Below are 57,156 nucleotides of genomic sequence, written 5' to 3'. Positions count from 1 at the left end.
GCATCCGCGACGTCTACATCGTCGACGCCGTCCGCACTCCGATCGGGAAGTTCGGGGGCGCCCTCGCCTCGGTGCGTCCCGACGACCTCGCGGCCCATGTCGTCCGCGCGCTCGTCGACCGTTCGCCCGCGCTCGATCCCGCGCGCGTGGACGACGTCTACTTCGGCGACGCCAACGGCGCGGGCGAGGACAACCGTGACGTCGCGCGGATGGCCGTCCTCCTCGCCGGGCTGCCCGTCACCGTCCCCGGCGTCACCGTCAACCGCCTCTGCGGCTCCGGTCTGGAGGCCGTCATCCAGGCGGCCCGCGCCATCGCCCTCGGCGACGCATCCGTGGCGATCGCGGGCGGCGTGGAGTCGATGTCCCGCGCCCCCTGGGTCCTGCAGAAGCCCGAGCGGGCCTTCCCCGCCGGCCACCAGCAGCTCCACTCCACCACCCTCGGCTGGCGCATGACGAACCCGGAGATGCCCGCCGAGTGGACGGTCTCGCTGGGCGAGGGCGCGGAGCTGATCGCCGACAAGCACGGCATCACCCGCGAGCAGCAGGACGCCTTCGCCCTCGCCAGCCACCGCAAGGCGGCCGAGGCCTGGGCGAAGGGGCTGTACGACGACGAGGTCGTCCCCTACCCCGGGGCGGAGCTGTCCCGCGACGAGTGCATCCGCGACAACACGTCCCTGGAGGCCCTCGCCAAGCTGAAGCCCGCGTTCCGCCGCGAGGGCGGCACGGTCACGCCGGGCAACTCCTCACCGCTCAACGACGGCGCGGCCGCGCTGCTCCTCGTCGACGAGGACGGGCTGCGCGAGACCGGCCGTGAGCCCCTCGCCCGGATCCGCACCTCCGCCGTCACCGGCATCGAGCCCCAGCTCTTCGGCCTCGGCCCGGTCGCGGCGGTCCGCCGGGCCCTGGAGAAGGCCGGGCGCTCCTTCGCGGACCTGACGACCTTCGAGCTCAACGAGGCCTTCGCGGCGCAGTCGCTCGGCTGCCTCGCCGAATGGCCGGAACTCGATCCCGAAGTCGTGAATCCTCGCGGTGGGGCGGTGGCGATCGGACATCCGCTGGGCGCGTCCGGCGCCCGGCTGGCCGGCTCGGTGGCGCACCAGCTCGCCGCGGCGGGCTCCGGCACGGGCCTCGCGGCGCTCTGCATCGGCGTCGGCCAGGGCCTCGCGCTGGTCCTGGAGCGCTGACCCTCCGGAGCACGCTGAGGCGCGCACAGCACGCGAGAGGGGTACGGGAGCCTCCCGTACCCCTCTCGCGGCGGGTCACTTCTGCTGCGCGGCCTCGATGGACTTGCGGACCTCGTCCATGTCCAGGTTGCGCGCCTGCCCGATGACGTCCTCGAGCGCGGCCTCCGGCAGCGCGCCGGGCTGCGCGAACACGGCGACGTTGTCGCGGACGATCATCAGCGTCGGGATCGAGCGGATCTCGAAGGCGGCCGCCAGCTCCTGCTGCGCCTCGGTGTCCACCTTGGCGAAGACGAGGTCCTGGTGCCGCTCGGACGCCGCCTCGAAGACCGGGGCGAACTGACGGCAGGGACCGCACCAGGAAGCCCAGAAATCGATGAGGACGAACTCGTTCCCGCTCACGATCTCGTCGAAGTTGTCCTTGGTGAGCGTTACGGTGCTCATGCTGCCTACCTTTCGGGTCTCCTGGCGGTGTCCTCACGGTCCCCTGGGGACTCGCCCGGCACAACGGCGTATCGAGCCGCGCTATTCCGTGCCTCCGGCACCAGACTGGGACCCATGACACGAACGGTGGAAGACGAGCACACCTACGACGTCGTCGTGATCGGCGCGGGCCCGGTCGGCGAGAACGTCGTCGACCGGGTGCGGGCCGGCGGCCTCACCGCGGCGATCGTGGAGAGCGAGCTGATCGGCGGCGAGTGCTCGTACTGGGCGTGCATGCCCAGCAAGGCGCTGCTCCGTCCCGCGATCGCCCGCTCCGACGCCCGCAAGGTCGCCGGTCTGCGCGAGTCGGTCTACGGTCCGCTGGACGCGATGGAGGTGCTCGCCCACCGGGACAAGGTCGTCGGGCACTGGAAGGACGAGGGCCAGGTCGACTGGCTGGACTCCGTCGGCGTCCGGATCTTCCGGGGCCACGGGCGGCTCCTCGGGCCGCGCCGGGTCGAGGTCGCGGGCCCCGAGGGCGAGCGGCACGTGCTCGCCGCCCGGCACGCGGTCGCCGTCTGCACCGGCACCCGCCCCCTCCTGCCGGAACTGCCGGGACTGCCCGGGGCGCACCCCTGGACCAGCCGGGAGGCGACCAGCTCCGACCGGGTGCCCGAGCGGCTCGTCGTGGTCGGCGGGGGAGTGGTGGGAGTGGAGATGGCCACCGCCTGGCAGGCCCTCGGGTCGAAGGTGACGCTGCTCGTACGGGGCGGGGGGCTGCTGCCGCGCATGGAGCCGTTCCTCGGCGAGCACGTGGCCGCCGCGCTCGGCACGCGCGGCGCGGACATCCGCACCGGCGCGGTGGTGACCGCGGTGGTCCGCGACGGGGGCGGCGGACCGGTCACCGTGGTCCTGGAGGGCGGCGACCACGTGGAGGGCGACGAGGTGCTCTTCGCGACGGGCCGGAAACCGCGCACCGAGGACATCGGCCTGGAGACGGTCGGCCTGACACCGGGCTCCTGGCTCGACGTCGACGACACCCTCCGGGTCACCGGGAGCGACTGGCTCTACGCCGTCGGGGACGTCAACCACCGTGCGCTCATGACCCATCAGGGCAAGTACCAGGCCCGCATCGCGGGTGCCGCGATCGCCGCCCGCGCGCGGGGCGACGCCTCCCTGGACACCGGGCGGTGGGGCGCGCACGCGGCCACCGCCGACCACGCCGCGGTGCCGCAGGTCGTGTTCAGCGATCCCGAGGCGGCCTCCGTCGGACTCACCCTCGCCGACGCGGAGCGCGCCGGGCACCGGGTCCGGGCCGTGGACCTCGACATGCGGCAGGTCGCCGGGGCCGGGCTCTACGCCCAGGGGTACCGGGGGCACGCCCGGATGGTCGTCGACCTGGACCGGGAGGTGGTCCTCGGCGCCGCCTTCGTGGGACCCGGCATCGGGGAGCTCCTCCACTCGGCGACCGTCGCCGTCACGGGTGAGGTGCCGATCGCCCGCCTGTGGCACGCCGTCCCCGCGTATCCGACCCTGAGCGAGGCGTGGCTGCGCCTCCTGGAGGCCTACCGGGGCTGATGAGCCGTCACTTGCCCTCGTCCGCCCGGGGATACGGGGGGACCAGGGCGCGCGCCGCCGAGCGCGCGGCCTCCAGGGCGGGCCGGGGATCCCGGCCCGGCTCCTGGCCGAGGACCACCCGGGTGCTCAACCCGTCGAGGAGGGCCAGGAGTTCGGAGGCCCGGGCGGCGGCGTCCAGCGGGGCGAAACGCCGGCGCGCCGCGCCCGCCGCGAGCAGGGTCTCCAGGTCCTCCTGCCAGCCCGTGTCCAGTTCGGCCTGTGCCTCGCGGAGCGCCGTGTTGCCGGGGGTGCGGGCCCAGAGCTCGATCCACAGGGTCCAGCGCGGATCGCGCGGGCCGCGCGGGAGGTAGAGCCGCAGGAAGAGGTCGAGCTTGCGCTCGGCCGTGATCCGCCGGGCGAGGAGCGCGCGCCGCTCCTCGGCGAGCGCGGCCTCGCTCCACCGGAGGGCGGCGAGCAGCAGCAGGTCCTTGCTGCCGAAGTAGTACAGGATGTGGCCGCCGCTGGTGCCGAGCCGCTCGGCGAGCGCCGACATGGTGAGGGAGGCGAGGCCGTCCTCGGCGATCGCCGCCATGGCCTCCTCCAGCATCCGTTCCTGGGTGACGTTCCCGTCCCGCCGTCGTGCCGCGCCTGCCACCGCCGCCGTCCCGTCCTGCCGTTCCACCGAGTCCCGTGTCCGGGACCGACCTTAACCGCAACCTCCGGAGGTCTTGACGCGCCCCGGACCCCTCGCCCATCTTGAATGCCGTTCTAAGACTTAGAACGGCATTCAAGAATGCTTCCACGACAGGAGTGCGATGTGCTCGAACGCGAGACGACGCCCGTGACCACGGGCCCGACAGCGACCGACGAGGTCTTCCAGGTCGAGGAGCACGGCATCGACCCCATCCCCGACGCCGAACGGCACGGCGGGGCCAAGGACGTCTTCTGGCTCTGGTTCGGCTCGAACCTCACCTTCACCTACGTCATCAACGGCGCCCTCGCCGTCGCCTTCGGGCTCTCCTTCTGGCAGGCCACCGCCGTCGTCGTGATCGGCGGGCTCTCCTTCCTCGCCATCGGCGCGGCCGGACTCAGCGGCGTGCGCACCGGCACCGCCACCCTCGTCATCTCCCGCGCGGCCTTCGGCCGCCGCGGCAACTGGCCCGCCGGCCTGCTGAACTGGATCGTCAGCATCGGCTACACCATCGTCAACACCGTGGTCGGCACCCTCGCCCTCGAAGCCTTCTTCGCCGACCTCGGCTGGCACGGCGGACACGCCGCCCGCGCCCTCGCGCTCGCCGTCACCCTCGCGCTGACCTTCGCCGTCGCCCTCTGGGGCCACGCCACCGTCCAGTTCGCCGAGCGCTGGATGGCGTACGTCCTCGCCGCCGGCTTCGCCGCCCTGCTCGTCCTCGTCCTGCCCGGCGCCGACACCTCCGCCCCCGCCGCCGCGCCCGGCGCCTCCGGCTGGAGCCTCGCCTTCGTCGTCATGCTCGCCGGCCCCTTCTCGTACCTCCCCATGCCCGCCGACTACACCCGCTACCTGCCCCGCACCACCAGCCTCAAGGCCGTCACCTGGAGCGGCGCCCTCGGCGGCTTCGTCTCCTCCGTCGCCCTCGGCGTCGCCGGGGTCGCCGCCGCGACCCAGGCCGACATGACCGACGCCGTCGCGGGCACCGAGAGCCTCCTCCCCGGCTGGTTCCAGCCCCTCTTCCTCGCCCTCGTCCTCGGCGGCTCCGTCACCAACTCGATCATCACGCTCTACTCGTCGAGCCTGAACCTCCAGGTCCTCGGCATCCCCTGGAGCCGGGCCCGCGCCATCGTCATCAGCGCGGCCGTCACCGCCGCCGGCTCCCTCGGCGCCCTCTTCCTCACCGACTTCACCACCTCCCTCCTCTCCTTCCTCTCCCTCCTGATCATCGTCTTCGCCCCCTGGGGCGGGGTCTTCCTCGCCGACATGGTGCTCCGCCGCTGCACCTACGACTCCGCCGGCCTGCACGCGGACACCGACGGCGCCTACTGGTACCGCTCCGGCTGGCACCCGGCCGGCCTGACCGCCCTCCTCGCCGGCCTCGTCTTCTCCGCCCTCACCTGCGACTCCGAGCTGTGGACCGGCCCCCTCGTCGCCCCGCTCGGCGGCGCGGACCTCACGCTCCTCGGCTCCGTCGTCTCCGCCCTGGTGTACGTGCTCCTCGCCCGCCGCACCGTCGCCCCCGTCCAGTAACCGTCCCTCCCCGCACGACACGGAGCCCCACCCCATGAACCGCACCGCCCCCGCCGACCTCGTCCTCACCGGGGCCCGCATCCACACCGTCGACCCGGCGCTCCCCGAAGCCCAGGCACTCGCCGTCCGCGCCGGACGCATCGTCTGGATCGGCTCCGCCGCCGAAGCGGCCGACTGGACGGGACCCGGCACCCGGATCCTCGACGCCGGCGGCCGACTCGTCCTGCCCGGCTTCGTCGACGCCCACAACCACGTCCGCCTCGGCTCCGACGACGCCTGCGTCCAGCTCGCCGGAGCCCGCACCCTCGACGCGATCCACCGGCGCATCCGCGCCTGGCACGCGGCCCACCCGGACGCCGGGTGGATCGAGGCCGAGGCCTTCGACTACTCCGCGATCCCCGGCGGACGGATGCCCACCGCGGCCGACCTCGACCCGGCCACCGGGGACACCCCCGCCCTCGTCCTCAGCTACGACGTCCACACCGCCTGGCTCAACACCGCCGCCCTCCGCCGCCTCGGCGTCGACCGCGACCACACCGAGCTGCCCTTCGGGCGGGCCGTCACCGACCCCGCCACCGGCGAGCCCACCGGATTCGTCAAGGACTTCGCCGTCAAGGGCCTCTCCCGCGAGGGCCACCGCGCCCTGCGCGAGCTCGGCCTCCCCTGGGCCTCGCCCGACCGGCAGTACGGCCGGCTCGCCAAGAGCCTGGACGACGCCATCGGCTACGGCATCACCACCGTCGTCGAACCGCAGAACTCCCTCGACGACCTCGCCCTCTTCGAGCGGGCCCGCGCCGAGGGCCGGCTCCGCTCCCGGATCGTCGCCGCGCTCTTCCACCCGCGCGGCACCACCGAAGCGGACCTGGACGACTTCGAGACGGCGGCCGACGAGTACGCCGACGACCGGCTGCGGGTCGGCCCGCTCAAGCTGTACATCGACGACGTCGTCGAACCCCGCACCGCCGCCCTCCTGGAGCCGTACGCCGGCTGCTCCCACCACCGCGGCGACACCTTCTACCCGCCCGAGGAGTTCGCCGAGCTGCTCACCCGGCTCGACGCGCGCGGCTTCCAGTGCTTCGTCCACGCCACCGGCGACCGGGGCATCCGCACCGTCCTCGACGCCGTCGAGCGGGCCCGCGCCGTCAACGGGCCGCGCGACGCCCGCCACCAGGTGGTCCACGTCGAATGCCTCGACCCGGCCGACACCCCCCGCTTCGCCGAGCTCGGCGTCGTCGCCTGCATGCAGCCCCGGCACGCCGCCCCCGACATCGCCGGACCCGGCCAGGACTGGGCGGAGAACGTCGGTCCCGAGCGCTGGCACAAGGCCTGGCCTCTGCGCAGCCTGCACGCGGCCGGCGCCGTCCTCGCCCTCTCCAGCGACTGGAACGTCGCCGAGATGGACCCCATGGTCGGCATCCACGCCGCCGTCACCCGCCGCCCGCCCGGCGGCGGCGAGGCCTGGACGGCCGGCGAGACGATCGACGTCGCCACCGCCGTCGAGGGCTACACGATGGGTTCGGCCTACGCCAACTTCCTGGAGCACGAGCGCGGCTCGCTGACGGTGGGCAAACTCGCCGACTTCGTCGTCCTCTCCCGCGACATCCTCCGCATCGCCCCCGAGGAGATCCCGGGCACGGTGGCGGAGACGGTCGTGGTGGGCGGCGAGGTGGTCGTGGACCGGCGGCCGGGAGCGTGACGGGTCCCGCCCGCCGAGCGGGCGGACCGCCCCGGGACCGGGCCGTGCCCCGTACTCGCTGAGACCCCGTACGAGACGTGCCCGGGCTCCGGCCGGTGCGGGGCAGACGGCGGGGCGGCCCGTCCGAGGAGGGACGGGCCGCCCGGAGCCGCGCGGGCTCAGAGCCGGTCGAGGATCTTCCGCAGCTGCTCGACCTCGGCGGACTGGGTCCGGACGACGTCGTCGGCGAGCTTCCTGGCCGTGGCGTTGGCGCCGTTCTTCTGCTCGTCCTTCGCCATGGCGACGGCGCCTTCGTGGTGGGCGATCATCAGCTCCGCGAACTTCCGGTCGAAGGCCTTGCCCTTCGTCGCGGCCAGGTCCTTCATGTCCTGCTCGGACATCATCCCGGCCATGCCGTGTCCGGAGCCGTGGCCGGAGCCGTGTCCGGAGCCGTGTCCGGCGGACTCCGGCTCGCCCCAGCCCTTCAGCCAGGCCCTCATCTTCCGGATCTCCGGGTCCTGGGCCTGCTCGATCGCGGCGACCAGCTTCTTGACCTCGGCGTCCTCGGCCCGGCCGTCGGCGAGCTCCGCCATCTCCAGGGCCTGCTCGTGGTGGGGGATCATCATCTGCGCGAACATGACGTCCGCGTCGTTGAAGGCCCCCGGAGCGGAGTCCGCGCCGGCGGCGGAAGCGGAGGCGCCGGCGGAAGGCGTGGCGGAGGTCGTGGCGGACGTACCGCCGTGGTGCGTCCCGCTCGTGCCGTCGTCGGTGCCGCAGGCGGTCAGGAGCAGTCCGGCTCCGGCGAGCGCCCCGACCAGGGCGAGCTTGAGGGTGGTGCGGTGCGTGAAGGCGTGCATGGGGATACCTCGTGTTGCTGTGCGTACGTACGGGCTGCGTGCGCGTACGAGCGGAAAGGAAGGACCGGGGGCGCGCGGGGCAGCGTGAAGCGACCCGGCGCGTCGGGTCCGGTCTAGATCCGCAGGACGGACAGCTGCGCGAGGTCCGGGGGCCGTGGGGGAGGGGCGTGCGGTCCGGCCGTGCGGACGAGCCGCGCGAGGGGGAGGGCGAGCCAGTCGGGGCGGCGGCCGAGCGCGGCCCGGACGAGTCCCGCGAGCAGCCACGCGCCGAGGACGGCCACGCAGAGGGTGGTCATGTCCATCCCCGTGCCCGGTTCGTGCCGGGCGTCGGAGTTCCCGCCGTCGTGCGGCGCGCCGTCGTGCGACGCGACGCCGTGCGCGGAGGGACCGTGGTGCGAGACGGACGCGGTGTCCGCGCCGCCGCCGGAGCCCTCGGGGTGGCCGACGGCGTGCATCAGGAACACCCCGAGGGCGAGCACGACGACGAGCAGGAGGTGCCCGACGGCACCTCCCGCTCGCTCACCGCGTTCCGCTCGGTGTGTACGCACAGCCAGGTCCTCCTGGTGGCGAATATACCGTGCGGGGGTATCGGCCGCGCGTCAGGACGGGGTGTCGCCCGTCATGGCGGCGGCCATCCGCAGGTGCGGCGCGGCCTCGTCCGGCCGGCCCTGGCGCTCCAGGGTGCGCCCGAGCATCAGCCGGGCGTAGTGCTCGACCGGGTCGCGCTCCAGGACGGCGCGCAGCTCGGTCTCGGCGCGGGAGAGCTGCGCGGAGTGGTAGTAGGCCCGGGCGAGGAGGAGCCGCTGGGCCGTCTGCTCCGGGTGCTCGGCGACGAGGCCGCGCAGGATGCGGACGGCGGTTCCGTACTCCTTCGCGTCGAAGAACAGCTGCGCCCGCTCCCAGCGTTCCCCGGCCGTACCGAACTCGTAGTACGTGTCGCTCACTTGCGCTCCCTTTCCAGAGCTTCCGATCTGCCACCCTGGGGGGTGGTCGACCACGTCAACACCGTCGGTTAGTTGAACATTCCACCAAGGATGGGTTGAGCGTCATGAGCAATCTTGATCGTCAGGCCTCGCTGACCGTGTGCGGCGGCCGCGGCTTCGTCGTCGCCGAACCGGTACGGGAGCTGCTCAGCCCCCGCCGCGTCCAGCTCGGCGAGTCGACCGAGGTCCGCAGGCTGCTCCCGAACCTCGGCCGGCGCATGGTCGGCGCCTGGGCCTTCGTCGACCACTACGGTCCCGACGACATCGCCGACGAGCCCGGCATGCAGGTCCCGCCGCACCCGCACATGGGCCTGCAGACCGTCAGCTGGCTCCACGAGGGCGAGGTGCTCCACCGCGACTCCACCGGCAGCCTGCAGACCGTCGGCCCGCGCGAACTGGGCCTCATGACCTCGGGCCGGGCGATCTCCCACTCCGAGGAGAGCCCCCGCCCGCACGCCCGCTTCCTGCACGGCGCGCAGCTCTGGGTCGCCCTCCCCGACGCCCACCGGCATGTGGAGCCGCACTTCCAGCACCACGCCGACCTGCCCCGGCTCACCGCGCCCGGCCTCACCGCCACGGTGATCCTCGGCGCCCTCGACGGCGCCGCCTCGCCGGGCACCACGTACACCCCGATCATCGGCGCGGACCTCGCCCTCACGGCGGGCGCCGAGACGAGCCTGCCCCTGGAGCCCGACTTCGAGTACGCGGTCCTCGGCATGTCCGGCGAGGCCCACGTCGACGGCGTCCCCGTCCTGCCCGGCTCCATGCTCTACCTCGGCTGCGGCCGCACGGAACTCCCCCTCCGCGCCGACTCCGACGCGGGCCTGATGCTCCTCGGCGGGGAACCCTTCGAGGAGGAGATCGTCATGTGGTGGAACTTCGTGGGCCGCACGGACGAGGAGATCCGCCAGGCGCGCGAGGACTGGATGACGGGCGACCGCTTCGGCGAGGTCAAGGGCTACGACGGCGACCGCCTGGACGCGCCCGAGGTCCCGGCGACGCAGCTGAAGGCGCGAGGGAGGGTGCGCTGACCTGCGCTCGGAGCCGAGTCAGCGGTCGGCCGGCCGTGGACGCGGGTCCTCACCCGTGGATTCCGCGTCGGTGCCGACCGGGCCGCGGGGAAGCATCCGGTCCAGCCACTTCGGCAGCCACCAGTTGGTCCGGCCGAGGAGTGTCATGGTCGCCGGTACCAGCACCATGCGTACGACCGTGGCGTCGATGAAGATCGCGGTGGCCAGGCCCAGCCCGAACATTTTGGTGGAGGGGTCATCGGCGACGGCGAAGGACAGGAAGACCGCCACCATGATGAGGGCGGCCGAGGTGATGATCCGGGCGGTGCCCGAGACGCCCTCGACGATCGCCGTGCCGTTGTCGCCGGTGCGCAGGTACTCCTCGCGTACGCGGGAGAGGAGGAACACCTCGTAGTCCATCGACAGGCCGAACAGGATGGCGAAGAGGAACATCGGGATGAACGACACGATCGGAACCGTCGCTTCCAGCCCGATGAGGGCGCCTCCCCAGCCCCACTGGAAGACCGCGACCATGACCCCGTAGGCCGCGCCGATGCTCAGCAGATTCAGCAGTACCGCCTTGAGCGGTACGACGACCGAACGGAAGACCAGCATCAGCAGCAGGAACGACATCGCCAGCACGGCGGCGACGAACGCCGGCAGGCGTTGGCTGGTGCGCCGGCCCACATCGGACAGGCTCGCGGCGGCGCCGCCGACATGGGCCCTGGCCGGGCCGTGCCCGACCGCCGTGGGCAGCACGTCGGTGCGCAGCCGGGCGATGGTGTCGGCCGTGGCCTTGTCCTGAGGGCTGGTGGTCGGGAACACCACGAGGATCGCGATGCCGGTGGCCCGATCGACGTGCGTGGGCGCGAGGGACGCGATCCCCGGATCCGCCGCGACCGTCGCGACGAGACGGTCCAGCACTCCCGGATCGCCGGCGGGGTCCGCGGCGATGACGAGGGGACCGTTGGTGCCCGGGCCGAACCCCTCGGCGACGAGGTCGTACGCGCGGCGCTCGGTACGGCTCCGAGGCAGTGAGCCGTCGTCGGGCAGGCCGACGCGCAGGCCGAGCAGGGGCAGCGTCGCCGTCAGCAGCAGCCCCGCCGCGCCGACCGCGTACGGCACCGGGTGCCGGCTGACGTGCCCGATCCGGCGACGCCACCCGGCGGCGGGGACGGTGCCCGGCGCCGCGCCCCGCCGCCGGCCGAGTCGCCCGGTCCGAAGAGCCCGGCCGAGCCGCCCGGCCCGAAGAGCCCGGCCGAGCCGCCCGGCCCGGCCCAGACGAGGGCCCGCCGCGCCGAGGAAGGCCGGCAGCAGCGTCACCGACGCGAGCACCATGGTCAGGACGACGATCGAGACGGCAACCCCGCCCACCGTCATGAACGGCACGTTCGCGACCGCCAGGCCGAGGATCGACACGACGACGGTGCCGCCGGCGAAGACCACCGGCCGCCCCGCCGTGGCCACCGCTCGTCCGGCCGCCTCGTGCGGACCGAGCCCGCGCGCGAGGTACTCCCGGTGCCTGGCGAGCACGAACAGCGCGTAGTCGATGCCCACTCCGAGCCCGACCATGCTGCCCAGGATCGGTGCGAAGGTGGGGACCTCCATGACCCCCGCCAGTACCGTCATCGTGGCGACCCCGACGGTCAGTCCGAAGACCGCCATGCCGATCGGCAGCGCGGCGGCGACGAGCGAACCGAACGCCAGGAACAGGATCGCGGCCGCGGCGAGGAGGCCGATCAACTCGCTCGTGCCGTTGTCGGGGTCGGAGAAGGCGTAGAAGAGGTGCCCGCCCATCTCGATGCGCAGGGGCAGTTCGGCACGCAGCCGGTCGCCGAGATCGACGAGGGCATGGAGGTCTTCGGCCGACAGCCGGCTCTGGTCGGGGTACTGCACCCGGACGACCGCGATCCGCCCGTCGGCCGAGACGAGGCCGCCGCGCACGGCGGCGTCCCCGGCCGCGTCGAGCGCCCCCGCCGGGTCGCTCGTGCCGAGCACGTGCGGCAGTCGCCCCACCTCGGTCTGCAGACGTGTGAGAGCGGTGCGCGCGCTGTCGTGGCCGAAGAACGTCGCAGCGCCGTCGAGGGGGGTGACGACCACTTGGGCGGTCATCCCCTCCTGGCCGGTGCCGGCCCGCTCGATCAGTTCCGCGGCCCGCTGGGAGTCCAGTCCCGGAGCGGTCATCGAATCCGCGTTCCGCCCGCCGAAGGCGACGGCGGCGAGGACGGCCAGCGTGGCGGCGACCAGCCATGCAGCGATCACCCGCCAGGGGTGGCGGGCGGCGCTTGCGCCCAGGCGCAACAGGGCTTTCGAGAGCATCGGGTCCTCCAACCACCTCGTCGGCCGTCCTCGTGCGGCCGCCGATACCGAGGCTCGTCGCCACGGCGCCCTGCGGCATCGGCTCGCGGGCCACGGATCCGTCGGCCCCAAGTCGGAGTGAAGCCCCATCCTTTCGGCCGATGCGCGGCACGGCGCGGTCCCTACGCTGAGAACCGTGCTCCGAGACGACCTGCGAACCCTGTGGACCGAACCCCGGCCGCCCGACGCCCCCGCCCGGGTGCGGCGCGACTGGGCGCTGCTCGCCGCGGGCCTTGCCGGTGTGGCGCTGGAGGCCACCCTGCGCGAGGACGTCGTGTGGCGGCCGGCGGCGGTGGTGTTCGCCGTATGGCTGTGCCTGCTGCCCCTGTGGCGCCGGACCCGCCCGCTGGCGATGGTCACGCTGGCGTTCGGCTCGGTGATCCTGCTTCAGGTGGCCTCGCTGCTCGCCGCACCGCGCGAGCCCGTCGGCCTGGACATCGGCGCGGTCGTGCTCGTGCTGGTGTACGCGCTGCCCCGGTGGGGGTCGGGACGGGAGATCGTGCTGGGCGGCGCGGTGATCCTGGCGGCCTTCGCGGTGTGCGTCGTCGCGTACGGAACCCCGGCCGCCGAGCGGGTCGGGGGCTTCGTCTTCCTGTTGCTGCCCGGCTTGATCGGGGCCGCCGTGCGGTTCTGGGGAACCGCTCGCGAGCGCCAGTTGGAGCAGGTGCGCTCCCGCGAGCGTGAGCAGCTCGCCCGGGAACTGCACGACACGGTGGCCCACCACGTATCGGCCATGGTGATCCACGCCCAGGCGGGCCGAGTGCTCGCCGGCGCCGACCCGTCCGCCGCCGTCGAGGCGCTGGAGGGGGTCGAGGAGGAAGGGGCGCGCACGCTGGAGGAAATGCGAGCCATGGTGGCCGCGCTGCGCGACCGCGGGGTCGGCGCCGAGCTGGCGCCGCCTGCCGGGGTCGCGGATCTGGAGCGCCTGGTGCGCACGCCGGGTGGCCACCTCAAGGTCGACCTGGACCTCGACGGCGAGCTGGACTCGCTGCCCCCGGCCTTGGACGCGGCCGTCTTCCGCATCGTGCAGGAGTCGGTGACCAACGCGAGGCGCCATGCGGTCAGTGCGACCGAGGTCGTGGTCCGGGTCGCCGCGGAACGGCACGCGGTACGGGTGAGTGTGCGCGACAACGGCCAACGCACCGGCCGAGGTCGCGACGGATACGGACTTGCCGGACTGCGCGAGCGCGCGGCCCTGCTCGGCGGCGCCCTACGAGCCGGCCCGGGCGCCGACCAGGGCTGGCACGTCGAAGCCGAGCTGCCGAGAGCGAGGAGCGAGAGCCGTGGCCATTCGCGTCCTCGTCGCTGACGACCAGGCGATCATCCGCACCGGGTTGCGGATCATGCTGAACGCCCAGCCCGGAATCGAGGTGGTCGGCGAGGCCGCCGACGGACACGAAGCGGTACGGCTGGCCCGCGAACTGCGCCCCGACGTCTGCCTGTTCGACATCCGCATGCCCGTACTCGACGGGCTCGAGGCCACCCGGCTGATCGCCGGCTCGGGCGTCGCCGACCCGCCGGCCGTGGTCGTCATCACCACGTTCGACCTCGACGAGTACGTCTACGGCTCACTGCGTGCCGGCGCCCGCGGATTCCTCCTCAAGGACACGGGACCGGACCTTCTGGCCCAGGCCGTACGGTCGGCGTCCGACGGTGAGGCGCTCATCGCGCCCAGCGTCACCGTCCGGCTGCTCCAGACATTCGCGGACCTGCCCGCCGGCCGGCCCGCGGCCCAGCCGGTCTCCCCCGTCACCGCCCGCGAGGAGCAGGTGCTCCTCGCCGTCGCCCGCGGGCTGACCAACACCGAGATCGCCGACGCGCTGCACATCAGCCTGAGCACGGTGAAGACGCATCTGGCGAGCCTGATGGCCAAACTCGGCGCCCGCAACCGGGTCGAGATCGCGATGTGGGCCTACGAGACGCGCCGCATCCTCCCTGGAGCCTGAGCCGGACCATGTCCCGTGCGAGCCCTTGGGACAGAGCTCGCGGAGCGGTGTCACACGCCCGTTCCAGCTCGCCTCGGCCGGTGGCTGGTGGTGAATCCGTAGATCGGCCGTCCCGATCGTCGAGTCGAGCAGGCGGGGGACGTCCATTCCGCGCCGCGGCTTGAAGCAGAGGTGGTGCGGCAGCGTTCCGACGGGCAGACCGAGCTGCTCGCCCGCGGTCCGGTAGAGCGGGGTGGGCAGGTCGACCGTGCTGAGGTCCATCATCAGGTCGGGCCGGTAGCCGAGCCTGCCTGTCTCCGCGATCTTCTCGACCTCGGTCGCCAGATCGGCCGCTCTGTTGCATCCGATGCTGGTGTTCACCTTGACCAGCGAACCCGGCCCCACCAGGACCGGGCTACCGGACGTCCGCAGGGCGACGAGGGAGCCCGAGTCGATGCGCGTCCGGGCCTCCGGCTCGCTCAGCAGGCCCTCGCGAACCTCCTGGACGTCACCTGAACCGTTCATGGAGCCTCCGTCAGCGTCTGCGGGCCATCGATGAGGGTCACGGAAAACGACGCCCATCCTGACAGCGCCGGCGCGACCGGCGAAACGTATTTCACGCTGCCGGACGAAGAGCATGAGCTCGAGTGCGGTGGGCACTCGCGCGTACCGTCGGACCACGACGCTTCCGCCGTGCCGCTTCTTCCGTCAGGAACTGCCGAGCGCCCTGGGCGACTCAGGGCGGCCCCCGGTCGGACAGGCCCCGCCACCTCGCCGATCTAGGACACGTCTGCCTCTACGGCTGCCTTGATGCGCTTGCCGAAGGCCGGCGCGTCCTTGCGCGCCGCGGCCAGGGCCAGGCCGACGAGGAGCTTGCCGAGGCCGTGGCCCTCCAGCACGTTGTGGATGCGGACCCGCGTCCCGCCGTCCGGCAGCGGTTCCAGGTCGTAGCCGCCCTCACTCGCCGTCACGAGGTTCTTCGACACCTCGGTCCAGCGCATCGACCGCGGCGGGTCGAAGGCGGTGACGCGGAACTCCCGCGAGGTCTTCATCCCCGCGTCCTTCACCGTGCTGCGGAACACCGTCCCGACGGCCGTCGGCGACTCGGGGAACCGGTCGATCCGGAGCACCCGCGGGCTGAACCGCGGATCGTTCCGCCCGTCGGCGAGATATCCGAAAACCTTGTCGATGTGTCGGTCCACCTCGACCCTCGCCTCGAACTGTCCGGCCATGCCACTCCTCGTCGGGGCCACCCCGCCCGGCGCAAGGGGCAGGCTCCCTCCAGGGTGGAGGACCCGCACGCCCCACGCACCTCGGACCGGTCGGACGGCGCTTTCCAGGGCCGACGAGCTCGCACATGGGTGGCGCCGGTGTGTCGGGCCTCTGATCGCCGGAGCCCGGTGTGCGCGGTTGGGGGTTGCGGGGGCTCTGTGCGATCGCCTCGGGGCGGTTGTGCGCTGTCGTGCCAACCCCTGGGCGCAGGAGGTCAACTGGGCCGGTCGGGTCGCTCGTAGCTTGAAGAAGTGCCGGGCCGCGGAGGCGGCGGGCACGTCACCGACAGCTCCGAAAGGACCCCTCATGTTCGACATCGCCAAGGTGCAGGCCGCCCCGAGCAAGGACCTGCTCACGCCCGACAACTCGGTCATGCTCTTCGTGGACCACCAGCCGCAGATGTTCTTCGGCACCGGCAGCGGCGACCGTGCCGCGATCATCAACAGCACCGTGGGCCTCGGCAAGGCGGCCAAGGCGTTCGACGTGCCGGCCGTCCTGACCACGGTCGCCGCCGAGTCCTTCTCCGGGCCCCTGCTGCCGCAGCTCGCCGAGGTGTTCCCCAAGCACGAGGTCATCGACCGCACCACCATGAACGCCTGGGAGGACGAGGCGCTCGTGGCGGCGGTCAAGGCGACCGGGCGCAAGAAGATCATCCTGTCGGGTCTGTGGACCGAGGTCTGCCTGGTGCTGCCCGCGCTCTCGGCGCTGGAGCAGGGTTACGAGGTGTACGTCGTGACCGACGCCTCCGGCGGCGTCAGCCCGGCCGCCCACGAGCACGCCCTGCAGCGGATGATCGCCGCCGGCGCCGTCCCGGTGACCTGGGTCCAGGTCCTCCTGGAGCTGCAGCGCGACTGGGCGCGCCAGGAGACGTACGGCGCGGTCATGGAGATCGTCAAGGCCCACGCGGGCGCGTACGGCCTGGGTGTCGTGTACGCGCAGAGCGTCATCGGCGCGCACGCGGCCGGCTGATCTCCTTGGACACCGGCATTCTGGTCCTGCGTCTGCTGGTGGGTCTGCTCGTCGCCGGCCACGGGGTGCAGAAGGTCAGCTCACACCTGGGCGGCAGGGGACTCGCGGGCGGCACCGAGGAGTTCCGTGCCGACGGTTTCCGCGGCGGGGCCCTCACCGCACTGGCGGCGGGCGGCGGCCAGATCGGATCGGGCCTGCTGCTCGCCGCCGGCCTCCTGACCCCGCTCGCCGCCACCGGCACCATCGGCGTCATGACGGTGGCGCTCACCGTGAAATGGCGCCACGGCCTCTGGGTGCAGAACGACGGATACGAGTACCCGCTCGTCCTCATCGGCACCGCCGCCGCCCTCGCCGCCACCGGACCCGGCGCCTGGTCCCTCGACGCGGCCCTCGGCCTCACGCCCTACCCCCTGTGGTGGGCGGCCCTCGCGCTCGCGGCCGGTCTCGGCAGCGGACTCCTCACCCGGCTCGTCCTGCACCGGTCCGCCGCCCCGGCCATCGCCGAGCGCTGAGCGCCGAGCGCGAGCCGCGCAGACCGGGTCCGGCCGCTCGCGCACCCCCGACCGGACGGCCGGGCCCTTCCCACCCCTTCCCCATCAGGAGCACTCGATGGACACCCTCACGACCCCGCACGGCGGCGGTCAGCCGCTGCTGCACCAGAAGGGCGCCGAGACCCAGGCGTTCGGCACGCTCAAGCAGCTGCCGATCGGCCTCGGCCACGACACCCGCATGTACGCCTGCCAGCGGCTGAACCGCGTCCTCGCCGACACGCAGATCCTCCACTCCCTCTACAAGAAGCACCACTGGCTCATGCGCGGGGCGACCTTCTACTCGCTCCACCTCATGCTGGACAAGCACGCCGAGGCCCAGCTGGCCATCGTCGACGCGCTGGCCGAGCGGGTCCAGAGCCTCGGCGGCGTCGCCGTCGGAGACCCGCGCCACGTCGCGGAGCTGACCGCGATCCCCCGGCCGCCGGACGGCGTCGAGCCGGTTCCCGTCATGCTGTCGCGGCTCCTCGACGCGCACGAGCGGATCCTGATCGACGCGCGGGACGCCGCCGCCCGGATCTCGGCGGAGGGCGACGAGGGCAGCACCGACCTGCTCGTCTCCGAGGTCATCCGCACCGGCGAGGCACAGGTGTGGTTCCTGGCCGAGCACCTCGTGGACACCCCGCTGGTGCGCGGCTGATGGACGCGTACGACGTCGTCGTGGTCGGCGGCGGACCGGGCGGCGAGGTCGTCGCCGACCGGCTCGTGCGGTCCGGTCTGACCGTCGTCGTCGTCGAGGCGGAGGCCGTCGGCGGCGAGTGCTCCTACCGTGCCTGCGTGCCGAGCAGGGCCCTGCTGCGACCCGGCGCCGCCCTGGCGGAGGCCCGATCGGTCGACGGGGCCGGGCAGGCGGTCACGGCGGCACTCGACCCGGCGCACGTCCTGGCCCGCCGCGACCGCTTAACCGGGCGCGGCGACGACACCGGCCAGGCCGACTGGCTCGACGGCGCGGGCATCGCGCTCGTACGGGGGCACGGGCGGCTCGCCGGTGAGCGCCGGGTGGAGGTGACGGGGGCCGACGGCACGGTCCGCACCCTGCGGGCCCGGCGCGCGGTCGTGGTCTGCACCGGCACGGAGCCCGCCCTTCCGCCGGTCGAGGGGCTCGACCGGATCGGTGTGTGGACCAACCGGCAGGCCACCACGGCCGATGCGGTGCCCGAGCGGCTCGTCGTCATCGGCGGGGGAGTGGTGGCCTGCGAGATGGCCACCACGTGGCGCTCGCTCGGCTCCTCTGTCACCCTGCTGGTCCGCGATCAGGCCCTGCTGACCGGCTGGGAGCCGTGTGCCGGCGAAGAAGTCACCCGGGGTCTGGGCGACCTGGGCGTCACCATCCGCTTCGGGGTGTCGGCCGTCCGGGTCGCCCGTGACGACGACACCCGCACGGTGACCGTGGACACCGACGACGGCACCGCCCTCGTCTGCGACGAGGTCCTCGCCGCCGTCGGACGACGCCCGCGGACCGCGGACCTCGGCCTGGACTCCGTGGGACTGCCGGCCGGCGACTGGCTCCCGGTCGACGACACCTGCCGGGTCACCGCGGTCGAGGGCGACTGGCTCTACGCCGTCGGCGACGTCAACCGCCGTGCGCCGCTGACCCACATGGCCAAGTACCAGGCCCGTGCCTGCGCGGCGGCGATCGCCGAGCGCGCCGCCGGGCGCCCGGCCGTCACCGGCGGCCTGCAGCCGTGGAGCGCGGAAGCCGACCGTTTCGCCGTCCCGCAGGCCGTCTTCACCCGTCCCGAGGTCGCGAGCGTCGGCCTCACGGAACGCGCGGCACGCGAAGCCGGTCTCGCGGTACGCACGGTGGAGTACCGCATCGACGACGTCGCCGGTGCCGCGCTCCACGCGGACGACTACCGCGGCCTCGCCAAGCTCGTCGTCGACGGGACCCGAGGGGTCGTCGTCGGCTGCACGCTCACCGGCCCGATGGCCACCGAGCTCATCCACACGGCCACCGTGGCCGTCGTGGGCGAGGTCCCCCTGGAGCGCCTGTGGCACGCCGTGCCCGCCTTCCCGACGGTGAGCGAGGTCTGGCTCCGGCTCCTGGAGGCGTACGGCCTCTGAGGCGAGACCCCGCCGACCGCCGCACCCGCTCGGCCCGACCGGCGCGCACTCCCGCACGCCCTCCCGCCCGACCGAGCACACCCGAAGTCTCACCACCCGACAAGGAATCACCCACCCATGCATCCCACGAGGCGCACCCTCACCCTGGGCCTCGCCCTGCCCGCGACGCTGGCCGCCCTGGTCGGCGCCGGACCCGCGAGCCGCCCGGCCGCCGCCGGCGCCGACCGGCACGACCCCAAGCCCACGATCGTCCTGGTCCACGGAGCGTTCGCGGACGCCTCCAGCTGGAGCGGCACGATCCGGCGGCTGCAGCACGCCGGCTACCCCGTCCTGGCCCCCGCCAACCCGCTGCGCGGGCTCGCCGAGGACACCGCCTACCTGCGCAGCGTGCTGGCCGTCGTCGACGGACCCGTCGTCCTGGTCGGCCACTCCTACGGCGGCGCCGTCATCAGCGGCGCCGCGGTGGGCGACAGCCGTGTGCGGGCACTCGTCTACATCGCCGCGTTCACCCCGGACAAGGGCGAGAGCGCGGCCGAGCTCGCCGCCAGGTTCCCCGGCTCCACCCTCGGCGACACCGTGAACCCGCAGTCGTACCCGCTGCCCGGCGGTGGCACCGGCACCGAACTCGTCATCGAACGGACCAAGTTCCACCGGCAGTTCGCCGCCGACGTCCCCACCGCCGACGCGGCCGTCATGGCCGCGACCCAGCGCCCGGTCGCCACCGCCGCGCTGGAGGAAGGGGCCGGCGAGGCGGCCTGGAAGACGATCCCGTCCTGGGCGCTGATCGCCACCTCCGACAAGAACATCCCTCCGGCTGCCCAACGGTGGATGGCCCGGCGCGCCGGCTCGCACGTCACCGAGGTGGACGCGTCGCACGCCGTGGCCGTCTCCCGCCCGGCCGTGGTCACCCACGTGATCCTCGCCGCCGCGCGGGCGACCCGCTGAACCCCGACCCGCCCCTCCCGCACATCCCGAAGGAGAGCCCCTCATGAACGACCGTCCGGTCCTCGAACCCGCCGCCCGGGCCTTCGCCGACGCCACCGCCCGGCCGCCGTACCTCTACCAGATCCCCGTCGCCGACGGCCGCAAGGCCGTGGACGACGTCCAGAGCGGCGAGGGCGTTCCCCTGCCCGAGGTCGACGAGGAGTGGATCACCGTCCACGGCGGCCCGACCGGCGACGTCCGCGCCCGGATCGTCCGCCCCCGCGGCGCCACCGGCACGCTCCCCGTCATCCTGTACATCCACGGCGCCGGCTGGGTCTTCGGCAACGCCCACACCCACGACCGGCTCGTCCGCGAACTCGCCGTCGGCACCGGGGCGGCCGTGGTCTTCCCCGAGTACGACCTCTCGCCCGAGGCCCGCTACCCCGTCGCCATCGAGCAGAACTACGGCGTCGCCCAGTGGATCGCCCGCGAGGGGCACCACAAGGACCTCGACGGCACCCGGATCGCCGTCGCGGGCGACTCCGTCGGCGGCAACATGACCGCCGCCCTCACCCTGATGGCCAAGCAGCGCGGCGACGTCACGCTCGTCCAGCAGGTCCTCTTCTACCCGGTCACCGACGCGAGCTTCGACACCGACTCGTACCACGCCTTCGGCGAGGGCTACTTCCTGCGCCGCGACGCCATGAAGTGGTTCTGGGACCAGTACACGACCGACGAGGCCGAGCGCGCCCAGATCACGGCCTCCCCGCTGCGCGCCTCCACCGAGCAGCTCACCGGCCTGCCGCCGGCCCTGGTCGTCACGGCAGAGGCGGACGTCCTGCGCGACGAGGGCGAGGCGTACGCGGCGAAGCTCCGCGCCGCCGGGGTCCCCGTCACCGCCCTGCGCGTCCAGGGCGTCATCCACGACTTCGTCATGCTGAACGCGCTGCGCGAGACGCGGGGCGCGGAACTCGCCATCGGTCTCGCCACCGACGTCCTCCGGAAGGCCCTCGCATGACCACGACCGGGCCGTCGACCAGCATGCCGGTGGCGGGCCTCGTCCCCGCCCCGCGCAGGGAGCACGAGCACGCCGACCTCCTCGTCCGCAACGCCAAGGTGTTCACGGGCGACCCCGCCCGTCCCGAGGCCCGCGCCGTCGCGATCCGCGACGGCCGGGTCGCGGCCCTCGGCGACGACCACGACCTCGCCCACCTCGTCGGGCCTGGCACCAAGGTCGTCGACGCGCTGGGCCGCCGGGTGATCCCCGGCCTGAACGACTCGCACCTGCACGTCATCCGGGGCGGCCTGAACTACGTCCTGGAGCTGCGCTGGGACGGCGTGCGCAGCCTCCGCCAGGCCCTGGCGATGCTGCGCGAGCAGGCCGGCCGCACCCCGAAGGGGCAGTGGATCCGGGTCGTCGGCGGCTGGACCGCCGAGCAGTTCGCCGAGCGCCGGATGCCGACCGTCGCCGAGCTGAACGCCGCCGCCCCCGACACCCCGGTGTTCGTCCTTCACCTGTACCAGTCGGCGCTGATGAACCGGGCCGCCGTACAGGCCGCCGGATTCACCCGGGAGACCCCCGATCCGCGCGGCGGACAGATCGTACGGGGCAGGGACGGCGAACCCAACGGGGTGCTCCTCGCCGCCCCGAGCGCTCTGATCCTGTACTCGACCCTGGCCAAGGCGCCGGCTCTCGACGAGGCCGACAAGCGGACGTCGACGCGGCACTTCCTGCGCGAGCTGAACCGCTTCGGGCTGACCTCGGCGGTCGACGCCGCCGGCGGGTTCCAGAACTTCCCCGACAACTACGCCACGGTCGCCGACCTCGCCCGGTCGGGAGAGCTGTCCCTGCGGATCGCCTACCACCTCTTCCCGCAGACGGCCGGTCAGGAGCTCGCCGACCTCAAGCGCTGGACAGAGATGGTCAAGCCCGGGGACGGGGACGAGTGGCTCCGGCTGAACGGCGCGGGCGAGAACCTGACGTGGGCCGCCGCCGACTTCGAGAACTTCTCCGAACCCCGGCCCGAGCTCGCCGCGGGCTACGAGACCGAGTTCGAGAGCGCCGTACGGCTCCTGCTGGAGAACGGCTGGGGATTCAGGCTCCACGCGACCTACGACGAGACGATCCGCCGCGACCTGGCCGTCTTCGAGAAGCTCGCCGCGGAGGGACTCTTCCCCGGCGGCAACCGCTGGCTCTTCGACCACGCGGAGACCGTCTCGGCCGGCAGCCTGGACCGGATCGCGGCCCTCGGCGGCGCCGTCTCGGTCCAGAACCGGATGTCCTTCCAGGGCGCCGCGTTCCTCGACCGCTACGGCGCCGGGGCCGCCGCCCACACCCCGCCGGTCCGGGCCATGCTCGACCGGGGTCTGACCGTCGCCGCCGGAACCGACGCGACCCGCGTCTCCTCGTACAACCCGTGGGTCGCCCTCCACTGGCTGGTCACCGGGCGCACCGTCGGAGGCACCCCGCTTTACCCGGCGGGGAACCTGATCGACCGGGAGACCGCCCTCGGCCTCTACACCCGGGGCGGGGCGCAGCTCACCGGCGAGCAGGACGTCAAGGGAACCCTGCGGGAGGGCTGCTACGGCGACCTCGCGGTCCTCTCCGACGACTTCCTCACCGTGGCCGAGGACGTCATCCCCGACATCGAGTCCGTGCTCACCGTCGTCGGCGGCCGGATCGTCTACGCGACCGCGGAGTACGAGGGCCTCGACGAGGCCGTCCCGCCGGTGAGCCCGGAATGGAGCCCCGTGGCCCACTTCGGCGGCTACCAGTCGGGCCGTGGGGGCGCCCACCAGGCATCGCTGGTGGCCGAGGCCGTCGCCGAGTCCGAGCAGCACCGCCGGTGGCGCGTCGCGCGCGGCTCCGTCCCCGAGAGGACGCCGTCCTTCGTCGACCCCTGCTTCGAACACTGAAAGAGAGACATCCGATGACTGCCGCCTCCCCGGCCGCCGACGGCGGCGAACAGGACCCGGCCGCGCCCCCGGGACGCCGCTTCGAACCGGACCTCCGGTCGATGACACGGATCACCCTGCGTCCCATCGCCTCACCCATGCCGCTCGGCTTCTTCACGATCGCCATCGCGTCCGTGATGACGGGATGTCTCCAGCTCGGGATCTTCGGGGAGGAGGCCCGTGCCGCCGTCGCGTTCACGGTGCTGCCGGCCTTCGTCCTCCAACTCCTGGTGAGCTTCCTGGCCTTCGGCGCCCGTGACGTGATCGCGGCGACCCTGATGGCGGTGTTCGCCGGCAGCTGGCTGCCCTACTCGCTCATCATGTTCAGCGGCGCGGCCGACGGCCTGAAGGTCCTCGGCGTCTTCAACCTGGCGCTCCTCTGCTTCGGCGCGCTGATGACCGCCGTGACCGGGCCCAAGCGGGCGCTGTGGCTCGTCCTCGCGGTCTCCCTGCCCCGCTGGGCGGCCACCGGCCTCGCGGGCGTCACCGGGGCCGAATGGCTGACGCGCACGTCCGGGGCGCTCGGCCTCGTGGTGGCGCTCGTCGCGATGTACACGGCGTTCGCCCTGATGCTCGAGGACATGCGCAGCGAGCAGGTCCTGCCCATCGGCCGCAGCGGCCCCGCCCACCTCGCCGTGGAAGGCGACCTCGCCGTCCAGCTCCGCAACCTGGAACGCCAGGCGGGCGTGCGCCGCACCCTCTGATCGCAGCCACCGACCCCGTCACACCCCGACCGCACAGGAGCACCCATGGACCCCCGAGTCACCGACCGGCCCGAGAAGTCCCGGTACGAGATCCTCGCCGATGACGATGACGATGACGATGACGATGACGATGACGATGACGATGACGATGACGATGACGATGACGATGACGATGACGATGACGATGACGATGACGATGACGATGACGATGACGACGGCGACGGCGACGGCGCCGAGACGGCGGGCTTCGCCGAGTACCACCTCTCGGAGGGCGAGATCGCCTTCATCCACACCGAGATCGATCCCCGCTTCGGCGGCCGGGGCCTGGGCGGGCTGCTCGCCCGCGGCGCCCTCGACGACGCCCGGGCCCGTGGGCTGAGCGTCCTGCCGTACTGCCCCTTCATCCGGAGCTGGATCGGCAAGCACCCCGAGTACGCCGACCTGGTGCCCGAGGCGCGCCGCGCCCGCTTCGGCCTGTGAACCGACCCACGACCACCTTCCCAGCCACTCACCGAGGAGTTCCCCCATGCCCCGACACGCCCGCCCCACCGTCGTCCTGGTCCACGGCGCCTTCGCCGACGCCTCCAGCTTCGCCCGCGTCATCCCCGAACTGACCGCCGCCGGCCTGGACGTGGTGGCTCCGGCGGTGCCCAACCGCGGCCTCGTCGACGACGCCGCGTACATCGCCTCCGTGGTCCGTGCCGTCGAAGGCCCCGTGATCCTGGTGGGGCACTCCTACGGCGGCGCCGTCATCACCCTCGCCGGTGCGGAGGACAACGTCCGCGCCCTGGTGTACCTCGCGGGATACGCGCTGGAGGAGGGCGAGAGCCTGGGCGAGCTGCAGGGCCGCTTCCCCGACTCCGGTCTCGCCGACGCGCTCGTCTACACGCCGTTCCCGGTGCCCGGCTCCACCGACACCGGCACCGACGTCTCGGTGGCGGTCGACCGGTTCCCCGCTCTGTTCGCGGCGGACGTCGACCCCGGCCTCGCCGCGGTGCTCGCCGTCTCCCAGCGCCCCCTGGCCGCGCGAGCCTTCTCGGAGGCGGCACCGGTCGCCGCGTGGAGGACCAAGCCCTCGTGGGGCCTGGTGGCCTCCTCCGACCGCACGATCAACCCCGACGTGGAGCGGTACGGGTACGAGCGGGCCGGCATGACCACCGTCGAGGTCGACTCCTCCCACCTGGTCATGCTCGCCCAGCCCAAGGCCGTGGCGGAGCTGATCCTGGAGGCGGCCCGGTCCACGGGGCACTGACCCGGCGCTTGAACTTCGAACGATTGGTCTATGTCGTTCGAACCCGGTAGTTTTCCGAAACGCCCGCCGAGAACATGCGGCGGGCGATCGGAGGAAGCACACCCATGAGGTTCGGCGCGAGGCTCGCGCTCGCCGTCATCACCCTCGCCGCCACCGCCACCGCCTGCGGCACCCCGCAGGACGGCGGTTCGCCGTCGCACACCACCGCGGACTGCGCACCGTACGCCCGCTACGGCAAGCACCCCGGCACCGAGGTCACCGTCTACGCGGAGAACCGGGACCGGGAAGCCGACCTGTTCGAAGAGACGTGGGCCGACTTCGCCGACTGCACGGGAATCGACGTCCGGTACGAGGGCGACGGGGAGTTCGAGGCCCGGATCCAGCTCCGGGTCGACGGCGGGAGCGCCCCCGACGTGGCGTTCTTCCCCCAGCCCGGCCTCCTGGAACGCTTCGCGCGGGCGGGGAAGCTCAAGCCCGTGAGCGCCGGCGTCGCCGCTCTCGCGAAGCAGGGCTGGTCGGCGGACTGGAACAGCTACGCGACCGTGGACGGCACCCTCTACGGCACTCCACTGGTCGCGAACGTGAAGTCGTTCGTCTGGTACTCCCCGAAGTTCTTCCGGGACGAGGGACTGAGCGTTCCCCGCACGTGGACCGAGCTGATGGCCGTCACCGAGAAGGTCGCGGCGTCGGGCGTCAAGCCGTGGTGCGCGGGCGTCGAGTCCGCCGAGGCGACCGGCTGGCCCGTGACGGACTGGATCGAGGACGTCCTCCTGCGCCAGCAGGGCACGGACGTCTACGACCGATGGGTCGCCCACGAGATCCCGTTCGACGACCCGCGTGTGATCAAGGCCATGGACACCGTGGGGTCCGTCCTCAAGAACGACCGGTACGCCAACGGCGGTTTCGGACCGGCCCGGTCGATGGCGTCGATCTCCTTCCAGGAGGCCGGCACACCGATCCTCTCCGGCGACTGTGCGATGCACCGCCAGGCCTCGTTCTACGCCGACATGTGGCCGGAGGGCACCGAGATCGGACCGGACAAGGACGTCCACGTCTTCCTCCTGCCGGGTGCCGACCCGGCGAGCCTCCCCGTCCTGGGCGGTGGAGTGTTCGCCTCGGCGTTCGCCGACCGCCCCGAGGTCCGGGCGTTCCAGGAGTACCTGGCCTCCGCGGACTTCGCCAACGCGCGGATGAAGAAGGGCCCGTTCGTCTCGGCGAACAGGGGCGTGGACCCGGCGAACGCCGCGACCCCGGTCGACAGGCTCTCGATCCGACTGCTCCAGGACCCCAGGACGCAGTTCAGGTTCGACGGTTCGGACCTGATGCCGGCGTCGGTCGGCGCCGGGACGTTCTGGAAGGGAGCCGTCGACTGGATCGGCGGCGCGAGCACCCGGCAGGTCGCCGGCTCCATCGAACGGTCCTGGCCGGGGAAGTGATGTCGTTCGACGTCGTCGCCCAGCAGCCCAAGCTGCTGTACCTGCTCCAGGGCGTCGCCGCCTTCGCGGCGGTGGTCTCCCTGATCCTGCTCGCACTGCACCGGGGACCGGTGCGGAGGAGGGCCGCGGCCCTGATCCTGCTGGCCCCCGCGCTGCTGCTGCTCGCGGTCGGTCTCGTCCTGCCCGGTCTGCGCACCCTGGCGCTGTCGTTCACCGACAGCGGGGGAGACGCGTGGGCCGGCTTCGACAACTACGTGTGGATGTTCACCGACCACCGGTCGCTGGTGGCGCTGCGCAACACCCTTGCGTGGGCGGTGCTCGTGCCGCTCACGTCCACCGCGTTCGGTCTGCTCTACGCGGCAGCCGTCGCACGGTCGCGGTTCGGAACGTTCGCGCTGTCCCTCCTCCTGACGCCGATGACGATCTCGTTCGTCGGCGCCGGTGTCGTCTGGAAGTTCGTCTACGCCTACCGTCCGGCCGGGGCCGGACAGATCGGGCTGCTGAACCGGCTCGTCGTCGCGTTCGACGGCGAGCCGCGGCAATGGCTCGTGGACTCTCCCTGGAACGTCCTGTTCCTCATCGTGGCGATGGTGTGGACCCAGGCGGGCTTCGCGGCCGTCCTGCTGACCGCCGCGATCAGGGCCGTACCCCCGGAGCTGACCGAGGCCGCCCTGCTCGACGGTGCGTCCGCCGGGCAGGTCTTCCGGCGGATCACCCTGCCGTCGATCAGGCCCACACTGCTCGTCGTCCTCCTCGCCCTGGCGATCGGCACCTTCAAGGCCTTCGACATCGTCAGGACCATGACCGGCGGACAGTTCGACACGGGCGTCCTCGCCCACGAGATGTACGACCAGGCCTTCCGCTACGGCGAGACGGGCCGCGGCGCGGCGCTGGCCGTGCTCCTCTTCCTCCTCGTCACCCCCTTCGTCGCCCACCAGCTCCGGGCACGGCGGAGGACGGGGTGAACGGCGTCCGGGAGCGTCTGACCTCCCGTGCCTTCACGTCGATGGCCGTGGTGATCGCGGTCCTCTGGACGACACCGACCCTCGGTCTCCTGCTCTCCTCGTTCCGCCCCGAGCAGGAGATCAAGACGACGGGCTGGTGGACCGTGTTCGGTACGCCGCACCTCACCCTCGACAACTACGGCGAGGTGCTCTCCGGCGGCGGGAACGGGGCGGGGCGGCTCGCGGAGCACTTCGTCAACTCCGTCGTCATCACCGTTCCCTCGGTGCTGTTCCCGCTCGTCCTGGCCTTCTTCGCGGCGTACGCGCTGGCCTGGATCGACTTCAGGGGGCGCGACGCGCTCGTCGTCGGCATCTTCGCGCTCCAGGTCGTGCCGCTCCAGACGGCGCTCGTCCCGCTCCTGAAGCTCTTCTCCCAGGGCTGGCTGTTCCTGCCCGCGTGGCACCTCACCGGTCCCGCGCGGTTCGGCCAGGTCTGGTTCGCCCACACGGTCTTCGCGCTGCCGTTCGCGGTGTTCCTCCTGCACAACTTCCTGGCCGGGCTGCCCCGGGAGCTGATCGAGGCCGCCCGCGTCGACGGCGCGTCGCACGGGACTCTGCTGCTCCGGATCGTGCTCCCGCTGGCCCGCCCGGCCCTGGTCGGCTTCGCCGTCCTTCAGTTCGTCTGGGTGTGGAACGACCTCCTCGTGGCACTGACCCTGTCGGGCGGAACGGCCGAGACCGCGCCGATGACGGTCAGACTGGCGAGCCTGGCCGGAACCTACGGCGACGACTGGCAGCGGCTCACCGCGGGAGCCTTCGTGGCCGCGCTCGTCCCGCTGCTCGTCTTCTTCTCCCTCCGGCGGCACTTCGCCCGGGGACTGCTCGCCGGATCGGTCAAGGGATGAGCCCCGACAGGCCCGACGGGCAGGGCGCGGCGACGGGGCTGAGCCGGCCCGGGCTGCGGGGCCGCGAAGCCGAGCTGGAGCAGCTGCACGCCCTGGTCGAAGCGGTGCGGGACGGCGAGGGAGGCGCGGTCGCGCTGCTCCTCGGCGAGCCAGGGATCGGCAAGACCGCGCTGCTGCGGGAGACCGTCCCGCTCGCACGGGCCCAGGGATTCCTCGTCAGCCAGGGACGCGCCGAGGAACTGCACGAACTGGCGCCGCTCGCCTCCCTGGCCTCGGGCCTCCTGCACGGTGACCCGCCGCTGCTCTCCGGCACGGACTTCGCGGACCTCGCCGGCCACCACGACCAGCGCATCTGGCTCGTCGAACGGCTCGCCCAGCTGATCGAGGAACGCTCGGCGGGCAGGCCCGTACTGATCGCGGTCGACGACGTCCAATGGGCCGACCCGCTGAGCCGTTTCGCCCTGAGCGTCCTGCCGGCACGGCTGCTCAGCTCCCCGGTCCTCTGGCTGCTCACCAGCAGGGAGGACCCGGAGCTGTACGGGCAGGGGCCGCTGACGACGACCCTCCCCCTGCGGCCGCTGTCCGAGACGGCCGTGGCCGAACTGGCACGCGACGTCCTCGGCGGGGACGTGCCGGCGCGGGTGGGGGAGCTCCTCGACGGGGCGGGCGGCAACCCCTTCCTCGCGGCCGAGATGCTCTCGGGCATCGCGGCGACGGGCGCGGACGGGCCGGAGCCGCCCGAGCGGCTGGTCCTCGGCGTACGCGGCCGCCTGGCCGACCTCCGGCCGGACACCCTGCACTTCCTGCGGATCGGCTCGGTCCTCGGCCGCGCGTTCTCGCTCACCGACGCCGCGGCCCTGTGCGGCCGGCCCGCCTCCGGACTCAGCGCCGAAGTGGACGAGGCGATCGCGGCCGCCCTCCTCCACGACGACGGCGAACGCCTCCTGTTCCGCCACGACCTGCTCCGCCAGGCGGTGTACGCCGACCTCGCCCCCTCCGTACGCCGGGCACTGCACCGGGAGGCCGCGAGCCGGCTCGTCGCGGCGGGCCGGAGCTCCGGCGACGCGGTCCCGCACCTGCTGAAGAGCGCCGAGCCCGGCGACATGGAGGCGATCGGGCTCCTCGGCACGGCCGCCGAGGACGTGATCGCCGTGATGCCCGACCTCGCCGCCGACCTGGCCGTACGGGCCCTGGAACTCGTACCGACCCGTGCGCCCATGGCGTACGACGTGGGGGAGCGGGCCATCGTCGCGCTGACCCGCGCGGGCCGGTACACGCAGGCACGGGACATAGGCGACGTGCTGCTCGCCCGGCAGCCGCCCCTGGACGTCTTCGCCCGTCTGCAGTCCGTACTCGGCGATACGCTCTGGCACCTCGACGACGTCCACGAGCTGACCCGCCGCACGACGACGGCGCTGGCAGCCGTCACCGACCCGGCGGTCCGTGCCCGGCTGATCGCCCGGCATGCCCTGGCCCGGTCCCGCGGGAGCGACCTCGCGGCCGCTCGGGAGACCGGCGAACGGGCGCTCGCCGAGGCGGAGCGAGCGGGAGACCGGGAGGCCCGCGTCCTCGCACTGTGGGGTCTCGGCGAGATCGCCCTCAACGCGGGCGACTGCGCCGCAGCCGTCGAACACCACACCGCGCTGAGCGTGTTCGACTCGGCCTTCCTGCCCGAGGAGGCCGTCGCCCTGATCCACATGGACGACTTCGACGCCGTACGGCGACTGCTCCGGACGGCGGGCGACCTTCCCCTGCGCCCCGCCATGCTCCTCTGGGCCCAGGGAACCCTGAACATGGGGCTCGGGCGGCTCGACGACGCGGACGCCGACTTCGTCACGGCCGAGCGTCTCGAAGCGGACCTCCAGGTACCCAACAACCTGGTCAACATCCGCGTCAACCGCGGTCTCCTCGCGGTGCTGCGCGGCGACCGCGAAGCCGCGAGTGAACACCTGGACGTCGTGCGGGCGACCCTGGCCGACCGGCCGAACAAGGGAAACCACGCCGCGCACCAGTACTTCGAGGCCGTGGTCGCCGACGCCGACGGCGACCACACGGCAGCGGCCGAGTTCCTCCGGTCGGTGCAGCGCGACCACCCATTCCTCCGCTGGCGGCTCCTGCGCCCCCATGTCGTCCAGGCCGTGCGGATCGCCCTGCGCGGCGGGGACCGGAAGCTCGCCGAGGACCTCGCGGCACAGGCCGCCGCACACGCCACCCGCAACCCCACCGTGCCGACCGCGCAGGGGACGGCCGCCCACGCGTCCGCCCTGGTGGGCGCCGACCACGGCCTCCTGGAGCGGGCGGTGGACATCCTCCTGCGCGGCCCCCGGCCCCTGCCCCTGGCAGCCGCGTCCGCCGACCTCGGGCGGGCGCTCCTGGCCTCGGGCGACCCCGCCGCGACACCCGCCCTGACCAGGGCGCACGACATATACGCCCGGGCGGGAGCCGACGCGGAGGCCGACCGGGTCCGGGCCGAACCGGAACGGGCCGCACGCCGCCCCGGCCGGCGCACCGGACGTCTCCGGCCGCGCACCGACCAGGGCTGGGACGCGCTCACGGCCTCGGAACGCAAGGTGGCCCGGCTGATCGCCGCGGGTCACACCAACCGGTCGGCCGCGGAGGCCCTCGTCGTCTCGCCGCACACGGTCAACACCCATCTGGCGTCGATCTTCCGCAAGCTCGCGGTGCGTTCCAGGGTCCACCTGGCCCGGATCGTCCTCGCGGAGGACGACGAGGGAACGGCCGGCGACGACTGAGCACGAGCTCTGCGCCCCCGTGCAAGGTGTGGTGCGCGGTGCGGCAACAGGAGGCGCGGGGCCGGTCCTAGCGTGACGGGCACACCGCGCCGCTTCGACGCGCGGACCAGCCACCCCGAATCGAGGACACATCCCCATGCCGTACATCACCGTGGGCCAGGAGAACACCAACCCCGTCGAGCTGTACTTCGAGGACCAGGGGGCCGGGCAGCCGGTCGTCCTCATCCACGGCTTCCCGCTCGACGGCCACTCCTGGGAGCGGCAGACCGCCGCGCTGCTCGACGCCGGGCACCGTGTGATCACGTACGACCGCCGCGGGTTCGGGCGCTCCTCGCAGCCGACCACCGGCTACGACTACGACACCTTCGCGGCCGACCTCAACACCGTGATGGAGACCCTCGACCTGAACGACGCCGTCCTCGTCGGCTTCTCCATGGGCACCGGCGAGGTCGCCCGCTACGTGTCCACGTACGGCTCCGCCCGCGTCGCCAAGGTCGCCTTCCTGGCCTCGCTGGAGCCCTGCCTGCTCAAGACCGACGACAACCCGGACGGTGTGGCCCCCAAGGAGTTCTTCGACGGAGTCGTCGCCGCCGTCAAGGCCGACCGCTACGCCTACTACACCGCCTTCTTCAACGACTTCTACAACCTCGACGAGAACCTGGGCACCCGGATCAGCGAGGAAGCCGTCCGCAACAGCTGGAACACCGCGGCCGGCGGCGGCTCCTTCGCCGCCTCCGCGGCCCCGTCGACCTGGTACACCGACTTCCGCGCCGACATCCCGTCCGTCGACGTGCCCGCCCTGATCCTGCACGGCACCGCCGACCGCATCCTGCCCGCCGAGAACACCGCGCGCCCCTTCCACAAGGCGCTGCCGTCGGCCGACTACGTCGAGATCGAGGGCGCCCCGCACGGCCTGCTGTGGACCCACGCGGAGGAGGTCAACACCGCCCTCCTCGCCTTCCTGGCGAAGTGACCCCCCACCGCTGACCCGCCGGGGTGACGCCCGGGCCCCCGGCGTCACCCCGGCCCCACGGTTCCCCGGCGCGGGAACCGGACGAGCTCAGGAGAGCAGACACCCCATGCAGTTCGGCATCTTCACCGTCGGGGACGTGACCCCCGACCCCACCACCGGTCGCACCCCGACCGAACGCGAGCGCATCAAGGCGATGGTCGCGATCGCGCTCAAGGCGGAGGAGGTCGGCCTGGACGTCTTCGCGACCGGCGAGCACCACAACCCGCCGTTCGTGCCGTCGTCACCGACCACCATACTCGGTTACATCGCCGCCCGCACCGAGAGGCTGATCCTCTCCACCTCCACGACGCTGATCACCACCAACGACCCGGTGAAGATCGCCGAGGACTACGCGATGCTCCAGCACCTGGCCGACGGTCGGGTCGACCTCATGCTGGGCCGCGGCAACACCGGTCCCGTCTACCCGTGGTTCGGGCAGGACATCCGCCAGGGCATCAACCTCGCCAAGGAGAACTACGCGCTGCTGCGCCGGCTGTGGCGCGAGGACGTCGTGGACTGGGAGGGCACGTTCCGCACCCCGCTCCAGGCCTTCACCTCGACACCGCGGCCCCTGGACGGCGTCCCGCCCTTCGTCTGGCACGGATCCATCAGGTCCCCCGAGATCGCGGAGCAGGCCGCCTTCTACGGCGACGGCTTCTTCCACAACAACATCTTCTGGCCGGCCGACCACACCCGGCGCATGGTGCGGCTCTACCGGCGCCGGTTCGCGCACCACGGCCACGGCCGGCCGGAGGACGCGATCGTCGGCCTGGGCGGACAGGTCTTCATGCGGAAGAACTCGCAGGACGCCGTACGGGAGTTCCGGCCCTACTTCGACAACGCGCCGGTGTACGGCCACGGCCCGTCCCTCGAGGACTTCACCGAGCAGACCCCGCTGACCGTGGGCTCTCCCCAGCAGGTCATCGAGCGGACCCTGTCGTTCCGCGAGACCGTCGGCGACTACCAGCGCCAGCTGTTCCTGATGGACCACGCGGGCCTGCCCCTGAAGACCGTCCTCGAACAGCTCGACATCCTCGGCGAGGAGGTCGTGCCCGTGCTGCGGAGGGAGTTCGCGAAGGGACGACCGGCCGACGTGCCGGAGGCCCCCGCGCACGCGTCGCTCCGAGCCGCCGGGGAGGTGTCCGCCGCATGAGGCTGACCGTCGTCTCCGCGGGGCTGAGCACCCCCTCCTCCACCCGCCTGCTCGCGGACCGGCTGGCCGAATCGGCCCGCGACGAACTCGCCGCCCGGGAGCACGAGGCGTCGACGGAGGTCGTGGAGCTGCGCGAACTGGCCGGCGACATCGCCAACCACCTCGTGACCGGGTTCCCACCGCCGCGGCTGAGCTCCGCGATCGACGCGGTGACGGCCGCCGACGGCCTGATCGTCGTGACGCCCGTGTTCGCCGCCTCCTACAGCGGACTCTTCAAGTCCTTCTTCGACGTGATCGACCCGGACGCCCTCACCGGGAAGCCGGTGCTGACCGCGGCGACGGGCGGAACCGCCCGCCACTCCCTGGTCCTGGAGCACGCCGTCCGCCCCCTCTTCGCCTACCTCCGCGCCGTCGTCGTCCCCACCGCCGTGTTCGCGGCCTCCGAGGACTGGGGCTCGGGCGGAGACGACTACACCGACGGCCTGCCCGGCCGGGTCCGCCGCGCGGGCGTCGAGCTCGCCGCGCTCATGGCGGCGCGCCCGGTCGGCGAAGAGCCCGAGGACGACGTCACCGTCCTCGAGCGGCAACTCGCCGACCTGCGCTTCGACTGAGGCGGGCCACCGGGCCGGCCGAGGGCGGGGTGGTTCACATGGTTCATACTGTTCCGCCGTACCGCACGAGAACCGAGCCCGTCCCGTGCGGCCCAGGCCGGCGGAATGAGCGTGAACCGAGTGACGACAAGGACCGCGCCCGAGGAGCCCGACGGTGTACGGACGCCCCTCCGGGGCAGGGACGCCGCAATGGCGTTCATCGAGGAACGGCTCGACGCGCTCGGCCGGGGCGAAGGCGGGATCGTCCGCGTCGAGGGCCCCGCCGGCATCGGCAGATCCAGGATCCTCGCCGAGGCCGCGGCGTCCGCGAGGCGGCGCGGGGTGCGGGTCTTCGAGGGGGCGGCGGACCCCGACGAGCAGTTCGTACCGCTCGGCCCGCTCCTCGAAGGCGTACTCTCCGGCGAGGAACCGCTGCCGGGCGCCCCACGTCTCCGGGACCTCGCCGCCACACCCGGCCAGCGGTTCTGGCTGCTTCAGGAACTGGGGGACCGCCTGCGGGAGACGGCCCGGAGCGGCCCCTTGCTCGTCGTCCTCGACGACCTCCAGTGGTGCGACGACCTGACCCTCCTCACCTTCCACACCCTCGCGGCGGGACTCTCGTCGCACCCGATCCTGTGGCTGGTCGCCGTGCGCGCCGGCAGCGTGCCGTCCGGGGTGCGCACCACCCTGGACAGGATCCGTCAGGCGGGCGCACGCGAGCTGGTCCTCGAAGCGCTGGAGGACCGTGCGATCGCCCGGATCGCCGAGGACGTCCTCGGCGCCCCTCCCGACCCGGGCGTCCTCCGCCTCGCCCACCGCGCCGAGGGGGTGCCCCAGCTGCTCGTCGAGCTGCTCGGCTCGCTGCGCGAGGAGGCGGTGACGATCGAGAACGGCAAGGCCGGGCTGCCGGCCGGACCCCCCGCCCCGCGGCAGCTCCCCTCCGTCGCACGCCGCCTCGACCAGCTGTCCGACGACGCGCGGGAGCTGGTGCAGACGGCGGCCGCCGTGGGCGGCACGGTCACCGTCGCGCTGCTCGCCGAACTGCTCGGCAGGTCCTCGGCGGCGCTCATCACAGCCGTACGGGAATCCCTCGACGCCGACCTGCTCGCCGAGAGCGGCGACCTCCTCGCCTTCCGCCACGACCTGGTCCGCGAGGCGGTGGAAGCCGGCCTCCCCCTGCCCCTGCGTCAGACCCTGCGCCGACATGCCGCCGGGCTGCCGCCGGAGGGAGCGCCGGCAGACGCGACGGACGCCGGGAGAGCGGGCCCGGGAGACGCGGCGGAGGCCGACCGGCTGCGCACCGAAGCGGCGGAACTCGCCGGCACCGCCCCCGCAGCCGCCGCGGAGCGCAGCCTCAAGGCCCTGGAACTCATCGCGGCGGACGCTCCGGAGCGGCCGCGGGTGGTGGCCGAGACGATCCCGCTGCTCTGGCAGACGGGCCGGGCCGCCCAGGCGCGTGAAATGGGAGCCACCGCCCTGGCGGCCGGCGGTCTCGGACCCGAGGACGAGGCGTTCATACGCCTGGCCCTGGCACGCCTCGCCGTACAGTCCGACTTCTCCGAGGCGGTCCGGCAGGCCCGCGCCGGGGCGGCACTGCCCGGGACCTCCCCGACCGCGAGGGGACGACTGCTCGCCATGCTCGCCGTCGGCCTGTCGATGTCGGGCGAACACGCGGCGGCCGAGCAGGTCGCCGCGCAGGCGTGGGAGACCGCGGCGGCAGCGGGGGACCGCACCGCCGAGGCCACGCTGACGACGGTCCGCTCGGCCGTGAGCTTCCACCGCATGGACCTGGCCGAGGCGTTCCGGCAGGCCGAGCGGTCCGCCGCGCTGGCCGACGCCCTGGGCGTCAGCACCTCGCAGTGGGTGCCGGAGGCCCTGTGGCACGCCCTCCTGTCGAACACCACCGGACGCACCGCGGAGGCGCTCGCCGTCGCGGAGGAGGGCATCCGGATCACCAGGGAGCAGGGCCGGACGGCCGCCACCCGCATGTGGCTCATGACCCGCACCCGCATCCTTCTCGAGACCGGACGGCTGTCGGACGCCCGGGCCGACGCGGAAGCCGCGTCCCCGGCGACCGACGAATCCGGCCCGGACAACCTCGCCGACGTCACGCTCCGGTACGTGATGCTGCGCGTCGCCCTCCACACCGGCGACCGGCGTACCGCGGAGGCGTACGCGGCGGAGGCGAGGCGCATGCGCGGCGACGGCGCACTCGTCGTCCGGCACTTCGGCACCTGGATGCTGGCACTGATGGCCGACCACGAAGGCCGGCCCGACCGCGCCATGGCCGAACTCGACGCGGTGATGACGTCGCCCGCCGCGGACCGGCCCGCCTACGCCGGCCTGATCGACCCGGCCGACGCCCCGGTGCTCGTCCGCATGGCGCTGCGTGCGGGCAGGCACGAACGGGCCGTGCAGACGGTCGCCATGGCCGAGAAGCGAGCCGTGCTCAATCCCGGCCTCCCGTTCCTCGCCGCCACCGCCGCGCACGCCCGGGGGCTCCTCGACAACGACCTCGCCCCTCTCGTACGCGCCGTCCGGCTGTACGAGGACTGCCCCCGGGTGCTGGCCCGGGCCTCGGCGCTGGAGGACGCCGGACGCAAGCTGGCGGCCACCCGCAAGCCCGAAGCGGTGCCGTACTTCGAGAAGGCCCTCGCGCTCTATGCCAGGGCGGGCGCCGAACGGGACGCCGCACGGGTGCGCCGGCGCCTGCGGGCCGGCGGTGTCCGCAAGCGGCCCTCGACGGCCGGACCGGCCAGTGAATGGCCCGAGCTGACGGCCGCGGAGACACGGGTGGTACGGCTCGTGGCCCGGGGGCTGACCAACCGGCAGGTGGCCGAGCAGCTCTCCCTCTCGCCGCACACGGTGGGTTCGCACCTGCGCCGGGCCTTCACCAAGCTGGACGTCACCTCGCGCGCGGAGCTGACCCGGCTGGTGAAGCATCGTGACAGCGGAGAGTAGTCGCTTCGTATCCCACGTGGGCGTCATGGCAATGGACGATTCATGCGATGTGCCGACGTCGTCGTTTCCTCAGACTGATCAAGAACCGCGGAATGGAGAAGCCCGCGGGGACAGGTGATCGAGAGAGGAACGACGCATGACCGGAAGGCTCCAGCGAGCCCGCCCCGGCAGCCCCGAGCTCCAGGCACTCGTCGACGATCTCGCGGAGCGGCTCGGCCGGTCCGTCGCCGTCGACGACCCGCTGGTCCGCATGGTCTGCACGAGCCGCCACTTCGGCGACGAGGACCCGGTGCGCATCGGCACCCTGCTGCAGGGCCGCGCCGACAACGCCGCCATCCGCTACGTCCTCGCCCAGGGCGTGACCCAGTGGTCGAGGCCCGGCTTCATCGACGGCCGCGACGATCTCGGACTGCTGCCCCGGTACGTCGTGCCGCTGCGCGAGCGCGGGCACCTCCTCGGACTGCTCGTGGTGGTCGTGCCCGAGAAGACGCTGGGGGAGCAGGAGACGACCACCATCGCCCGGGCCGCGGACGCCATGTCGGCCCAGATGTACGGAGAGCAGATCGCCGCCGACACCCGGAAGTCCGACGAGCGGGACCTGGCCCTCGCACTCGTCGGCGCCGACGTCGCCGCACGCACCACCGCGCGTCGGCGCGGCGAGGAACTGGGGCTTCTCGGCGCGGCGGAGCACGTCCTGGTCACCGTCGTCCAGCTGAGCTGCGGGACGGAGCTCGTGCGCCGGCCCGAGGCCGCCCTGTGGGCGGCGCTGGAGGGCTACCGGCAGACGCGCTCCGCCCAGGGCCTCATCGCGATCGGCAAGGAGCGGGCGATACTGCTCCAGCTCCGCGACCGGCCGCCGCACCCGGACGAGGTCGCCGCCCAGTCCGCCCGCATCCTCGGCGAACTCCGCACCTTCCTGGACCCGTCGGCGGACCCCGTGATCGGCGTCGGGGGCCGGCACGCCCGCCTGGACGACGCGTGGACGTCGTACGAGCAGGCGCTCGCGGCGGCCCGCGCGGCACGCCGACTGCCCTCCCTGAAGAAGACCGGTGACTGGGAACTCCTCGGCGAGCTCGCCGTGCTGCTCCAGCTCCCCGAGCACGCCCTGAACGCGTCGCTGGTCCCGAAGCCGCTCCGGACCCTGACCGAGGCTCACGGAGGCGACCGCCTGCGGGACACCCTGCGCTGCTTCCTCGAACACGCGGGGTCGATCCCCAGGACCGCGGAGACGCTGGGCATCCACCGCACCTCGCTGTACTACCGCCTGCGCCAGATCCAGGAGATCACCGGACTCGACCTCGACGACGGCGCCCACCGGCTCACTCTGCACCTCGGCCTCCGGGTCGAGGAGCTCCTCGACCCGGGCGCCGTCGAGGCCGTGTGACCCGGACTCGCTTTCGACAGAGCGAGGAGGATCCACGGCCCGATTCCTACAGCTCGCGGTGGTGCGGGCGGCGGGCCCCATTCGATGATGTTCGGGACGGACGGGGCGGACGTACCGCCTCTGACCAGGGAAGAGGCCATGAAGGAACTGATGACGACGGACGGCGCGCGGCTTGCGTACCAGGACACCGGAGGCGAGGGCGTCCCGCTGGTGATGCTGCACGGCTGGGGGCAGACGCAGGCGATGTTCCGCCACCAGATCGAGGGTCTGGCGCCCGGTCGGCGCGTCGTCACCGTCGACCTGCGCGGCCACGGAAAGTCCGGCAAGCCGCATCACGGCTACCGCATCGCCCGGCTCTCCCGCGACGTGCTCGAACTCGTCGACCATCTCGGTCTCGACCGTTTCGACGCACTGGGGTGGTCCATGGGCGTCTCGGTGTGGTGGAGCTTCGTCGACCAGTACGGAACCGGACGGATCCGGCGCTTCGTCGCCGTCGACCAGCCCGCGGCGGTCGCCGCCGTGCCGTGGATGACCGAGCGGGAACAGAGGGACTCCGGCGCCATCTTCGATGTGTCGGGGCTGCTGTACCTGGGCGCGGCCCTCGCCGGTCCCGAGGGCGACACGGTCCTCGCCGACTTCGTGCGCGGCATGTTCTCCGGCGAGCCCGACCCCGGAGTACTGGCCTTCGTCACCGAGGAGATCGGCTCGACACCCGCCCACGCGGGCGTACCGCTGCTGTTCGACCACTGTGCGCAGGACTGGCGGGACGTGCTCCCCCGGATCGACGTGCCGACCCTGGTGATCGGCTGCGAGGGAAGCCACGTGCACCCCGATTCGCAGCGCTTCGTCGCCGAGCGGATTCCCGGCGCACGCCTGCACGTCTTCGCCCCCGACGTGGCGAACTCGCACTTCCCCTTCCTGGAGAACCCGCCGGCCTTCAACGCCGTGGTGGAGAAGTTCCTGACCGAGGAGCCGGCGAGGGGGGCGTGAACCCCGCCCTCCGCCTGCACGAACCCACGGCTAGGAATCACCATGACCCTCACACTCATGTCACGTGCGCCTGAACGGGTGCCCCGGCAGGCGACCGCTCCGACCTCGCCCTCCTCCCGCTCGGGGCAGCTGGTCCAGATGCTCTCCGAGATGCCGGACACGAAGGACCGGAACCACGTCTACCTCGGCGTCCACGTCCGTGGGCCCGTCACCGTCGTCCGCGAGCGCGCCAAGACCCTGCTGGAGCCGAACGACCTGGTCTTCTGCGACCCGGTCCGACGGCACCTGCTGCGGTTCGGCGAGGACTGCCAGATGATCTTCTTCCGGGTGCCCCGCTGCTACCTGGGCGTCTCGGAGTCGGAACTGGACCGGGTGCTCGGCGTCCCCGTACGCGGCGGGGAGGGCATCGGTGCGCTGGCGTCCGACTTCCTGACCGCGCTCGCCGCCAAGGCGGAGCTCCGCCGGTCCACGATCGGGGACCGGCGTGCCCGGACGGCCGTGCAGCTCCTCTCCGTCCTGGTCATGGAGCTCCTCGAAGCGGAGACGGCGGACGCGGCCGACGACGCGCTCGGAGCCGGCAACGAGATGCTGTCCCGTATCCACGCCCACATCGAAGAACACCTGATGGACCCGGACCTCTCGCCGGAGTCGATCGCACGCGCCCACCACATCTCCGTCCGGTACCTGCAGAAGCTGTTCCAGAACGACGGCAGCACGGTGAGCCAGTGGGTGCGGCAGCGCAGGCTCGAGTCCTGCCGGTTCGAGCTGGGCCGCTCCACCCGGAGAACCACGATGGCCGCGATGGCACACCGCTGGGGCTTCAGCAGCCCCTCGCACTTCAGCCGCACGTTCCGCGGGGCCTATGGCATGAGCCCCAGTGAATGGCAGGCCCTGGCGACCTCGGCCCTCGCACCGATGATCGCCGACGCCCAGGACGAGCGACGGCGCTGAGACGCGTGCGCTCCCTCATGCCCCACACCGAGAAGAGAACTCGCATGCCCCACCCCACCGTCGTCCTCGTGCACGGTGCCTTCGCCGACGCGACCGGCTGGATAGGCGTCATCGCGGAACTGCGGAGCAGCGGTATCCCGGTGATCGCCCCGCCGAACCCGCTCCGGGGCCTGGCGTCGGACGCCGCCTACCTCGCCTCCGTCCTGACGCAGGTCGAGGGACCGGCCGTACTCGTCGGCCATGCGTACGGCGGTGCGCTGATCACCGTGGCCGGCGCCGCGGAGAACGTCGTGGGGCTCGTCTACGTGGCCGCCTACGTGCCCGACGAGGGCGAGAGCCTCGGCCGGCTCCAGGGGGGCTTCCCCCATCCTCCGCTGACGGACAGCCTGAAGGAGTGGACCTACCCGCTCCACGACGGTGCCCATGCGGTCGAGGTCACCATCGAGGAGGGGGCGTTTCCCACCGTCTTCGCGGCGGACGTGCCCGAGGGCGTCGCCGGCGTCCTGGCGGCGGCCCAACGTCCGCTCGCCGCAGCCGCGCTCACCGAGACCGCGGCCGTGGCGGCATGGCGGACTAAACCGTCCTGGGCCCTGGTGGCCGGGGCCGACCGCACGATCGGCCCCGAGGTCCAGCGCTTCGGCGCCGCACGGGCCGGCGCCGTCGTCGTCGAACTCCCGGACGCCTCCCACGCCGTCGCCCTCTCCGAGCCCACGAGGGTCGCCGACCTGATCAGGGCCGCGGTACGAGCGACGAGCTGACCGACCGGGCCGGCCCCGACCTGCGGTCTGCTCGAAACGGCGCACCTTGCTCTTTCTCCGGGGCAAGGGGGAAAGGAGAGTTGTGTACGGCGAGAAGTCCTTCGGTGCCGTTCTGCGTGGTCTGCGGCAGCGAGGCCGTCTGACGATGGAGGAGCTGGCCGAGGCTTCGGGGGTGAGCGTCCGGGCCATCGGCGACATGGAACGGGGACGCAGCCGGGTTCCGCAGCGGCGCACGGTGGTGGCGCTGGCGGAGGGGCTCGGACTCGTGGACGCGGAGCGGGAGGCGCTGCTGGCCGCGGCGCGGGCGGCGCGTCCGACCCGGGCGGTCGCGGTGGCGGGGACGGTGGTGCCGCCGCGCTCGGTGGGGGACTTCACGGGGCGCGGGGAGGAGCTGGCGCTCCTGCGGAAGGCCGCCGAACGGGCCCCGGCCGACAGGGAGGTGCCGGTCTGGGTCGTCTCGGGTCCTCCGGGGTGCGGGAAGACGACGCTGGCGCTGAAGGCGGCGGCGGATCTCGCGGAGGGGTTCCCCGACGGCTGTTTCGTGGTGGACCTGCACGGGGTGGACGGTCCCGTGGACACGGGCGAGGCGGTGCTGAAGCTGCTGAAGGCCCTCGGCGTGTCGGACCGCCGCCTCGCGCAGGAGGATCCGCGGGGCCGCGCGGGGCTGCTGCGGGCGCTGCTGGGCGACCGCCGGTGCCTGGTGGTGCTGGACAACGCCCGCGACGAGGGACAGGTGCGTGAGCTGCTGCCGGCGGCCGGGCGGAGCCTGGTGCTGGTCACCAGCCGGCGGCCCTTGACCGGCCTCGAGGACGTCGACCGCCTGGCGCTGTCGGAGATGGCCCAGGAGGAGGCGGTCGATCTGCTGCGCCGGATCCTGGGTGCGGAGCGGGCGGACGCGGAAGCCGAGGCCGTGGCGCGGGTGGCGGAGCTGTGCGGGCGACTGCCGCTGGCCCTGCGGGTGGCGGGAAACTGGCTGACGGTCCGCTCAGGTTGGACCGTCGGCCACCTGGTCCGGCGCCTGGCCGACGAGGAGCGCCGACTGGGCGCGCTCGCCGCCGGTGACGTACGGGTGGAGGCGGCGTTCGAACTGTCCTACCGTCAGCTGACCGGCCAGGCGGCGCGCATGCTGCGGTCGCTGAGCCTGGTCGCGGGGCCGGACATGACCGCCGCCTACGGCGCCGCCCTGACCGCCACCGACCTCTTCGAGGCCGAGGACGTGATGGAGGAACTGGTCGAGGCCGGCCTGCTGCAGGCCACCTTCACCGGCCGCTACCAGTTGCACGACCTGCTGCGGCTGTTCGCACGCGCCCGGCTGTACCGCGAGGAGGAACCCGGCGAGCGGGAGGCGGCCGAGGACCGGCTGCGCACCTGGCTCCTCGAGACGGCCACGGTCGCCGGCCGCTGGTACAAGCCCGCGTACGGGGCGCCGCCGCCCTCCTGGCAGGGGCTGGTTCCGCTGGAGAGCGCCGAGGAGGCCCGTGACTGGCTCCGGAGCGAGGCCCCCTCCTGGCTCGCCGCGCTGCGCGCCGCCGCCGGGCGGGGCGAGCACACCCAGGTCGTGGAGACCGTCCACGCCATGGAGTGGTTCTGCGACCTGTGGGTCCACTGGGGACACTGGCCCGAGGTCTTCGGCCTGGCCGCCGAGTCCGCCGCCGCGCTCGACGACCCGTACATGCGGGCCTTCCACCTCAACTGCCAGTCCTGGGCCCTGAACGCCTGCGACCAGCGCCACCGCGAGGCCGTCGAACGAGCCGAGGAAGGACTGGAACACGCCCGCCGCGCCCAGGACGTCCACCAGCAGGTCTCGGCACTGATGCACACGGCCAGCGCGTACTGGCAACTCGGCGACGTCCGGAAGGTCGCGGAGAGGGCCTTCGCCGCCATGGCCCTGGCGGAGAACACCGGTCACTACGAGTCCTGGCCCCAGGCCGTGCGCCTCTACGGAGGCGCGCTGCGCCTGCTCGGCCGTGCCGGGGAAGCCCTGACCGAGCACGAGCGCATCGTCGCGTTCCTCGACGCGCCCGACTGCCCGGTGACCGGGCACATCGCCGACATCTTCCGTGCCCACACGATGCAGGCGATCGGTCAGGACTACGCCGAGCTGGGGCGGTGGCGAGAGGCCGCCGACCACTTCCGCGACGCCCAGGTACGGTCGGGCGCCATCGGCATCTCCCACAGGGAGGGCGAGACGCTGAGGCATCTGGCGGAGGCCCTGATCGAACTGGGAGAGACCGAGGAGGCCCGCTACTGCCTGCGCCAGGTCCTCTCGCTCGGCGACCTGGCGGACGGCAAGGACCTGAAGACGGCGCGGGAGCTCCTGGACGCGCTCGCCGCCCGGTGAGGGGAATCGGTTCAGCCGCGGTGCCGGTGCAGGGCGACGTGCACGGTGTCGAGGACCTGGACGAGGGCGGCGCGGGCGGCGTCCGTGTCGCGGAGCCGGTCGAGCACCAGGAAGTCGTGGATCGTCCCGTGGTAGCGCACGGAGACCACCGGTACGCCGGCCGCCCGGAGTTTCGCCGCGTACGCCTCGCCCTCGTCGCGCACCACGTCGGCCTCGCTGGTGACAACCAGTGCCGGGGGGAGTCCGGCGAGCTGTTCCAGGGAGGCCCGCAGCGGTGAGGCGGTGGCCTGGCCGCGCTGCCGCACGTCGGGCAGGTACTGGTCCCAGAACCAGCGCATGGTCTCGCCGCCGAGGAAGTAGCCGTCGGCGAACTCCCGGTACGAGGGGGTGTCGCAGCCGGCGTCGGTGACCGGGCAGAGCAGCACCTGCTGCCGCAGCCGCACGCCACCGCGTTCCTTGGCGAGCAGGGTCAGGGCCGCCACCAGGTTGCCGCCCGCCGAGTCGCCCACGGCGGCCATCCGGCTGCCGTCCAGGCCGATCTCGCCGCCCCGCTCGCAGATCCACTTCGCGACGGCGTAGCACTGCTCGACGGCGACCGGGTAGCGCGCCTCGGGGACGCGCTCGTACTCGACGAAGAGCACGGCCGCGTCCGTGCCGAGGGCGAAGGCCCGTACCAGACGCCGATGGGTGTCGGCGTCGCCCAGGGCCCAGCCGAGGCCGTGCAGGAACAGTACGACGGGGATCTCGCCGACGCTGTCGGCGGGCCTGACCACCTGCACCCGGACGTGACCGGTCGGCCCGCCCGGCACGGCGAACCACTCCGTGGAGACGGCCTCCTCCTCCAGGGGGTCGGGGGCGTCCGCGCCCTGGAGGCGTGCGAGGTCCAGACGGGCCTGTTCCAGGTCCGGCTCGTGCGCCGACGGCGGGCAGGCGTGCCGGGCGACGAACGCCCGGGTCGGCTGGTCGAGGACCGGATGCCGAGCGGACGAAGGGGCGAAGTCGGTCACGCACGGTCTCCTGCCGAGAGGACTGAAGCGAAAGGGTGGTTCGGCGCGCAGGTCCCTGCTCGGGCGGTGGAACGCCGTGCGGCGACTGCCGGGCCGGGCACTGCCGGCCGCGGGCACGGCGCGGCCGGAGCAGGACCCTACCCGCTGGACGGCGGGAGGCCGGCCCCGTGCCGGTCGGCACCGTGGCCACCGGCGGCGCCTCCGGGGACGATCCCGGGCGCCGAGGTGACCGCCGGGGCTCCCCCGAGGTCTTCCTGGGCGGTGCGCAGGGTGCGCCACTCACGCGGGGAGACGCCGTAGGCGGCGCGGAAGGTCCGGCTGAAATGGGCGGGGTTGACGAAGCCCCACCGCTGGGCCACGGCGGACACGGTGGGGGCGGTCCTGCCGCGGCGGGCCAGCTCGCGGCTGCACTCCTCCAGGCGCCGCTGCCGGATGAGCCGGCCGACGGTGGTCCCCTCGCCCTCGAACAGCCGGTGCAGGTACCGGACCGAGATCCGGTGCTCCCGGGCGATGCGCTCCGGCGACAGGTCCGGGTCCCCCAGGTTCCGGTTGATGTGGTCGACGACGCGCAGCACCAGATGGCTCCGTCCGTCCGCGTCCGTGCCGCCCGGGTGGGCCCGCTCGGCGATCAGGGTGGCGAGCAGGTCGACGACGTTGCCGGCCAGCCGGTTCGCGACGGCCGGCGGATAGCCCTCGGCAGGGGAGGAGGCCAGGGTGGCCAGGAACGGGAGCAGCATCGCGCCGAAGCCGTCCCCGGTGCCGATGGCGCTGCCGGTGACCCGCCGGATGTCGTCGTCCGGCACGCCCAGTGTGCGGCGCGGAAGCTGGAAGACGTGCGTGGCGAACCGCTGCGGATAGTCGAAGGAGTACGGCCGGGTCGTGTCGTACACCACCAGGTCGCCCTCGCCCACCTCGGCCCGCCGGCCGTCCTGGACGAAGGTGGCCGTGCCGGACATCTGGACACCGACCGCCACCAGCGCCTCGGACGACCTGGCGATCAGCGCCGGCGTGCGGCTGACCCGCTCCGCGTCGGCCTCCACGGTGGAGACCTGCAGGTAGCCGAGGCGGTCGGTGGCGATCCGGCCGTCGAAGGGCCCGTCTCCCCGAGGGGCGATCGTCATCGGCACCAGTGTCCTGCTCACCGCGTCGTTCCAGTACGCGACCTTGTCCCGGTCCGGCACGGAGGCGGTCGTCAACACCAGGCTCAAAACGGTCTCCGCTCAGGGGAAGTGACTCCGGGGGCTGCGACCAGCCAAGCAGCGAGCGGTGCCCGTCTCCAGGCAGAACCACAGGCAGGAATCGGCAGAACGCGACGCCGGCCGCGCGCCCGGGACCGGCTGGTGATCCACGGGCGGCTCGGGCTTCCCGGCGACCCACCGGTGTTCGTAGCGGGGTGTCCACGAGTACGCCTGACCGGGCACTCCAGAAGCGTACGAAGATCACTTCCCGAACCGACGGAGGTCGTTTCCCACCCGGCCGAGGACCGGGCACCGCCCGCTGTCAGACACAGGAGCGAGGATGGGCGGCATGACGAAGACCGGAGCGGACTACGCGTGGTTCGAGGAAGACTTTCCAGACATCGCTGAGGCGTACTGTTTCACCCTGGTGCGGGGTCTGTCGCCCGCTGAGCTGACGTCCCGGCTCGAAGGACGGCCGGAGGCACCCCTGCGGGGCACAGCCGCAGTCGTCGACGCCGCCTTCGCCCAGTACGACCTGGAAGAGGGGGACCGGCAGCTGGTCGCCATGACGACTGTGGGCAGCTGGACGCTGCTGATCGAGCCCAACGGCTATCTCGGGGTCACCGAAGAACAGGCGCTGCCGGCCTCCGCCGGAACAAGCTGGATCTCTCACTTCACCAACATCAACGCCCTCGGCACGTTCCTCTGGGCGGAGGACCAGGTGCTGCGACTGTGCTTCGACCCCATGTTTCCGGAGGATCGCTGGGGCGCCGCGCCCGACGAACTCCTCGACGTGATGCGACGGATCGGTTTCCCTCTCGAGGTGGAGGACCCGGAACCGGACTTCTCCCCGCAGGCGGCGTTCGCCCTGGCAGAACACCTGACCGGTGTCGCCATCACTCCAACGCTGCTCCAGGACACGACGTTCACCTGCGCCACCGTACGAATCCGCTGACCGCCCCCCTGAAGCAGTACGGACTCGCGCCTGCTGTCAGAGGTCGCCCCTATCGTGCGGGAAGCAGTGCTGGAGAGGAGTGACGATGGGGTTCTCGGGTGAGTTGGTCTTCGGCCGCGGCAGGTGTCCCTTGCTTGAAGCCCCGGTCTTCGGCGGTGCGCAGGAGGACGACACCGGCGGCATAACCGCTTGGCGGCCGAGGCCCGGTGGGTGGCAGACGCTGCAGTTCCACCACAAGAGCTCGCCGGCCACGCCGGAAGAGGTCCTGCGAGCCGTGGTCGAGTGGACCGGAGCTCCAGCGTGTGTGGCCTCCGTTCACGACAGCAGCGTCGCGCTGGTCCGGGGTCTGACACCCGGAGGTGACCAGTGGGATGCGTGGCTGAATCTGACGATCGCCGCAGAGGTGTCGGACCGTCCACTGTCCGAGATGGACGCCTGCGTGCCCGGCGACGCCCGTCGTGCCCTTGTCTGGGCCCGGGCCGCGGGGGCCGGCCGGGGTGTGGACGTGACCGAGATCGAGGAAGTCCTGCGGTCTCACGAGACCTTCGCGGAAGAGCTCTTCGACACGCTTCTGGATCGCTTGGGCTTCCCCGCGGCCTCCGATCCCGAGGCAGAAGGCTGAGCAAGGATCCTCCCCGCCCTGCCGGAGTCCGCTCGATGCTGACTGGAGCCGTAGCGGCTGCTCGGGAAGACCTGGACCGGCCGTCCTTACGTCGGCTGTTCGCCCCTGATCAGGTCAGGTCTTGCTCCGCACCCGTCGGCGCCGGCCTGGCGGTCGTCCAGACCGGCGGACGGGGCGATGTCACGCAGGGGCGCCGAGCGGCGGGTGCTCGAGCACGCGGGGCTTGTACTCGACCAGCTGGATGCGGCCGTCGAAGGTGCGGTGATCGATCATCTCGAGGGCAACGTCCGGATAGCCGTCGTAGATGCGTTCTGCGCCCGTGGCCCCGGTGATCACGGGGAACATCACGACCCGGAAGCGGTCGACGAGTCCGGCTCGTAGCAGGGACCGGCACAGGCTGAGGCTGCCGATCGTGCTGAGGAGCCCCGAGCCACTCGACTTCATGGCACGGACCGCCTCGACGGCGTCGTCGCGGACGAGCGTGGAGTTGGCCCAGGTCAGCGGTTCCTCGAGTGAGGAGGAGAACACCACCTTGGAGGCTTGCGTGAGCTCGTCGACGGACGCCTCTTCCTCGGGCCTGAACTCGTCTTGGCCATCGGGGACCTCGCCTGCGGCGAAGCCCGACATCAGGCGGTAGGTGTTCGCTCCCATCAGGTAGGTGGCCTCGGGCTGCTCACCGAGCCATGCGAGGTACTCCGGGCCCTCGAGACCCCAGAACCCGGGCCATCCCTCTCCCGACGCGTAGCCGTCGAGGGAGGTGATGAAATCGACGAGAAGCTCCGACATGGCGGTGTCCTTCCTAGGGTGTGTCACGAGCTTGGACCGGCCGGGAGCCACAAACTCATCCGCCGCGCTGTGGAGCAACGAGAAAACCCGTGACGCCGCAGCAGAGCAGGTCGACGAGGACGGGCGGGCGTCGGAGTCACAGCAGGGGCGTCGGAGGAGAGATCTGACGGACGCGCAGGGAGAGCGACCGCGACGGTCGTCCACCGAGCGGAAACGACTTCGGCTGTGACCTCCGTCCACGAGGCGTGGAGCCCCGGTCACGGCCGGAACGGCCCGGAGGGCGCATGACCCGCGCCCGGCAGGTAACACGGGCTCAATGACGAACTCACACGAGGCGGGAGCCAGACCGGGCCGCCCGCTCCTGTTGCTGCCCGTGCAGGCGGCCGTGGTCGCTGCGCTGGGGCTGCTGGTGACCGGCCCCCTCGCACACCGCTGGCCGCTGTCGGTGGAGGACGGCGCCAACCGCGCCCTCGCCGCCCGTCGTACCCCTTTCGCCACCGCCCTCACCGACGGGGTGTCCTTGCTGGCCGGCACGGAGAGCGTGATCGCCCTCACCCTCATGTGCACGGTCGCTCTGCTCCTCGTGCCCCACGCACCCCGATGGCGGGAGGCGACGTTCCTCGCCGTGGCGGTGGCCGCGCAGTCCGCCGTCTTCCTGCTCGTCACCGTCGTCGTGAACCGCGAACGCCCCGACGTGCCCCACCTGGACCCGGCGCCGCCGACGTCCAGCTTCCCTTCCGGCCACGTCGGGGCCTCCGTCGCCCTCTTCGGAGGGCTGGCCGTCCTCGTGTCCCGGCGTCTGCACGGTGTCCGGCGCCACCTCGTGGTGGGACTGCTCCTCGTGATCCCGCTGCTCGTTGCGGTCTCCCGGGTGTACCGGGGCATGCACCACACCTCCGACGTGGTGGCGGGGCTGCTGAACGGCGCCTGCACGCTGGCCCTCGCGGCGGCCGCCCTGCTGCCGGGCCTCCAGGAGGAGGAGGCCCCACCCGCTCAGGGCCCGTCCGCGCGCACCGCGCGGCGGGCCGTGGTGGTACGCCACCCGCGCGCGTGCGGCGACGGGACCGCGGCCCGGGTACGGGTCCTGCTGCGCGACCACGATTACGTGGAGCAGCGGTGGGCGCAGACGACGGCCGGAGATCCGTCCGGTGCCCTGGCCGCGTGCCTCGGCGAGGGGCACACCGATCTGGTCGTGGTCTGTGGCGGAGACGGCACTGTACGTGCCTGCGCGGACGTGGTCGCCGGGACCGGGATTCCCCTGGCGATCGTCCCCTGCGGCACGGGGAACCTCCTCGCCCGCAACCTGCGGCTGCCGACCGACCCCGTGGCCGCCCTGCGGGAGGCCCTCCGCGGGCAGGCCGTCGGACTCGACGTGGGACGGATACGGGGCGACGGGATCGCACCCACCCGCTTCGCGGTCATGGCAGGTGCCGGGTTCGACGCCGCCATGGTCCGGGACGCCTCGGCGCGGCTCAAGGAGAGGCTGGGCTGGGCCGCGTACGTGGTCTCGGCCGTACGGCATCTGGGGGACGCCCGGATGCGGCTGTCGATACGGCTGGACGGGGGCGCCCCGTTGGAGCGGCGGGCCCGCATGGTCGTCATCGGCAATGTCGGGACGCTTCAGGGCGGGCTGCCGCTGCTGCCGGACGCCCGGCCGGACAGCGGCAGGCTGGAGGTCGTCCTGCTCGACCCCCGAGGCGTGACCGGCTGGCTCGCCGCCGCCGGATACCTCGTCTCGCGCGCACCGGGCGGTCGGCGGCAGCGCGCGGACGGCGCGGGGAAACGGTCCCTCGCGCACGGCGCACTGGAGTACTTCGGCGCGGCCCGGATCGACCTCCGCTTCGCCCGGCCCCAGCCGCGCGAGCTCGACGGCGACGTCCTTCCCGCGGGCACCCGGCTCACCGCGGAGGTCGAGCCGGGGGCGCTGCGGGTGTGCCTGCCGGCCCCGCCGGGGGCAGACGCCTCGGCGGGGGCCGGTGTCCCGGCACGGGCAGACGCTCCGGCGGGAGCGGTCCCCCCGAGGCCGGAAGGCATTCCGACACGGACAGGAACCCGGGCGGGGGCGGACGTCCCGGCACGGGCCGGAGGGGAAGGAGGGGACCATGGGCACCGCGACGCGCGTACCGCAGCGCAGTGAGGTCGAGGCCGTGGAGGCCGAACTCCGTCTGCGGGGGGACGTCCTGTCGGGGGAGGAGGCCTGGGCCGCGCTCCGCCGCTACGGAGGCTGGGCCCTCGTACGGGATTCCTTCGTACGGTTCCGTTACGCCGACGGGTTCAGCCACTCCCGGGCTCTCGCCCTGCAGACCGTCCTGGCGATCCTTCCGCTGGGCATCGCCGTCATCGGGCTGTCCGGGGTGCTGCACACCGAGGACATCGGGCGGATCGCCGAGCTGACGATCCGCCGGATCAGCGGCCCGAGCCAGGACGTGGTGGACGACGCCCTGCGGGAGAGCCGGCAGCACGCCGGGGAGGGCGGCGCGGCCGCCCTCTGGCTCGGCCTGCTGTTCTCCGTCGCGAACGTCACCACGGGCATGTGCCAGGTGGAACGCGGTGCGAACCGCATATACGGCGTGGAACGCGACCGGCCGTTCCTCCACAAGTACGCCCGTGGGCTGGTGATGGCGGTACTGGCCGGAGTGCCCCTCGGACTGAGTTTCTGCGTCACCGTCCTCGGATCCGACCTGAACCGGGCCCTGATCGAGGTCTACCACCTGGAGCCGGCCACGTCCCGAGCGTGGGACGTGCTGCGCTGGCCCGTGGGGATCCTGCTGGCGGTGATCGCCACCAGCGCCGTCTTCCGCCGCTCGCCCCGGCGTGCCCAACCGGGCTACACCTGGCTCGCCTTCGGCGCCACCGTCCATCTGCTGCTGTGGCTGGGCGCGACGTGGGCACTGAGCCTCTACGTCGGCTCCGAAGGCTCCTTCACCACCGTGTACGGGCCGCTGAGCGCGTTCGTGGCACTGCTGTTGTGGTCCTACCTCACCTCGATCGCGCTGTTCTTGGGCCTTTCCTTCGCCGCCCAGCTGGAGGCCGCACGGGCGGGGGTGGCGACGCCGATCACCGAGGACCCCGGGGTCTGAGCCGACCGGCTCTCCCGAACTCACCGACGGAAAGGAACCGTACCGACCATGACCGAGCGTTCCCCCCGGACCCGGCGGCACCGTCTCGGACGGCTCGCGATCGGTCAGAGCCGGGCCGACACCCGTTTCGGCGTACGGCTGGTGACGGGCGCGGCCCTCACCGCCCTGGCAGCCGTCCCGTTCTCCCTCGCTCTGGTGCTGGTGGAGTCGCACTGGGCCCCGCTGCACCGCCTCGACCAAGACGTGGCCGAGCGGCTGCACCGGTCCGCACTCGGCAGCCCGGCCTGGGTACGCGTGCTCGACTTCCTCACCCACGTCGCATGGGGGCCGCTGACCATGCGGCTCCTGGTGGCCGGGGTGGTGGTGTGGCTCCTGCGGCGGCGGGCGTTCCGTCTCGCCGCCTGGGCGGCCGTCACCGCGACGGCCGGCGGACTGGCGGGGCTGCTGGTCAAGAACGCGGTCCAGCGTGCCCGGCCGCACCTGCCGGATCCCGTCGCCCACGCGCCCGGCTTCTCCTTCCCCTCCGGTCACGCCATGACGGCCACCACCTCCTGTGCCGTCCTGCTGCTGGTCCTGCTCCCCCTGGTCCCGCGCGCCTGGCGGCCGCTGCCGTGGGTCCTGGCGGCGGTGGCGGTGCTCGGCGTGAGCTACACGCGGGTCGCGCTCGGAGTGCACTGGGTGAGCGACGTGGTCGGGGGGTGGCTGCTGGGACTGGCGGTGGTGACCGCGACCACGCTCGCCTTCGAGGCGTGGCGCGGTGACATCGGCCGCCACCGCACCCTCCCCACCGAGGGCCTGGAGCCCGAGATCGTGACGGACTCCCCGGAGCCGGTGGGCCGTCCCGGCGCCCGATGACGCGGGGTCGCCCTCACCGCGACGGAGGTACCCTCGCCGACCCGTCGGCCGAGGTCTCCTCCGCCGCCGCGGGCTGCTCCTCGAGGCGCGCCCCGCTCCGGGCGGCTGCCGCGTGCAGCGCCCGCAGGGCGACCAGGAGCACGCCGATGTCGTCCAGGTAGACCGGGTCCGGGATGAGGTCGACCGGCGAGATCGTGTACACCACCGCGGCCCAGAACAGGGCCTTGGACCGCAACGGGACACCGGCGTCCAGGAGCAGTCTGCGGGCACGGAACACACGTACGAGCAGAACGGCCGCGGTGCCTGCCACCACGAGCACGAGAACCACGGCCGCGACGAGCCACAGGGTGTTGTCCATGTCGCTCTCCTACCCCGTGACGCCCCGTCCGTGGGATCAGGATCCGTTCCGCTTTCAGCCCAGCAGGTCCGGGGCCCGTAGCATCTCGGACGGGACGCCCCAGGCGTCGACCAGGTCGACGGCCAGTGGCCGGACCTTGCCGCAGAGGTCGTTCACCTCGCGGCTGATCGCCTTGGACCGCTGTACGGTCAACCGGCCGTGCTCCATGAACCAGGCGCGGTCCGTTTCGATCGTCGACAGCGCGAACAGGTCGCAGAGCAGCCCCAGCGCGACCTTGTTGCCGCCGTCGGGCAGGGTCCGGAGCGCGTCGACGAACGCCTCCAGCACCAGTCGTTCGACGTGCGCGTGGGCGAGCGCGATCACATGGTCCTGCACCTGCGAGAAGACGGTGCCCGGATCACGTTTCCGGTCGACCCCGCGCTTGAGCCGGCGGGCCAGCCCGGCGAGCATGTGCTCCTCGCGATAACGCAGCATGGCCAGGTGGTACTCCGAGTCGAGCAGCCCGGCCTCCCGGTCCCATGCGTCGCCGCCGGGCAGCAGGTCGCGGACCCGTTCCAGGAGCTTGTGGACGGACGCCTTCTCGATGACGGTCTCGACGGCAAGACCGGTGACGTAACGGACCACGCCGAGCTGGTCCAGGTCCTCGAACTCGCCGGCGTGGTCGGTGAGCAGGCCCTTCGCCACGAGCTGGAGGAGCACGTGGTTGTCGCCCTCGAACGTGGTGAAGACGTCGCTGTCGGCCTTGAGCGCGGCGAAGCGGTTCACCGCCAGATAGCCGGCGCCCCCGCACGCCTCGCGGCACTCCTGCACCGTACGGGTGGCATGCCAGGTGCCGAGCGCCTTGGTGCCGGCGGCCCGGGACTCCAGCCGCCGTCGGGCCCGGGGGTCGTCCTCGTGGCCGGAGAAGACCTCGTGCAGCTGCCCGCGGACGACGTCCTGCGCGAAATGCAGCGCGTACGTGCGGGCGAGCAGCGGCAGCAGCCGACGCCGGTGCAGCCCGTAGTCCAGGAGGAGCCGCTCCTCGGAGCCCGGCGAAGCCTCGAACTGGCGCCGTCGTACGGCGTACTTGACGGCGAGCGTGAGGGCGACCTTGGCCACGTTCACCCCGGCGCCGCCGACACAGACCCGGCCCTGGACGAGCGTGCCGAGCATGGTGAAGAAGCGACGGTTGGGATTGTCGATGGAACTGACGTACGCGCCCTCGGGTGTGACATCGGCAAAGCGGTTGAGCAGCGCCTCACGCGGCACCCGGACCCCGTCGAAGCGGATCCGGCCGTTGTCGACGCCGTTGAGGCCCATCTTGCGGCCGTCGTCCTCGATCTCGACGCCCGGCAGGACTTCTCCCCCGGACCGGAGCGGCACGACGAGGGCGTGCACGCCGCGGGACTCCCCGCCCACCTCCAGCTGGGCGAAGACGACCGCCAGCTCGGCGTGGCGGGCCGCGTTCCCGATGTAGTCCTTGCGGGCGGCGTCACCTTCGGTGGTGATGACGAACTCCTGGGACTCGCCGTCGTACCGGGCCACCGTCCCGAGCGCCTGGACGTTGGAGCCGTGCCCGGTCTCGGTCATCGCGAAGCAGCCCAGGAGCCGTCCGGCGACCAGGTCCGGCAGGTAGGCGTCGTGGTGACGCCCGGTACCCAGGTGCAAGATCGCACCGCCGAACAGACCGAACTGCACACCGACCTTGACCAGCACCGACAGATCACCGAAAGCGAGGGTCTCGAAGGCGGCGACGGAGGCGCCGACGTCGTCACCGCCGCCGTACGCCGCGGGGAAACCCATACCGGTCTGGCCGGTCCCGGCCATCTCGACGACGACGTCGCGCACCCGCTCGCGGAACGCGTCCGTGTCGAGTCGTTCGGCGTCCTCCAGCACAGAGGAGTGGGCCGCCAGATTGGTCCGGACGAGGTCCCGGATCCCGGCGTACTCGCCGTCGAGAAAGGCCGCCAGGGCTTCGACGTCGATCACGGGATGCGTGGAGGCGCTCGTTGCGGCAGAAGCGTCGTCGGGTTCCATGGCCCTCCGTTACCCCGGCCGGTGCGGGTCAACCGGCGGCGATCATGTGATGGGGCAGAGCCTACGGGAGCCCGACCCCGTCCCCGGGCTCCGGCCGGGCCGCACACGCCCCCGGCCGCTGGAGGGCCGTCACCGGGCGAGGAGAGGAGCTGTGGTTCGGTGCCGCCGAGGGCGGGTCGCGGTCTCGGCGGGGTGGTGGGTTCCACGGCGCCAGGCGTCAGTGAGGGCGCGGCCGGCGACGGTGCCGGCGAAGCGGGAGCCGCTCCCGTCTTGCGGGGCACGGGACCGGAGGGGGTCAGTGCCGCACGAAGGGCAGGTCCGCAGGTCCCACCCGGTCGCGCGGTCCCGCTGCTCGCATCACCACGTCCAGCACGCGCGTCGGGTCAGCGGCATACGCGTGGGAGAACCAGGCCATATTGGCTTCCACCACGGCCCACCGGTGGTCCGGACGGTAGGCGTCGAGCAGTTGCCCGACGTCCACGACGACGGCGCTCGGCAGGGCGGGTTCGGCCGTGGTGACGAGGCGGTCGACGAATTCCGCGATCTCCGCGGTGATGGGCTCGCGCCCGTCGAGCGGACGGGGGTCGAGCCTGCCGAACACCGCGTATCGACTGCCCGTGACGATCTGCCCGTCGAGGAGGAACAGCCGGTACTCGGCGGCGAAGGTCACTATCTCGGAGAGCAGCACCGGCGTCGCCGGATCCAGACCGGCGGCCAGACGGGAGCCATCCGGGTAGATGCCCGCCGTGAAGGACTTGTCCCGCGGCGGCTTGACGAACGTCGGTCGCTGGAGCGCCCAGGCGTCCAGCACAGTCGCCGCTCGGACCTCCCTCCCGGTGAACTCCTCCGGAAGTTCGGCGAGCCACTCGTCCGCCGGTTCGAGCAACGCCCACCCCAGCTGTCCGGCCAATCGTGCGCCTGCCACCGGCCCTCCGTACCAGTACGCCGGACCCGAGGCCGCGGACACCTCCTCCGCAGCCAGGACCGGCATTCCGCGCCCCGCCGCCTCGACGGCCAGCAGCTCCATCGTCGACGTCCGCCGTCCGGGCATGACAAGCATCGCAACCCCCTCCGCGATGTGCAGTGCGGTCAGGCTAGACCAGCCCTGTTCCGATCGCGCCGAGTCCCCGACCCCGGATCTTCGAACCGCCCCGGACCGGTTGAGGAGGTCCTCGTGGTGGGCGGCGACCACAACGGCTTCGTCCTCTCTCCGGGCGAGCGGAGCGGCGGACCGGTGGCGGCCGGGTCGCCGCGTTACGGTGCTGTCCGTGTTCTGGAAGCGGGCCTCCGGCCCTGGTCGGCGGGTGGGAGCCAGGTTTCAGCCGGTCGCGGGCGAGCACGCGCCAGATGATGAGGGTGCCGACTCGAGGAGGTAGTGCCATGGCCGCGGAACCGCAGGAGCAGGACGTCGTGGAGGTGATCCTCAAGGATCACCGGACCATGGAGGAGCTGTTCCGGCAGATGCGGAGCGTGGAGGCCGATCGTGCGGGAGCACTGAAGAAGTTCTCCGCGTTGCTCATCGCCCATGCCGAGGCAGAGGAGGCCGAGGTATACGGAGCGCTGAAGCGCTTCAAGAACGTGGACGACGAAGAGGTCGAGCACGGTGCGGAGGAGCACGAGGAGGGCAACAGGGCGCTGCTGGCATTGCTGGAGGTCGAGGACGTCGGTTCGGAGGACTGGGACTCGAAGCTGGAGGATCTGGTCGAGGCCGTCTCCCACCACGTGGACGAGGAGGAGAGGACGATCCTCAACGGAGCACGGGAGAACGTCCCCGACGAGCGTAGGGCCGAGCTGGGCGCCGCCTTCCTGAAGGAGCGCCGGAGGCAGCTGGAGTCGGACTGCGGCAGCATCGAGAACGTCCGGGCCGTCGTCGGCGGCCGATGAGAGGAGCCGGCCGCCTCGGCCGAGCGGGTCGGGGCCTGCCGGTACGCGTTCCGTCCGGGGCGGCAGCCCCGGCGGACCGCCCGTCGACCCCGAGCGCGGTCCACGGCTGTGCTTCCACCTCAAGTCCGGCAGCTGTGACCCCCCCCGCTCTCATCGAGGTCCTGTCGAGGTCCTGGAAGAGCCCAAGGCGCTCTCCACGGGGACGGGTCGTGCCGGTCCGGGGCGCCGAACAGGACCGGCTCACCCTCGAACGACCGTCCGCCTACGCAACCGATCAGCAGGAAGACGAGGAAGGCAGCGACGCCGTCCACGAGCGCCATGGACCGGTCGTACGACGCGAACTCCACGACGCGCTCGACGAAGCCCGCGGAGGATGCCACGGCGAGGAGGAGCGGGCCGGAGAGGCCGCGCGAGTCGAGGATCGCTTCCCCGCCACGGTGTCAGGCCGACGGTTCGCCCGGGCGCCGCTTCCACCAGTTGGGACGGGTGCGAGGGCGGACGGCACGCCCCAACCGCCGGCCGACGAGCATGTAGCCGAGGAGGGCTCCCGTCGTGTTGAGGAGGACGTCGTCGATGTCGAAGGCACGTCCTGTGACGAGCGCACCCTGCACCAGTTCCACGAGCAGCATGGTGGCGGCAGTGACGAGCGTGACCCTGAGGAGTCCGCGTGTCTTGCGGGACAGCAGCGGCAGCAGGATCCCGAAGGGGACGCCGAGCACGATGTTTCCCCCGACCTGCTTGACGGTCTCCACGAACCCGGGCTGGTTGAGATAGTTCCCGATCGACCGTCCCGGCGTCAGGTTGTCGTGGGTCAGGGGTGCGGATGCCGGTGAGGCGTCCAGGGTGAGTCTGGCCAGGACCCCGGCGAACGCCACCATGCCCGCGAAGGCCGTCAGAGTGACCAGCACCCGTACGAGTCGCCCCGGGCCTCGTCGGGCCGGGGCCGCCGCCCTCGCCTTCGGTGCCCTCGGACCCGGCCGGTCCGGCGCCTCTCCCTCCGGTCCGGCCCCGTCCGGCCCCGCCTCGGCGGACGCCGCCGTCCTGCCTCCCGCCCCTCCGCCCCGTCTTCCCAACGCTTTCCAAACGTTCATGCGCCTCTTCCTCCCCTGCGCGACCACCTGCGGACGGACCCCGCGTACCCGCGACGAGATGGCTGTATGCCGTGCGGTCCGTCGAGGGCCGCACATCTGACGCACCCTCCCCAAGAGCGTCAACTCATCACCAGAAAACGGAAGTTGAGCATGGAAGGCGTCGAGGCGGGCATCCGGCGCCCATGGGAGAAGACACCGAGAACAGCCCCTCGCCGCTCCGCCGGACACGGAGACGCTCGGGAGGGAGATGGCGCCTCGTCACCGGCGT

Annotated in this window: 49 protein-coding genes and 2 pseudogenes (1 of these 51 only partly in view); 36 read left to right on the top strand and 15 right to left on the bottom strand. The window is 72.7% G+C overall.

The features are described 5' to 3' along the window. A protein-coding gene (locus K7G60_RS21515) for a thiolase family protein (protein WP_225802564.1) crosses the window boundary here: on the top strand, positions 1-1,184 show its 3' portion. 4 nt of this gene lie to the left of the window's left edge; only the last 1,184 of its 1,188 coding nucleotides appear in the window; its start codon lies off the left edge, out of view; the stop codon is at positions 1,182-1,184. A gap of 75 nt (positions 1,185-1,259) precedes the next feature. On the opposite strand, the gene trxA is transcribed toward K7G60_RS21515, so the two are convergent. After that, complete coding sequence (gene trxA, locus K7G60_RS21510; protein WP_225802563.1) at positions 1,260-1,625, bottom strand: thioredoxin; 366 nt, start codon at positions 1,623-1,625, stop codon at positions 1,260-1,262. 114 nt (positions 1,626-1,739) lie between these two features. On the opposite strand from trxA, the gene K7G60_RS21505 reads away from it, so the two are divergent. Beyond that, entirely contained in the window at positions 1,740-3,182 is a 1,443-nt protein-coding gene (locus K7G60_RS21505; protein WP_225802562.1) for an NAD(P)/FAD-dependent oxidoreductase, read from the top strand. 7 nt (positions 3,183-3,189) lie between these two features. On the opposite strand, the gene K7G60_RS21500 is transcribed toward K7G60_RS21505, so the two are convergent. Then, on the bottom strand, positions 3,190-3,816 hold the full coding sequence (locus K7G60_RS21500; RefSeq protein WP_225802583.1) for a TetR/AcrR family transcriptional regulator: 627 nt from the start codon (positions 3,814-3,816) through the stop codon (positions 3,190-3,192). Between the two features lie 162 nt (positions 3,817-3,978). On the opposite strand from K7G60_RS21500, the gene K7G60_RS21495 reads away from it, so the two are divergent. Both K7G60_RS21495 and K7G60_RS21490 read left to right on the top strand, forming a co-directional pair. Continuing rightward, positions 3,979-5,382, top strand: a complete 1,404-nt coding sequence (locus K7G60_RS21495; RefSeq protein WP_225802561.1) for a cytosine permease — start codon at positions 3,979-3,981, stop codon at positions 5,380-5,382. A gap of 34 nt (positions 5,383-5,416) precedes the next feature. Next, the gene (locus K7G60_RS21490; RefSeq protein WP_225802560.1) at positions 5,417-7,078 is read left to right on the top strand and encodes an amidohydrolase; all 1,662 of its coding nucleotides are present in this window, start codon (positions 5,417-5,419) and stop codon (positions 7,076-7,078) included. A 158-nt stretch (positions 7,079-7,236) separates the two neighbouring features. Here the strand turns inward: K7G60_RS21490 and K7G60_RS21485 are convergent, their stop codons facing one another. The 3 genes from K7G60_RS21485 to K7G60_RS21475 form a co-directional block, all read right to left on the bottom strand. Then, positions 7,237-7,914, bottom strand: coding sequence for a DUF305 domain-containing protein (locus K7G60_RS21485; protein WP_225802559.1), 678 nt, complete (start codon positions 7,912-7,914; stop codon positions 7,237-7,239). A 113-nt stretch (positions 7,915-8,027) separates the two neighbouring features. Further along, a complete protein-coding gene (locus K7G60_RS21480) occupies positions 8,028-8,462 on the bottom strand; it encodes a DUF6153 family protein (RefSeq protein WP_225802558.1) in 435 nt (144 codons plus the stop codon). Positions 8,463-8,513: 51 nt separating this feature from the next. Then, a complete protein-coding gene (locus tag K7G60_RS21475) occupies positions 8,514-8,858 on the bottom strand; it encodes a tetratricopeptide repeat protein (protein ID WP_225802557.1) in 345 nt (114 codons plus the stop codon). Between the two features lie 104 nt (positions 8,859-8,962). On the opposite strand from K7G60_RS21475, the gene K7G60_RS21470 reads away from it, so the two are divergent. Continuing rightward, on the top strand, positions 8,963-9,928 hold the full coding sequence (locus tag K7G60_RS21470; RefSeq protein WP_225802556.1) for a pirin family protein: 966 nt from the start codon (positions 8,963-8,965) through the stop codon (positions 9,926-9,928). A gap of 18 nt (positions 9,929-9,946) precedes the next feature. Here the strand turns inward: K7G60_RS21470 and K7G60_RS21465 are convergent, their stop codons facing one another. Further along, entirely contained in the window at positions 9,947-12,226 is a 2,280-nt protein-coding gene (locus K7G60_RS21465; RefSeq protein ID WP_225802555.1) for an MMPL family transporter, read from the bottom strand. A 175-nt stretch (positions 12,227-12,401) separates the two neighbouring features. Here K7G60_RS21465 and K7G60_RS21460 point away from each other — a divergent pair, with 175 nt between their 5' ends. Together K7G60_RS21460 and K7G60_RS21455 are read left to right on the top strand one after the other, a co-directional pair. Next, positions 12,402-13,574, top strand: a complete 1,173-nt coding sequence (locus K7G60_RS21460; RefSeq protein ID WP_225802554.1) for a histidine kinase — start codon at positions 12,402-12,404, stop codon at positions 13,572-13,574. Next, positions 13,549-14,211, top strand: coding sequence for a response regulator transcription factor (locus K7G60_RS21455; protein ID WP_225802553.1), 663 nt, complete (start codon positions 13,549-13,551; stop codon positions 14,209-14,211). Before K7G60_RS21460 ends, K7G60_RS21455 begins: the two co-directional genes overlap by 26 nt. Positions 14,212-14,394: 183 nt before the next feature. Here the strand turns inward: K7G60_RS21455 and K7G60_RS39445 are convergent. Together K7G60_RS39445 and K7G60_RS21445 are read right to left on the bottom strand one after the other, a co-directional pair. Then, positions 14,395-14,715 (bottom strand): annotated as a pseudogene (locus tag K7G60_RS39445) (phosphomethylpyrimidine synthase ThiC); the annotation flags it as partial. Between the two features lie 254 nt (positions 14,716-14,969). Continuing rightward, complete coding sequence (locus K7G60_RS21445; RefSeq protein WP_225802552.1) at positions 14,970-15,422, bottom strand: SRPBCC family protein; 453 nt, start codon at positions 15,420-15,422, stop codon at positions 14,970-14,972. 346 nt (positions 15,423-15,768) lie between these two features. Here K7G60_RS21445 and K7G60_RS21440 point away from each other — a divergent pair, with 346 nt between their 5' ends. The 23 genes and pseudogenes from K7G60_RS21440 (at position 15,769) to K7G60_RS21325 (ending at position 43,056) form a co-directional block, all read left to right on the top strand. Next, positions 15,769-16,431, top strand: coding sequence for a hydrolase (locus K7G60_RS21440; RefSeq protein WP_225802551.1), 663 nt, complete (start codon positions 15,769-15,771; stop codon positions 16,429-16,431). A gap of 5 nt (positions 16,432-16,436) precedes the next feature. Then, entirely contained in the window at positions 16,437-16,943 is a 507-nt protein-coding gene (locus tag K7G60_RS21435) for a DoxX family membrane protein (RefSeq protein ID WP_225802550.1), read from the top strand. 97 nt (positions 16,944-17,040) lie between these two features. Then, positions 17,041-17,619: a Dps family protein gene (locus K7G60_RS21430; RefSeq protein ID WP_225802549.1), complete on the top strand. Its 579-nt coding sequence runs from the start codon at positions 17,041-17,043 to the stop codon at positions 17,617-17,619. Next, on the top strand, positions 17,619-19,043 hold the full coding sequence (locus K7G60_RS21425; protein WP_225802548.1) for an NAD(P)/FAD-dependent oxidoreductase: 1,425 nt from the start codon (positions 17,619-17,621) through the stop codon (positions 19,041-19,043). The genes K7G60_RS21430 and K7G60_RS21425 overlap by 1 nt, the downstream gene beginning before the upstream one ends. A gap of 117 nt (positions 19,044-19,160) precedes the next feature. Next, positions 19,161-19,988, top strand: a complete 828-nt coding sequence (locus tag K7G60_RS21420) for an alpha/beta fold hydrolase (protein ID WP_225802547.1) — start codon at positions 19,161-19,163, stop codon at positions 19,986-19,988. Positions 19,989-20,031: 43 nt separating this feature from the next. Then, a complete protein-coding gene (locus K7G60_RS21415) occupies positions 20,032-20,985 on the top strand; it encodes an alpha/beta hydrolase (RefSeq protein WP_225802546.1) in 954 nt (317 codons plus the stop codon). After that, positions 20,982-22,883, top strand: a complete 1,902-nt coding sequence (locus tag K7G60_RS21410) for an amidohydrolase (protein WP_225802545.1) — start codon at positions 20,982-20,984, stop codon at positions 22,881-22,883. The genes K7G60_RS21415 and K7G60_RS21410 overlap by 4 nt, the downstream gene beginning before the upstream one ends. A 14-nt stretch (positions 22,884-22,897) precedes the next feature. After that, on the top strand, positions 22,898-23,626 hold the full coding sequence (locus K7G60_RS21405) for a GPR1/FUN34/YaaH family transporter (RefSeq protein ID WP_225802544.1): 729 nt from the start codon (positions 22,898-22,900) through the stop codon (positions 23,624-23,626). Between the two features lie 219 nt (positions 23,627-23,845). Then, positions 23,846-24,106: pseudogene (locus tag K7G60_RS21400) on the top strand (GNAT family N-acetyltransferase); the annotation flags it as partial. Between the two features lie 46 nt (positions 24,107-24,152). After that, positions 24,153-24,878 carry an alpha/beta fold hydrolase gene (locus K7G60_RS21395; protein WP_225802543.1) on the top strand — a complete coding sequence of 242 codons (726 nt, stop codon included), beginning with the start codon at positions 24,153-24,155 and terminating at the stop codon, positions 24,876-24,878. Positions 24,879-24,982: 104 nt separating this feature from the next. Beyond that, positions 24,983-26,314, top strand: a complete 1,332-nt coding sequence (locus K7G60_RS21390; protein WP_225802542.1) for an ABC transporter substrate-binding protein — start codon at positions 24,983-24,985, stop codon at positions 26,312-26,314. Further along, entirely contained in the window at positions 26,314-27,279 is a 966-nt protein-coding gene (locus tag K7G60_RS21385) for a carbohydrate ABC transporter permease (RefSeq protein WP_225802541.1), read from the top strand. Before K7G60_RS21390 ends, K7G60_RS21385 begins: the two co-directional genes overlap by 1 nt. Next, positions 27,276-28,163, top strand: coding sequence for a carbohydrate ABC transporter permease (locus K7G60_RS21380; protein ID WP_225802540.1), 888 nt, complete (start codon positions 27,276-27,278; stop codon positions 28,161-28,163). The genes K7G60_RS21385 and K7G60_RS21380 overlap by 4 nt, the downstream gene beginning before the upstream one ends. Next, positions 28,160-30,916: an AAA family ATPase gene (locus K7G60_RS21375; protein ID WP_225802539.1), complete on the top strand. Its 2,757-nt coding sequence runs from the start codon at positions 28,160-28,162 to the stop codon at positions 30,914-30,916. Before K7G60_RS21380 ends, K7G60_RS21375 begins: the two co-directional genes overlap by 4 nt. A gap of 136 nt (positions 30,917-31,052) precedes the next feature. Beyond that, the gene (locus K7G60_RS21370) at positions 31,053-31,889 is read left to right on the top strand and encodes an alpha/beta fold hydrolase (RefSeq protein ID WP_225802538.1); all 837 of its coding nucleotides are present in this window, start codon (positions 31,053-31,055) and stop codon (positions 31,887-31,889) included. 106 nt (positions 31,890-31,995) lie between these two features. Beyond that, positions 31,996-33,081, top strand: a complete 1,086-nt coding sequence (locus K7G60_RS21365; RefSeq protein ID WP_225802537.1) for an LLM class flavin-dependent oxidoreductase — start codon at positions 31,996-31,998, stop codon at positions 33,079-33,081. Then, positions 33,078-33,692 carry an FMN reductase gene (locus K7G60_RS21360; protein WP_225802536.1) on the top strand — a complete coding sequence of 205 codons (615 nt, stop codon included), beginning with the start codon at positions 33,078-33,080 and terminating at the stop codon, positions 33,690-33,692. Before K7G60_RS21365 ends, K7G60_RS21360 begins: the two co-directional genes overlap by 4 nt. A 105-nt stretch (positions 33,693-33,797) precedes the next feature. Continuing rightward, complete coding sequence (locus K7G60_RS21355) at positions 33,798-36,632, top strand: LuxR family transcriptional regulator (RefSeq protein WP_225802535.1); 2,835 nt, start codon at positions 33,798-33,800, stop codon at positions 36,630-36,632. Between the two features lie 136 nt (positions 36,633-36,768). Then, positions 36,769-38,016 (top strand): CdaR family transcriptional regulator, encoded by a 1,248-nt coding sequence (locus K7G60_RS21350; protein ID WP_225802534.1) that lies wholly within the window; start codon positions 36,769-36,771, stop codon positions 38,014-38,016. A gap of 138 nt (positions 38,017-38,154) precedes the next feature. Further along, positions 38,155-39,006, top strand: coding sequence for an alpha/beta fold hydrolase (locus tag K7G60_RS21345; protein ID WP_225802533.1), 852 nt, complete (start codon positions 38,155-38,157; stop codon positions 39,004-39,006). Between the two features lie 57 nt (positions 39,007-39,063). Continuing rightward, complete coding sequence (locus K7G60_RS21340) at positions 39,064-39,957, top strand: helix-turn-helix domain-containing protein (RefSeq protein WP_225802532.1); 894 nt, start codon at positions 39,064-39,066, stop codon at positions 39,955-39,957. 44 nt (positions 39,958-40,001) lie between these two features. Continuing rightward, positions 40,002-40,715, top strand: coding sequence for an alpha/beta fold hydrolase (locus K7G60_RS21335; protein ID WP_225802531.1), 714 nt, complete (start codon positions 40,002-40,004; stop codon positions 40,713-40,715). 82 nt (positions 40,716-40,797) lie between these two features. Beyond that, positions 40,798-43,056, top strand: coding sequence for a helix-turn-helix domain-containing protein (locus K7G60_RS21325; protein WP_308081753.1), 2,259 nt, complete (start codon positions 40,798-40,800; stop codon positions 43,054-43,056). Between the two features lie 11 nt (positions 43,057-43,067). On the opposite strand, the gene K7G60_RS21320 is transcribed toward K7G60_RS21325, so the two are convergent. Together K7G60_RS21320 and K7G60_RS21315 are read right to left on the bottom strand one after the other, a co-directional pair. Then, positions 43,068-44,063, bottom strand: coding sequence for an alpha/beta hydrolase (locus K7G60_RS21320; protein WP_225802530.1), 996 nt, complete (start codon positions 44,061-44,063; stop codon positions 43,068-43,070). A gap of 137 nt (positions 44,064-44,200) precedes the next feature. Further along, on the bottom strand, positions 44,201-45,262 hold the full coding sequence (locus K7G60_RS21315) for a helix-turn-helix domain-containing protein (RefSeq protein ID WP_225802581.1): 1,062 nt from the start codon (positions 45,260-45,262) through the stop codon (positions 44,201-44,203). Between the two features lie 319 nt (positions 45,263-45,581). On the opposite strand from K7G60_RS21315, the gene K7G60_RS21310 reads away from it, so the two are divergent. Beyond that, on the top strand, positions 45,582-46,196 hold the full coding sequence (locus tag K7G60_RS21310) for a DUF6461 domain-containing protein (protein ID WP_225802529.1): 615 nt from the start codon (positions 45,582-45,584) through the stop codon (positions 46,194-46,196). A gap of 85 nt (positions 46,197-46,281) precedes the next feature. Then, positions 46,282-46,818, top strand: a complete 537-nt coding sequence (locus tag K7G60_RS21305; RefSeq protein ID WP_225802528.1) for a hypothetical protein — start codon at positions 46,282-46,284, stop codon at positions 46,816-46,818. A 180-nt stretch (positions 46,819-46,998) separates the two neighbouring features. On the opposite strand, the gene K7G60_RS21300 is transcribed toward K7G60_RS21305, so the two are convergent. Continuing rightward, positions 46,999-47,604, bottom strand: a complete 606-nt coding sequence (locus K7G60_RS21300) for a dihydrofolate reductase family protein (protein WP_225802527.1) — start codon at positions 47,602-47,604, stop codon at positions 46,999-47,001. Positions 47,605-47,920: 316 nt separating this feature from the next. On the opposite strand from K7G60_RS21300, the gene K7G60_RS21295 reads away from it, so the two are divergent. From K7G60_RS21295 to K7G60_RS21285, 3 genes are read left to right on the top strand one after another with little or no spacing between them, the layout of a single operon-like run. Beyond that, positions 47,921-49,741, top strand: coding sequence for a diacylglycerol kinase family protein (locus K7G60_RS21295; RefSeq protein WP_225802526.1), 1,821 nt, complete (start codon positions 47,921-47,923; stop codon positions 49,739-49,741). Continuing rightward, the gene (locus tag K7G60_RS21290) at positions 49,707-50,684 is read left to right on the top strand and encodes a YihY/virulence factor BrkB family protein (protein ID WP_030692107.1); all 978 of its coding nucleotides are present in this window, start codon (positions 49,707-49,709) and stop codon (positions 50,682-50,684) included. Before K7G60_RS21295 ends, K7G60_RS21290 begins: the two co-directional genes overlap by 35 nt. Positions 50,685-50,732: 48 nt before the next feature. Next, positions 50,733-51,539, top strand: coding sequence for a phosphatase PAP2 family protein (locus K7G60_RS21285; RefSeq protein ID WP_225802525.1), 807 nt, complete (start codon positions 50,733-50,735; stop codon positions 51,537-51,539). A gap of 13 nt (positions 51,540-51,552) precedes the next feature. Here K7G60_RS21285 and K7G60_RS21280 read toward each other — a convergent pair whose 3' ends face one another. The 3 genes from K7G60_RS21280 to K7G60_RS21270 form a co-directional block, all read right to left on the bottom strand. Further along, positions 51,553-51,897: a YkvA family protein gene (locus K7G60_RS21280; protein ID WP_225802524.1), complete on the bottom strand. Its 345-nt coding sequence runs from the start codon at positions 51,895-51,897 to the stop codon at positions 51,553-51,555. Between the two features lie 54 nt (positions 51,898-51,951). After that, a complete protein-coding gene (locus tag K7G60_RS21275) occupies positions 51,952-53,913 on the bottom strand; it encodes an acyl-CoA dehydrogenase (RefSeq protein ID WP_225802523.1) in 1,962 nt (653 codons plus the stop codon). A 295-nt stretch (positions 53,914-54,208) separates the two neighbouring features. Then, positions 54,209-54,973 (bottom strand): ATP-grasp domain-containing protein, encoded by a 765-nt coding sequence (locus K7G60_RS21270; protein WP_225802522.1) that lies wholly within the window; start codon positions 54,971-54,973, stop codon positions 54,209-54,211. Between the two features lie 320 nt (positions 54,974-55,293). On the opposite strand from K7G60_RS21270, the gene K7G60_RS21265 reads away from it, so the two are divergent. Then, the gene (locus K7G60_RS21265; RefSeq protein WP_225802521.1) at positions 55,294-55,797 is read left to right on the top strand and encodes a hemerythrin domain-containing protein; all 504 of its coding nucleotides are present in this window, start codon (positions 55,294-55,296) and stop codon (positions 55,795-55,797) included. Between the two features lie 440 nt (positions 55,798-56,237). Here K7G60_RS21265 and K7G60_RS39195 read toward each other — a convergent pair whose 3' ends face one another. After that, on the bottom strand, positions 56,238-56,705 hold the full coding sequence (locus K7G60_RS39195; protein ID WP_308081745.1) for a VanZ family protein: 468 nt from the start codon (positions 56,703-56,705) through the stop codon (positions 56,238-56,240). Positions 56,706-57,156 lie beyond the last annotated feature (451 nt).

The organism is Streptomyces sp. NK15101, from assembly GCF_020400725.1.
Taxonomy (GTDB): domain Bacteria; phylum Actinomycetota; class Actinomycetes; order Streptomycetales; family Streptomycetaceae; genus Streptomyces.
The sequence above is the reverse complement of the archived record's forward strand: the minus strand, read 5'-3'. Positions and strand labels throughout refer to the sequence as shown.

Excerpts from the sequence above, each read along its gene's own strand:
- trxA (WP_225802563.1), bottom strand. The coding sequence starts at position 1,625 with ATGAGCACCGTAACGCTCACCAAGGACAACTTCGACGAGATCGTGAGC.
- K7G60_RS21505 (WP_225802562.1), top strand. The coding sequence starts at position 1,740 with ATGACACGAACGGTGGAAGACGAGCACACCTACGACGTCGTCGTGATC.
- K7G60_RS21490 (WP_225802560.1), top strand. The coding sequence starts at position 5,417 with ATGAACCGCACCGCCCCCGCCGACCTCGTCCTCACCGGGGCCCGCATC.
- K7G60_RS21485 (WP_225802559.1), bottom strand. The coding sequence starts at position 7,914 with ATGCACGCCTTCACGCACCGCACCACCCTCAAGCTCGCCCTGGTCGGG.
- K7G60_RS21470 (WP_225802556.1), top strand. The coding sequence starts at position 8,963 with ATGAGCAATCTTGATCGTCAGGCCTCGCTGACCGTGTGCGGCGGCCGC.
- K7G60_RS21465 (WP_225802555.1), bottom strand. The coding sequence starts at position 12,226 with ATGCTCTCGAAAGCCCTGTTGCGCCTGGGCGCAAGCGCCGCCCGCCAC.
- K7G60_RS21445 (WP_225802552.1), bottom strand. The coding sequence starts at position 15,422 with ATGGCCGGACAGTTCGAGGCGAGGGTCGAGGTGGACCGACACATCGAC.
- K7G60_RS21440 (WP_225802551.1), top strand. The coding sequence starts at position 15,769 with ATGTTCGACATCGCCAAGGTGCAGGCCGCCCCGAGCAAGGACCTGCTC.
- K7G60_RS21430 (WP_225802549.1), top strand. The coding sequence starts at position 17,041 with ATGGACACCCTCACGACCCCGCACGGCGGCGGTCAGCCGCTGCTGCAC.
- K7G60_RS21425 (WP_225802548.1), top strand. The coding sequence starts at position 17,619 with ATGGACGCGTACGACGTCGTCGTGGTCGGCGGCGGACCGGGCGGCGAG.
- K7G60_RS21420 (WP_225802547.1), top strand. The coding sequence starts at position 19,161 with ATGCATCCCACGAGGCGCACCCTCACCCTGGGCCTCGCCCTGCCCGCG.
- K7G60_RS21415 (WP_225802546.1), top strand. The coding sequence starts at position 20,032 with ATGAACGACCGTCCGGTCCTCGAACCCGCCGCCCGGGCCTTCGCCGAC.
- K7G60_RS21410 (WP_225802545.1), top strand. The coding sequence starts at position 20,982 with ATGACCACGACCGGGCCGTCGACCAGCATGCCGGTGGCGGGCCTCGTC.
- K7G60_RS21405 (WP_225802544.1), top strand. The coding sequence starts at position 22,898 with ATGACTGCCGCCTCCCCGGCCGCCGACGGCGGCGAACAGGACCCGGCC.
- K7G60_RS21395 (WP_225802543.1), top strand. The coding sequence starts at position 24,153 with ATGCCCCGACACGCCCGCCCCACCGTCGTCCTGGTCCACGGCGCCTTC.
- K7G60_RS21390 (WP_225802542.1), top strand. The coding sequence starts at position 24,983 with ATGAGGTTCGGCGCGAGGCTCGCGCTCGCCGTCATCACCCTCGCCGCC.
- K7G60_RS21385 (WP_225802541.1), top strand. The coding sequence starts at position 26,314 with ATGTCGTTCGACGTCGTCGCCCAGCAGCCCAAGCTGCTGTACCTGCTC.
- K7G60_RS21375 (WP_225802539.1), top strand. The coding sequence starts at position 28,160 with ATGAGCCCCGACAGGCCCGACGGGCAGGGCGCGGCGACGGGGCTGAGC.
- K7G60_RS21370 (WP_225802538.1), top strand. The coding sequence starts at position 31,053 with ATGCCGTACATCACCGTGGGCCAGGAGAACACCAACCCCGTCGAGCTG.
- K7G60_RS21365 (WP_225802537.1), top strand. The coding sequence starts at position 31,996 with ATGCAGTTCGGCATCTTCACCGTCGGGGACGTGACCCCCGACCCCACC.
- K7G60_RS21360 (WP_225802536.1), top strand. The coding sequence starts at position 33,078 with ATGAGGCTGACCGTCGTCTCCGCGGGGCTGAGCACCCCCTCCTCCACC.
- K7G60_RS21355 (WP_225802535.1), top strand. The coding sequence starts at position 33,798 with ATGAGCGTGAACCGAGTGACGACAAGGACCGCGCCCGAGGAGCCCGAC.
- K7G60_RS21350 (WP_225802534.1), top strand. The coding sequence starts at position 36,769 with ATGACCGGAAGGCTCCAGCGAGCCCGCCCCGGCAGCCCCGAGCTCCAG.
- K7G60_RS21345 (WP_225802533.1), top strand. The coding sequence starts at position 38,155 with ATGAAGGAACTGATGACGACGGACGGCGCGCGGCTTGCGTACCAGGAC.
- K7G60_RS21340 (WP_225802532.1), top strand. The coding sequence starts at position 39,064 with ATGTCACGTGCGCCTGAACGGGTGCCCCGGCAGGCGACCGCTCCGACC.
- K7G60_RS21335 (WP_225802531.1), top strand. The coding sequence starts at position 40,002 with ATGCCCCACCCCACCGTCGTCCTCGTGCACGGTGCCTTCGCCGACGCG.
- K7G60_RS21310 (WP_225802529.1), top strand. The coding sequence starts at position 45,582 with ATGGGCGGCATGACGAAGACCGGAGCGGACTACGCGTGGTTCGAGGAA.
- K7G60_RS21305 (WP_225802528.1), top strand. The coding sequence starts at position 46,282 with ATGGGGTTCTCGGGTGAGTTGGTCTTCGGCCGCGGCAGGTGTCCCTTG.
- K7G60_RS21300 (WP_225802527.1), bottom strand. The coding sequence starts at position 47,604 with ATGTCGGAGCTTCTCGTCGATTTCATCACCTCCCTCGACGGCTACGCG.
- K7G60_RS21295 (WP_225802526.1), top strand. The coding sequence starts at position 47,921 with ATGACGAACTCACACGAGGCGGGAGCCAGACCGGGCCGCCCGCTCCTG.
- K7G60_RS21290 (WP_030692107.1), top strand. The coding sequence starts at position 49,707 with ATGGGCACCGCGACGCGCGTACCGCAGCGCAGTGAGGTCGAGGCCGTG.
- K7G60_RS21285 (WP_225802525.1), top strand. The coding sequence starts at position 50,733 with ATGACCGAGCGTTCCCCCCGGACCCGGCGGCACCGTCTCGGACGGCTC.
- K7G60_RS21280 (WP_225802524.1), bottom strand. The coding sequence starts at position 51,897 with ATGGACAACACCCTGTGGCTCGTCGCGGCCGTGGTTCTCGTGCTCGTG.
- K7G60_RS21275 (WP_225802523.1), bottom strand. The coding sequence starts at position 53,913 with ATGGAACCCGACGACGCTTCTGCCGCAACGAGCGCCTCCACGCATCCC.
- K7G60_RS21270 (WP_225802522.1), bottom strand. The coding sequence starts at position 54,973 with ATGCTTGTCATGCCCGGACGGCGGACGTCGACGATGGAGCTGCTGGCC.
- K7G60_RS21265 (WP_225802521.1), top strand. The coding sequence starts at position 55,294 with ATGGCCGCGGAACCGCAGGAGCAGGACGTCGTGGAGGTGATCCTCAAG.